Consider the following 57,671-nt stretch of genomic DNA (forward strand, 5'->3'; position numbering starts at 1 on the left):
GGGATCCACATCGTCGTCGCGGGCGACCGTCCCAACTCGGTGCCCACCTCCCTCAACTCGACCATCCAGCGCCGCGTCGTGCTCCGGCTCGCCGCCGAGGACGACTACCTGCTGCTCGGCGTGCCCAAGGACGTGCTCTCCGCCACCTCGCCTCCGGGACGCGGCGTGAGCGAGGGCAGCGAGGTGCAGATCGCCGTGCTCGGCGGCGAGTCGAACGTGGCCATCCAGGCCCGCAAGATCGCCAGCCTGGCCGACGCGATGCGCCGGCAGGGCGCTGTGGCTGCTTCGCCCGTCGAGCGCCTCCCGGAGGTCGTACCTCTTGCCGGCCTGCCGGCCGTCGCATCGTCCGGCGTCTGCATCGGACTCGCCGACGAGGATCTCGCCCCGATCGGAGTGGACGCCTCCGGTGCGTTCCTGGTCGCAGGGTCGCCGGGGGGAGGACGGACGACCGCGCTCGCCTCGCTCGCTGCGGCACTGCGGCGAGGCGGGCGCGGAGCGCGCGTCGTCCACCTCGCCTCTCGGCGGTCCGGTCTCGGGGCCAGGCCCGCCTGGAGTGCCAGCGTCGTCGGGGTCCCCGAGGTCGCGGCGGCGGCCGATTCGCTCACCAGCGAGATCGAGCTCGGACGCTTCGGGCCGGCGGGCAGCGCCCTCGTGATCGAGGGGCTCACCGACTTCACCGGGACCGAGGCCGAGATGGCGCTCGACCGGCTCGTGCGAGCCGGTGTCCGGGCCGGCGTCTTCGTGGTCGGCGAAGGGGAGTCGTCGACATGGAGCCAGTCCTACACGCTCGCGCAGCCCTTCAAGGCGGGCAGGCGGGGCCTCCTGGTCGTTCCCGGCGAGACGGACGGCGACACACTTCTCGGCACTCCACTCGGCAGGATCCGCCGCGCGGATCTTCCGCCCGGCCGGGGGTTCCTCATCGGTCGCGGCCGGTCGGTGAAGCTGCAGATCGCCACGGACTCGGGCTGAAGCACCCGGGGGAGGCATGGGCACCCGTGCCCATCGACCCCCCGTCCAGCCCTCGATAACTTCTCCACAGGTCGACCGGGAACCCGCCAGCGGGAGCCGGACGGCCGGAGAACCAAGCCTCCGGATGCTCCGGAGCAACGACGAAAGGACGAACACCATGGCCGTTTGGGGACTCGACGTCGAGCAGGTCCGCCAGCTCTCGAGCAAGCTCAACCAGGAGGCGAGCACGATCCAGCAGGTGCTCTCGACCCTCACGAACCAGCTCGGCAACACGCAGTGGACGGGACCGGACGCGGAGCAGTTCCGCAACGACTGGTCGAGCACGCACGTCGCGGCGCTCAACCGCGTCATCAACGCCCTGCAGGACGCCTCGCAGCGCGCCTCGCAGAACGCGTCGGCGCAGGAGAGCGTCTCGAACGGATGACCTCGCGGGGGCGGGTTCCAGCAGGATCCCGCTCCCCCTGGTCGTCCGAGAGTGTCGAGGAGGATAAGTGATGAGCAGTGGGATGTACGGCGCCGATGTGGCGCAGCTGCGCGACCTGGCGCGGCGGCTCCAGTCCGCCAGCGACCAGCTAAACGGCTCGCGCCAGCGCATCGGGAGCGGCATCCGCATCGCCGCCTGGGTGGGCCCGGTGGCCGTGCGGTTCCGGATGCTGTGGGACAGCGAGTACAGCCGCCAGGTGCAGGGGGCGTCGGACGCACTCGAGCGCATCTCGCGGGACGTCCTGAAGCAGGCCGAGCAGCAGGAGCGCGCGAGCGCTCGCGACGGCGGCGCCGCCGGATCGGGGGGACGCAGCCGCCCGACTGTTCCGTGGCTCACCCCCCTTCCCTCGCCCTGGATCACCTCCCCGGAGGACATCCGTCGACGGATCGAGGCGATCATCGGAATGGTCGGCTCCGGCTCGGTGCTGGCGGAGTGGCTGCTCACACTCGCTGACCTCGAGGAGATCAAGACGTCGCCCCTCTTCGGAAGGATCCTCCTCCCGGTCGGAACGGCGCTCTCCACGATCAGCGTCCTTGAGGCGATCGAGGACGGCGACGTCGTGGCGGCCTGGCTCGAGGGCACCATCGGCGGAACCAGTGCTGTGATTGGCGGGCTCGGCCAGTACGCGCAGGTGAACGCGGCGGCCCTCACCGCAAGCCTGGGCCCTCTGGCGCCGGCGACGGCGGCAGCCACCGCCCGGGCTGCGGGGCTGGGAGTCGTCGGATTCGGGGTGACTGCGCTCAAGGGGCTCATCGACTTCTCGCTGCCGTACACCGAGGCGAAGCAGGCGGAGACCTACGACCAGGGCGTCATGAACCAGTTCGGACCGGGTGTCGATCCGAAGAATCTCTCGGCGGAGCAGGCAGCGGCGATGAGTCGTCGATACGAAGGGTGGGGCGTGGGAAACATGATCAGCGACCAGATGCAAGCGTCGGGGAACGCTGTGCGGCGATCGATCGAGGACACGGGGTATCGAGCCGGTGGCTTGATCGAGAACGCGAGGGAGCTGATGGACCGTGTCTTCCGTCGCTGATCGCACTCGCGTCCAGCTCTCCGTCCTCGAGCTGGTGGTACTCCTCGACGCCGTGGACGGAGGGAGCAGGACCGTCCGAGCGGTACTCCCTGTCGATCGTCTCGAGGAGGATTCCGCGCTCGCCGATTCCGCCAAGCTACTGCTCCTCGCCCGCAGCGGGAGTGCGCCGGCCGGCTTCCTGTCTGCCGTGGAGAAGCTCGTCACAGTGCTCGCCAGCGCCGAGTCCTCGATTCAGCTGCGGACTCTTGGCACTCGGGATCGGACCGTCGTCTACGGCATCGGCCCGGAGTGGACGGCCGACATCGTCTTCCTCGCCGAAGGCGAATGCACGATCGGGCTGCTCCCGACGGCGTCCGTCCCTTCTGCGCTGAGAACGGAGCATCTCGTCTTCAATGCCTCGCTCGACCTGACGCTCCTGGTCCGCGGAGCGGCCGGTCCGGTCGACCTTGTCTTCGCCGACGGGGTGCTCGCCAATGGTCGCGGGGAGCTGATCGCCCTTCGAGGCTCTGGAGTGGCGCCGAACGAGTTCGGAGACCTCCTCGAGTCGGCACTGGCGGGCTACCTGACAACGGCTTCGCTCGCCGGATCGGAGGCATGAGATGTTCGCTGGCATTCAGGGTTGGCACTTGCTCCTCCTCGTCGTCGTCGCGGCCGCTGTCCTCGTGCCGATCCTGGTGATCCGCGGAGCCGCAGGTCGCAGCGCCTCTGCGTCTGCTGCTCCGATCGATGCCACCGGCCCGACGAACGTGCTGGCGGTGCTCTCCCTCGTGCTTTCGTTCTTCGTGTCGGTCGCGGCTGTGGTCTGCGGGCACATCGCCCTCGCGCAGATCCATCGGAGCGGGGAGCGCGGCCGCGGCATCGCGGTGGCCGGCCTCTCGATCGGCGATGCCGGGATGGTCCTCGGCGCGCTGACCGCGATCGCGCTCTTCTTCGTGCTCGGTGCGTCGTGAGCACAGAAGACCCCGTTGCTCGGGCGCTGAAGGACGACGGGTGGGAGCGCCGCAGATGACGAGGACGTCCTCCGTCGCCATCGCGGTCACCGCGACCGTCGCCGCGCTCGTGGTCGCCGCCGGCGCGTGGGCGGCGCTCGCGACGCCGTGGGGGAGCGGGGTCGTCCGCGACGTCGCAGCCGGAGTCGCCCCCGTGAGCCCTGCCGCCCTCACCGGCGACGAGACCTACCTCGCGTCCGAGCTCGAGGCGCTCGTCGTCGGCGGGAGCGTCCTCGGCGAGCTGACGGGCGCGGATCCCGGCGACGGCGAGCTCGGTGTCGAGCGGGTCACCGACTTCCTCACCGGAGCGATCGAGCCGGAGGGTTGTGCAGCCGTGCTCGGCGCCGATCCGTTCTACCCCTCCGGGTACCGCTCGCGCACCGGTTCCGGCTTCGAGAGCGAGCTGCTCCTCCTGCCCAGCGTGACCGATGCCGCCGATCGCTACGGCGACCTGCTCCGTGCGTCGGGGCGCTGCCACCGCATCGAGGAGCGATCGCAGGACCACGACCTGCTCCGGACGACGACCTGGATCGAGAGCGGGACCGGCTCCGCGCCCTCGGACGGGCCCGACGATGCGGTGCACTGGTTCGGCGGCACCCGCACCGACGACGTCGGAGTCACGACGGCCGTGGTCACGGCGACCACGGGGAACGTGCTCCAGGTCTTCCGTCTCGAGCAGTCGACGGACTCCTCCGCGCTCGGGCAGGCGGTCGCCGAGCAGCTCGCCCGATCCGCGTTGCTGGCTCTGCAGAACCGAGCGGACGGGGCGTCCGCGGTCGGCTACGCCTCCGGCACGCCCGTACCGCCGGACCTCCAGCCGACCAGCCTGTGGGCGCTCGCGCGCGACGGCCTGCCGGAGCAGCCGGCGGCGGCGCTCTCGCCCGGCTTCTTCTCCTCGGCCCCCGTGTCGGCGCTCTGCGAGTTCGACGCGGGGACCCTCGTCGACGGCGTCCTGCCCACACCCGCGGATGAGCCCGGCGGCGTGTACCTGCATGACGAGGGCTACTCGACGGGGGCGCACCTCGCTGTCCTCGCAGCACCGACGACCGCCGCCGCCGCCGGCGTCTCGGTGATCGGCTGCAACCACGGCGGCGTGAACTGGCCTGACCGACTCGTCTTCTACTCCGCGGACGGCCGGGTCCTCGATGCGATCGGACTCACCGAGATCGTCCCCGGCGGACACCGCGATCAGGTGACCGACGTGGTCGCGGAGGAGGACCGCTTCCGCGTCTCCTGGTACTGGGAGGACCTCGGCGGCTCGCAGCCCACCCGCCCGGTCACCGCGACGATGCGCTGGGACGGCACGCGTCTCGTGATCGCCGACGTGCTGATCGGCGAGCGCTCCCTATGACGCCGACATCTTCTTCTTCGCCACCCGCTCCGACTCCGAGGACGACACGATGACCCCACGATCCTCCGGCTCCCCGCGCCCCGCAGGCAGCAGGGCCTGGATCCTGCCGACCTCTGCCGGCGCGCTCGTGCTGCTGACGCTCGTGACGGGCACCGTGCTGACGGTGCCGACGCTCCTCGGCGGCGGCCCCGGCCTGCCCTTCCCCGGCGCGGCGGTGGAGCCCTCGACGAACGCCGCGGTCGACCCGGAGCCGGCCGACGCCGTCCCGAGCGCCGCCGGAATCCCTGCCGCCGCCGTCCCCGCCGCGGCCCCGGATCCGGGCGGCGTCCCGACGATGCTCATCCTCGACGCCTCCGGCTCGATGGTCCGCGACGTCCCGACGGGCGGCACCCGCATGGACGCCGCCCGGGCCGCCGCGACGACCCTCGTCCAGGGACTCGATCCGGCGAGCGAGCTCGGGCTGACGGTCTTCGGCACCGGTACCGGCAACTCGGACGCCGAGCGGGCGGCCGGCTGCTCCGACGTGACCGTCCTCCAGCCGGTCCAGCCCGTCGACCCCGCCGGCTTCACGGCGGCGATCGCCGGCATCGTCGAGTCGGGCTTCACCCCGATCGGCCCGGCGCTGCGCTCGGCGGCGGAGCAGCTGCCCGCGGACGAGCCGGCGACGATCGTCCTCGTCAGCGACGGCGTCGACACCTGCTCGCCGCCGTCCTCCTGCGAGGTCGCGGGAGAGGTGCTGAAGGCGCATCCGCTGCTCTCGATCGAGGTCATCGGCTTCGCGGTCGACGCCGACGAGCAGGCGCAGTCGCAGCTGCAGTGCATCGCGACCCTCGGCTCCGGCAGCTACGTCGACGCGGCCGACGCCGACCAGCTCGCAGCACGGCTGCGGGCGGCGACGGCGACCGGCGACCTCGTGACGGCCGAGGGCTACGGCCGGGCCCGCCTCGGGATGACCCTCGAGCAGGCGCGCTTCGCGCTCGACGGCTTCTCGGTGACGAGCGAGAGCGTCGAGGTCGTCCTGGTCGAGTGCTCCTTCGCGACGCTCGAGTTCCGCGGCGGCGTGCTCACCGCCGTCACCCCGAGGACCGGAGCGTCGACCGCGGACGGGGTCGCGGTCGGCGCCGATGTCGCCGCCGCGCAGGCGATCTACGGCGCTCCGTCCGCGCCGGTCGCCGTCGACGACGGCTGGTCGGCCGACTTCGCCGCCGCCCCGGGCAGCGCGAGCGGCTACCGGATCGTCTACGACGGCTCCGGCGGCGGAGCGGTCACGGGGACGATCCGCCGCATCGTCGTCTGCACCTGCGGTCCCGACGCTTCGGCGGCCAGCCTCACGACGTCGCTCGTCTCGTCCTGGGAGGTGACGCTCGACGCCGTGGGGCCGATCGGGCTCGGCGAGTCGTTCGAGGACGTGGAGGTCGACGTGCCGCTCGTGAGCGAGGGGCTGCCCGAGTACTGCACGTGGGCCCGGTACATCGACACCGGGAGCGACGCCGTCTCCGTGGACGTCGTGGCCCGGGCGGACAGCGACGAGCGCCGGGTCCTGATGGTCGTGGTCCAGGGCTCGTCGGCCTTCGCGCCGGCCCCGCGGAGCTGGCGCGACATCGGCTTCGGCTCGTCCCTCGCGGAGCTGCTGGCCGCGCATCCCGATGCGGCGGTGATGCGCGACGAGATGTACGGCGACTACGCCGTGGTCAGCGGGGCGTCCGGCAGCTCGCTCTTCTTCCACCTCGAGCGGGACTACGTGGACGGCATCACCCTCGCCGAGGGCTCGGTCCCGCCCTACGAGTGGTGCGCGTGAGTCACGCGGCGGTCCGTCTCGGCTGAGGTCGAGGGGGAGCGGGGGGTCAGGACGCCGCCTTCTCCTCCTCCGCTTCGGCCGTCGAGGCCGCTTTCTTCGCGGCGGGCTTCTTCTTCGGAGTGATCTTCTCCGGAGCGGCCTTCTCGTCGTCGGGCTTCGCGGCGCTCTTCTTCGCCGGCGGCTTCTTGGCGGCGGTCTTCTTCGGCGCCGAGTCCTCGTCGGCCGAGGCGTCCTCGTCGGCCTTCTTCCTCGTCGCCCGCTTCTTCGCCGGCGCCTTCTCCTCGGGATCCGCGGACGCCCCCGCCTTCGCCCCGCGGCTGCGCTCGACCGAGCGCTTCAGCGCCTCCATCAGGTCGAGCACCTCTCCGCCGCCCTCCTCCTCGGGCTTCTCGCCGAAGGTGGCGGAGGTGTCGAGGGCGTCGCCCTGCTCGATCTTCGCGTCGATGAGGGTGCGCAGCTCGGCCTGGTAGGAGTCCTGGAACTTCGACGCGTCGAAGTCCTCCGAGTAGGAGTCGACCAGGTGCGAGGACATCTCCAGCTCGCGGGCGGCGATTCGGGTGGTGCCCTCGAGCGACGGGAACTCGACCTCGCGCACCTCGTCGGCCCAGAGCAGCGTCTGCAGCATCAGCAGCTTGCCGCGCACCCGCAGCGCCGCGAGCCGGGTCTTCTGCCGGAGCGCGAACTCGACGATGGCGGTGCGGTCCGTCTCCTCGAGGGTGCGGCGCAGCAGCACGTAGGCTTTGGGGGAGGAGGAGTCCGGCTCGAGGATGTAGGCGCGGTCGAACATGATCGGGTCGACCTGCTCGCTGGGCACGAACTGCACGACGTCGATCTCGCGGTCGCGCTCCTCCGGCAGCGCCTTGAGCTCGTCCTTGGACAGGACCACGGTGCGCTCGCCGTCGTCGTAGGCCTTGTCGATGTGGTCGAAGGTGACGACCTCGCCGCAGATCTCGCACTTGCGCTGATACCGGATCCGTCCGCCGTCCTTGTCGTGGACCTGGTGCAGCGGGATGTCGTGGTCCTCGGTCGCGCTGTAGATCTTCACCGGCACGTTGACCAGGCCGAAGGTGATCGCGCCCTTCCAGATGGCTCGCATGCGCCCAGTGAACACCGTGTCCCCCGGCCGCCGGAAGCCCTGTCGGACGTGAGGGAGTCCCCGACCGTCGAAGGGACCCGCCGCAGCTCGACGGTCCGGGGTCCCCTCAGGGCGGAACGACGGAGCCGCCCGGTCGTCGCGGAGCGACGGCCGGACGGCTCCGGGGCGGTGGCGGCTAGCCGCGCTCGGCGCTCCGGCGGCGCAGCGCGGCGAGCAGGAGCCCGCCGACGCCGCCCGCGATCAGCAGTCCGCCGAGGCCCAGCGGCAGGCCGATGTCGGCTCCCGTCGAGGCCAGGGGCGGGCGGCCGCCGGGGTGCGGCGCCACGGCGGTCGGCGTGCTGCTCGGGGTGGGAGCGGCCGTCGGCGCGGTGGTGGGCGCGGTCGTCGGGGCGACGGTCGGCTGCGCGGTCGGAGCGACGGTCGGCTCGGCGGTCGGGGCCACGGTGGGCTCCGGCGTCGGGGTCGGCGTGGTCGGGTCCTTCTCGGCGTCGATCGCGGAGGTGTCCGCGGCGAACGAGGCGGTCACGAAGGCGATGGCCTTCGACGTGATGCCGAGCGCCTCCTGGTTGATGTTGTCGATGTCGTCGGCGGAGGAGTGGTAGTTCGGGTCGTGCGTGATGCCGGCGGTGCCGCCGAACAGCGCGACCTCCTCCTCCGTCTTGACGTCGTCGGCGCCGGTGAAGACGCCCGAGGACGGGATGCCGACCGAGATGAAGCCGTCGTAGTCGCTGCGGCCGTCGAACGCGGTGTCGATCCAGGGCTGGTCGATCGAGTCGAAGTAGTCGGTGAACGCCTTCTCGGTCGCGATCGAGCCGGCGGGCACGTCCACGGGGGCCTCGTAGGTGGACTGGTCCGCGTCGTAGACGGAGATCACGTAGTTCGGCGAGGCGACCATGTCGAAGTTCATGTAGGTCGCGATCTTCGAGGCGTCCTCCTCCGTCAGGGAGTCGACGTAGGTGTAGGAGCCGACCAGGCCCACCTCCTCGGCGCCCCACCAGGCGAAGCGGACCGCGTTGGTCGTGTCGCCCGCGGCGGCCAGCTGCACGGCCGTCTCGAGCAGCGTCGCGGATCCGGAGCCGTTGTCGTTGATGCCGGGGCCGGCGGGCACGCTGTCGAGGTGCGCGCCGAGCATGACCACGTTGTCGTGGTCGCCGCCCGGGGTCTCCGTGACGATGTTGAAGGTCTCCACCTCGGTCGTCGTCTGGTCGATGAGGACCGAGACGCTCGCGGGGAGCGACGCCAGCAGCGCCTGACCCTCGGCCTGCGTGACGCCGACGCCGGGGACGGCGGCCGCGTCCTGTCCGCCGAACGTCCCGTTGAGGGCGTCGCTCGGCGCGTTGTCGTAGATGATGATCGCGGCGGCGCCGGCGGTACCGGCGGCGACCGACTTCTCGAGGAAGCTGCAGGAGCCGCGGCTGACGAGCGCGACCTTCCCGGTGGCGTCGAGGCCGGTCCAGGCGTCCGTGGTGCAGCCGAGCGGATCGACGGGGGCGATGAGCTCGCCGGTCACGCCGCCCTCGGGCGTCGACGGAGTGAACTCCATCGGCGTGCCGACGGCGCCGGTCCCGGTGATCAGCGTGAACGCGTCGATCGTCTGCGTCGCGGTGGTGAAGTCCTGGCGCTGCGTCGTGTAGCCGGCGTCCGCGAGGACCTTCTCCACGTACTCGCCGCTCAGCTCGTAGCCCGGAGTGCCGATCGCGCGGGTGCCGCCGTTGGCGTCCGCGATCGCCTGAAGCGCCTCCAGGTGGGTCATGATGCCGTCGACCGTGACGGTGTCGGCGAAGTCGACCGGCTCGACGGCGCTCGCCGTCGGCGCGAAGGCGAAGCCGGCGACGAGGGCGCCCGCTCCGATCATCGCGCTCGAGCCGATCAGCGAGCGGCGTCGGCGGCCGCTCGGGGTGTTCGTGGTGGTTCGCGCCACTGGGGCTCCCTCTCCTCGAGAACGGGCCGCCGCGTCGGCGGCCCCGACGCGCACCTCCCGAAGACTGGGAGGGGATCGCGTCCTCTGCGAGGGTATTCACAGGAAACGGTGCGGCCCAGTCCCCCCTGCCAGATTTCATCCGGACGAAACACGGACCGGGCCGGCGGGTCGGTCAGGCCGTCGCCGGGCTCTCGGCCCACTCGCGGAGCATCGCGAGCGTCTCCTCCGGACGGTCGCGGTGGGGGCTGTGACCTGCGCCCGCCACGACCGCATACCGGATGCGCGGATTCGCGCGCAGCACCAGGGCGGCGAGGGAGGGAGGGAGCAGCGTCTCGACCTGCGGGTCGCCGGCCAGCACGAGGACCGGCGGGCGGAGGCCCGGCAGGTCCGCCAGCAGGTCCCACGGGTCGTTGTCGTCGATCGTCGCGGCGACCGCGGCCGGATCGGCGGCCCGCACCGCGGCGAGCTTCTCGGCCCGGTCCCGCTCGTCCCAGAGCGGCTGCGCGACAGCGAGCTCCTCGGCCGAGACCGCGAGACCGGCGAGCTCGCCCGCGCGGACGGCGGCCCGCTGCTCCGGGGCGAGCCGGAGCACCGGGTCCAGCAGCGCCAGGCGCCCCGCCCAGCCGGAGTCGCGGGCGGCGGCGCGCACCGCGACCGCTCCGCCGAGCGAGTGCCCGACGACGAGGTCGAACGGTCCCCGCGCGAGGGCGTCGTCGGCGTAGGCGTCGTGGCGGGAGGAGCCGCCGCGCGGCCCGTCGCCGTGTCCGCGCAGGTCGGGAGCGGAGACGCTCCAGCCCGCCGCGGTCAGCTCGCGGCTCAGCCGCCACCAGGTGCGGCCCGAACCGCCCAGGCCGTGCAGGAGCAGGACCCTGCCCGCCGTCATCGCCGGAGCCTCAGTCGAAGCGCGGGTCGCGCCCGGTACGCTCACCGGTCGCGAGCCCGGCGATCGCGGCGAGGTCCTCGTCGTCCAGGGCGAAGCCGAAGACGTCCAGGTTCTCGCGGATCCGCTCCGGCGTCACCGACTTCGGGATCACGACGACGCCGAGCTGCACATGCCAGCGCAGCACCGCCTGTGCCGGCGAGACGCCGTGCTTCGCGGCGACGCGGGCCAGGGCCGGCTCGTCGAGGAGGCGCCCGCGGGCCAGCGGCGACCACGCCTCGGTGACGATCCCGTGGGCGGCGTCGAAGGCGCGCAGCTCCTCCTGGGGCAGCCGCGGGTGCAGCTCGACCTGGTTGATCGCGGGCACCACTCCCGTCTCGTCGAGCAGGCGCTGCACGTGCTCCTCGGCGAAGTTCGAGACGCCGATCGAGCGGGCCCGCCCCTCGCTCTGCAGGCGCTCGAGGGCACGGTAGGTGTCGACGTAGCGGTCGCGCGAGGGAATCGGCCAGTGCACGAGGTAGAGGTCGACGTAGTCGGTGCCGAGCAGCTCGAGGCTCCGGTCGAAGGCGGCGAGCGTCTCGTCGAAGCCGTGGTCGTCGTTCCACACCTTGGTCGTCACGAAGACCTGCTCGCGGGGGAGGCCGCTCGCGCGGATCCCCTCGCCGACTCCGCGCTCGTTGCCGTAGAGGGTGGCGGTGTCGACGTGCCGGTAGCCGGCCTCCAGGGCGACGGCGACCGTGCGGGCCGCCTCCTCGTCGCCGATCTTGTAGACGCCGAGCCCGAGCTGGGGGATCGCGCGGCCGTCGTTGAGGGGGATCAGGGGGACGCTCATGCCTCCCATGCTGTCATGCGCCTCAGACGCTCCAGTCGAGCTCGCCGTGCGGTCCCACGTGCACGTCGTCCTCGATCAGCGCCGCGACACCGGCCACCCCGAAGAGGAGGCGCCGCTCGGCGCGCTCCGCGTCGCTGCGCTCGTCGATGCCGCGCACGGCGAAGTGCACGTCGTGGCCCGCCTGCAGGCCCTCGACGCCGAGCCGGCCGCGGAGCGCGCGCACGGGGCGCCGGCCGATGCCGAGTCCGCGCCAGAGGGAGCCCGTCTCGAGGACCACCGCCGTCTCGGAGGCGACGACCCCGTGCTGCTCGCGGTGCGCGGTGAGCTGCCACCCGTAGCCGAGGTGGTGCAGGCGGGTCGAGTGCGGGCCGCGCCAGGCGTGCGAGGACTCCTCGCGGCGGAAGTAGACGGGACTCGGGCGGAAGGACCCCTGCCAGAGCGCGGCGGCGAGCTCCGTGCACCACTCCGGGGTCTCCGGATCGGACCAGGGGTCGAGGAGGTCGGTCCGGGCGGCGGCGCGCCGGTGCTCGCGCACCAGCTCCTCCGCGTCCTCCCGCAGTCCCATGCCGTCCCCTCGTCGTCGTGGGCCTTCACCCTAGGGTGCCCGACAGGCGCGGGACAACCGGGGTGGCGGCCTAGGAGGGCAGCGTGACCGGCTCGGTGTCGGGCAGCGGGCTGGCGTCGCGCCCGCGGAGATCCGGGTGGGACCGGCGGCCGAGCAGGGGCACCAGGAAGCCGACCAGGGCGAAGGCGGCGGCGACGACGATGGCGGCGGTCGGCCCGGCCTGGTCGATCTGCACGCCGGCGATCGCGGAGCCCAGCGCCGCGCCGATCAGCTGACCGGTGCCGACCCAGCCGTAGGCCTCCGCCGTGTCCGAGAAGCGCACGCTCGAGGCGGTGATCGCGAACAGAGCCGCGAGAGCGGGGGCGATGCCGATGCCCGCGAGGAACAGCGTGACGCACAGCCACCAGAAGTCGGTCGAGACCGCCGCCAGACCCATGCCGACCGTGACGATCAGCATCCGTCGCGCGGTCGCCCACCGGCTGATCGGGATGTGGCCGAGGGCGAGGCCGCCGACCAGGGACCCCGCCGCGAACACGGCGAGCACGACGCCCGACTCGACTCCGCCCTCGCCGAACACCGCGACCACGCCCGCCTCGACCGCCGAGCAGGCGCCGATGAGGAGGAAGCCGACGACCGTGGCCAGCAGCACCGGGGGCTTCGTGAGCACCACGCCGAGGCGGCGCTTCGAGCGCGGGATGCGGACGCGGCCCACCTCGGGCGAGGCGATGAACCAGATCCCGCCGCCGATCAGGAACGCGGCGGCGGTCAGGATGCCCGCGACCGTCGACACCTGGATCGACACGAGCGTCGCCAGCACCGGGCCGAGCACCCAGATGATCTCCTGCGCGGAGGCGTCGAGCGAGAAGAGCGGGGTCAGCTGCGAGCTGGTGACCATCTTGGGGTAGATGGTCCGCACGGCGGGCTGCACCGGCGGCATGCTCAGGCCGGCGACGAACCCGATCACGACGAACTGCCACACCTCGAGCGGGAGCACGGCCATCGCGATGATCGCGCCCGCGCAGACCACGAGGGTGATCGTCAGCACGCGGCGCATTCCGAGCCGCCCCATCAGGCGGCTGGTCAGCGGCCCGGCGATGGCCTGCCCGATCGACATCGAGCCGAGCACCAGGCCGGCGGCGGCGTAGGAGTGGTGCACCCGCTCCACGTGCAGGAGGAACGCCAGCGAGAGCATGCCGAACGGGAAGCGCGCGGTCAGCTGCGCGAGGATGATGCGCCCCACCCCGGGGGTCTTCAGGAGATCGGTGTAGCTGCCCACCGGACGACACTAGCGCTCCGGAGGGGACTGCGGTTCGTCGAGGGAGACCGCTGCCCGAGGGTCCCTCGACGGGTCGCGGTTCCCTCGGCGGAGGGGCGCGTCAGCCGGCCAGCACCTTGCGGATCCGCTGCAGCGACACGCTCTCGGCGGTGCCGAGCGACTGCGCGAAGAAGCTCACCCGCAGCTCCTCGATCATCCAGCGGGCGCGCGCGATCCGCTCCGGGGCGTGCGCGGGCAGCGGCACGACGCCGCCTGCCGACCGGTAGAGCTCCTGGGCCGCCTGCACCTCGTTCAGCCAGACGCGGTCGCGCCCGACGTTCTCGGCGATCTTGCCGAAGCGCTCGGTGATCCCGCCGAGGTAGCGCGGGAGGTGCCGCAGCCGCTCCACTCCGGTCGCCGAGACGAAGCCCGGGTAGACCAGGCCGGAGAGCTGCTCCCGCGCATCCGTGAGGGCGGGCAGGAGCGCCATGCTCGTCGAGGCCTTGAGCGCCTTCTCGACGCCCCGGGCGGTGGTGAGGATCGTCGTGACCGTCTTCACGGTCTCGAACATCGCGTCCATGACGCTCGCCGAGACCCGGTCGCGCACGGCGTCGAACTCGGCGCGGAGGAAGAGCATCCCGTCGGGCTTCATCCGCCAGAGGACCGCGTCGACGCAGGCGAGCAGGCAGTCGGTGAAGAGCGCGGTCGTGTTCTGGTACGGGCTCTGCGCGAGCACGAGCTTCTCGTTCGAGGTGAGGTGCTGCTGCACGTAGGCGACGGGGCTCGGCGTCGCGAGCAGGAGGAGGCGGCGGACGCCTCTCGGGTGCTCGCGCGCCTGGTCCTCGGCCGTGGCCAGCAGGCGGATCGAGACCGAGTCGCCGTCGTCGATCAGGGCGGGGTAGGCGCGGATGGTGTTCCCGCCCTGCCGGGTGTCGGTGACGCGGGGCAGCTCCGGCATGTCCCAGGTCTTCAGGCCCCGGCGCTCGAGCGCGTCGGGGACCCGGGCCTCGACCACGCGGGCGACCTCGTCGCGGACCCGACCGCGCAGGCGCTCGGCCAGCGGGGCGAGCTCCTTGCCGGCGGCGACCGTGCGCCCCCGCTCGTCGGCGACGGCGAAGGTGACCCGCAGGTGCGAGGGGATGCGCTCGAGGTCGAAGTCCTCGGGCTGCACCACCACGCCGGCCTCGCGGCGGATCGCTCCGGCCAGGGTCGCCGCGAACGACTCCGTCGGCGGGTTCGGCACGTCGTGCGGCAGGGACGCGGTGAGCTTGCGCGCCCAGTTGTTCGCGGGCACCACGTTCCGGCGCAGGTGCTTGGGCAGCGCCTTGATCATCGCGGTGACCAGCTCGGCCCGGAGCCCCGGCACCAGCCAGTCGAAGCCGAGGGGCGTCACGCGGGGCAGGAGCGCGAGCGGCACGTGCACCGTCACTCCGTCCTCCTCCGTCCCCGGCTCGAACCGGTACGAGAGGCGGAAGCGCTGGTCGGCCTGGCGCCACTGCGTGGGGAACGCGGTCTCGTCGATCTGCTCCGCGTCCTCGGGGAGGAGCGTCTCCTGCGTCATCGTCAGCAGGTCGGGCTCGTCGTGCTGGGTCGTCCGCCACCAGGAGTCGAACGAGCGCACCGAGGTGATGTCGCGCGGGAGTCGGCGGTCGTAGAAGTCGAACACGGCCTCGTCGTCGACGAGCAGGTCGCGGCGGCGCGTGCGCTCCTCCAGCCGCTCGAGCTCGGCCCGCAGGGCCCGGTTCTTGCGGTCGAAGGCGTGGCGCGACTCCCACTCGCCCTCGACGAGGGCGTGCCGGATGAACAGCTCGCGGGCGTACGAGGCGTCGATCCGCGAGAACTGCACGCGGCGGCGGGCGATGATCGGCACGCCGTAGAGCGTGACCTTCTCGTAGGCGACGGCCGCGCCCTGGGCCTTCTCCCAGTGCGGCTCGCTGAACTGCCGCTTGACGAGGTCGCCCGCGATCGCCTCGGCCCAGGCCGGATCGATCGCGGCGTTCGAGCGGGCGAAGAGGCGGCTGGTCTCGACCAGCTCGGCGCTCATCACCGCGTCGGGGAGCTTCTTGGCCAGGGCGCTGCCGGGGAAGATCGAGAACTTCGCGTTGCGGGCGCCGATGTATTGCACGTTCTGGCGCTCGCGGCTCTTCGCCGCGCGCTGCGCCTGCTGCGAGGTGGTGTCCTTGATGCCCAGGTGCGAGAGCAGGCCGGCCAGGAGGCTCCGGTGGATCCCGTCGGGGTCGACCTTCGGCTCGCCCAGCTCGAGCTTGAGGGGGCGCGCGAGTTGGCGCAGCTGGCGGAACACGTCCTGCCACTCGCGCACGCGCAGGTAGTTGAGGTACTCGGCCTTGCACAGGCGCCGGAAGGCGCTCGAGGAGAGCTCCTCCTGCTTCTCCTCCACGTAGTTCCAGAGGTTCAGCAGGGTGAGGAAATCGCTGGTGGGGTCGACGAAGCGCGCGTGCTGCTGGTCGGCCTGCGCGCGGCGCTCGAGCGGGCGCTCGCGGACGTCCTGGATCGTGAGGCCCGCGACGATCGCCATCACCTCGCGGCTGACGCCGTGGCGGCGCGACTCGATCACCATCCGGCCGAAGCGCGGATCGATGGGGAGCCGCGCGAGGTCGCGCCCGATGCGCGTGAGCTGCGGTGCGGCCTCCGCCCCCTTGCGCGGGACGCCGCTCGAGTGCGCGCTCGGCGGCGTGTCGCGCACCGGAGCGGCATCCCGTGGAGCAGCGGAGGCGGCGGAGGGGGAGCCGGGGACGCGGAGGGCGCCGAGCTCCGTGAGCAGGTCGAGGCCGTCCTTGATGCCGCGGGAGTCGGGCGGAGTGAGGAACGGGAACGACGCGATGTCGCCCAGTCCGAGCGAGATCATCTGCAGGATCACCGCGGCCAGGCCCGTGCGCAGGATCTCGGGATCGGTGTACTCGGGGCGGCGGAGGTAGTCCTCCTCGGAGTAGAGGCGGATCGCGATGCCCGCGCTCGTGCGGCCCGAGCGGCCGGAGCGCTGATTCGCGGAGGCCTGCGACACCGCCTCGATCGGCAGCCGCTGCACCTTCGAGCGGGCGCTGTAGCGCGAGATGCGGGCCGTGCCGCCGTCGATCACGTAGCGGATCCCCGGGACGGTGAGGCTCGTCTCCGCCACGTTGGTCGCGAGCACGACGCGGCGGCGGACGCCGGGGGTGCGCCCCTTCTCGAAGACGCGGTGCTGATCGGCCGCCGACAGGCGCCCGTAGAGGGGGAGCACCTCGGTGCCCGGCAGGTTCCGACCGCGGATGGCGTCCTCGGCGTCGCGGATCTCGTTCTCGCCCGAGAGGAACACCAGGACGTCGCCCGGATCCTCGCGCGCCAGCTCGGCCAGGGCGTCGGCGATGCCGGTCATCAGGTCGCGGCTGCCGCTCGTCGCGTCGGGGACGTCGGTGTCGTCGTCCTCCTCCGGTTCCTCGGCGACCAGCGGGCGGTAGCGGATCTCGACCGGGTAGGTGCGGCCGGAGACCTCGATGATCGGCGCGGGCTCGCCGGCGGCGTCGGCGAAGTGGGCCGCGAAGCTCTGCGGATCGATCGTCGCCGAGGTGATGATCACCTTCAGGTCGGGGCGCTGCGGCAGCAGGCGGTGCAGGTAGCCCAGGAGGAAGTCGATGTTGAGGCTGCGCTCGTGCGCCTCGTCGATGATGATCGTGTCGTACCGGCTGAGCATCCGGTCGTGGTTCATCTCGTTGAGCAGGATGCCGTCGGTCATCAGCTTGATCCGCGTCGAGGCGGACGCCTTGTCGGTGAACCGGACCTGGTAGCCGACCAGCCCGCCGACCTCGTCGTCGAGCTCCTCCGCGATGCGCTCGGCGATGGTGCGCGCGGCGATGCGCCGGGGCTGCGTGTGCGCGATGCTCTCGCGGCCGAGCTCGAGGCAGATCTTCGGCAGCTGGGTCGTCTTGCCCGATCCGGTCGCGCCGGCGACGATGACCACCTGGTGGTCGCGGATCGCGGCGGCGATGTCCTCGCGCCGCGCCGACACGGGGAGTTCGGGCGGGTAGCGGATGCTGAGCACGTCTGACATGAGCCCTCCATCCTACGCCGCGTGCGACAATGCCCTGTCTCGTGAATCATCGCGGGCCACCCTGCCCGGTCGGGCGCTCCGGCGCCGGTCGACCGCGGCGCACGATCCCGTGGAGCACCCCGATGAATCCGCAGTCCCTGCTGGTCGTGCTGAACATCGTGCTGCTGCTCTTCGCGATCCGGGGCGTGCTGTCGAACCCGAGGCTCTCGAAGGTCGCGAAGGTCTCCTGGGTGGCGTTCATCGTGATCGCGCCGTTCATCGGCAGCCTCGCCTACCTGGCGGTGGGCCGTCGCGGCGGGAGCGGCGGAGGCGGCACGGTCGTGCGCGGCACGGAGCGGCCGTCGGGCTGGTTCTTCGAGCGCTGAGCGGTCGGGCGGCCCTACGGCGGGGGAGACCCGCGGACGTCGGCGCTCCGCGGACCTCCTGCCCTCCGTCCCGCGGCAACCCCCTCACCGCAGGCTCCGCCCGCGTCTAGCGTGGAGCGCATGCCCGATCGTCTGCGCTCCAGTGTCAGCCCCTACCTCCGCTCGCACGCGGACAATCCGGTCGACTGGTTCCCCTGGGGCGAGGAGGCGTTCGCCGAGGCGGTGCGCCGCGACGTCCCGGTGATGATGTCGATCGGCTACTCCACCTGCCACTGGTGCCACGTGATGGCGCGGGAGTCGTTCTCGGATCCGGTGCTCGCCGCGCGGCTGAACGCGGACTTCGTCGCGGTGAAGGTCGACCGCGAGGAGCACCCGGACGTCGACACGGCCTACCTGACGGCCGCGAGCGCGTTCACCCGGCAGCTCGGCTGGCCGCTGACGGCCTTCGCCACCCCCGCCGGCGAGACCTTCTTCGCCGGCACCTACTTCCCGCCGCGCGCCGTCGGCGGCGTGCCCGCCTTCTCGGACGTCCTCGACGCGGTCTCGGAGGCGTGGCGGCTGCGGCGCGACGAGGTGCAGGCGACGGCGGGCGGCCTGGCCGCGGCCCTGCGCGAGGCGACCGCGGCGCTGCCCGCCGACTCCGCGCTGCCCGGCGACGCCGAGCTCGACGGCGCCGTCCGCGCACTCGAGGACGAGGAGGACCGGGTGCACGGCGGTTTCGGCGGCGCCCCGAAGTTCCCGGTGGCCCCCGTGCTCGGGTTCCTGGCCTCGCGGCCCTCGGGAGCGGCGCTCGCCGAGCGCACGCTGCTCGCGCTGGCCGCGTCCCCGCTCCGCGACCGCGACGGGGGTTTCTTCCGCTACGCGACGCAGGCCGACTGGAGCGATCCGCACTACGAGCGGATGCTGTACGACAACGCGCAGCTGCTCGACGTCGCGGCCGTCCTGCTCGGGCACGAGGGCGCCCGGGTGGAGGAGCTGACCGGGATCGCGGAGGGCGTCGCCGCGTTCCTCCTGACCACTCTCGAGCGGCCGGGCGGCGGCCTCGCATCGGCGCAGGACTCGGAGAGCATCGTCGACGGCCAGCGCTCGGAGGGCGGCTACTACCTCGCCGAGGACCGGTCCCGCCTCGCGCCTCCCGCTCTCGACGAGAAGGTCGTCACCGGCTGGAACGGCCTGGCGATCCGCGCGCTCGCCCGCGCCGGACGCGTGCTCGGACGGGAGGAGTGGATCGACGCCGCCCGGGGCGCGGCGGACGCGGTGCTGCAGCGGCACCTCGTCGACGGCCGCGTCGCGGTGCGCGCCTCCCTCGACGGTGCCGTCTCCGCGGCCCGCCCGGCGCTGGAGGACCTCGGGATGCTGGCCGGCGGGCTCCTCGAGCTCGCCCTGGCGGAGGGCCGCCCGCTCTACGCGGTCGCGGCGCGCACCCTGATCGACGGCGCGCTCGACGCGGCCGACGGCCCGCTGCCGTTCGCGCTGCCCGGGGGAGGGGACCCGGCGCTGACCGCGCGGGGACTCCTGCTCGCGGCCGATCCCTCCGAGGGCGCCTACCCCTCCGGCCTGTCGGCGACGGCGGACGCGGCGCACGAGCTGTACCTGCTCACCGGATCGCAGCGCTACCGGGAGGCGGCCGAGGCGGTCGTCGCCTCGATCGCTCCGGGCGCGATCCGCCGGCCGATGGGCTTCGGCGCCGTGCTCGGGCTTGCTTCGCGGCTGGCTCGCCCGGTGCGGCAGCTGGTCGTCGTGGGCCCCGGCGCGGCGGAGGCGGTGCAGGGCGCGCGGTCCGCCGGGATCGGCGTGCTGGTCGGCGTGTCCGACGAGGGCGCCCGGGACTGGGCGGACGCGGGCTTCGAGCTGTTCGAGGGGCGGATCTCGCGGGAGGGGCTGCCGACCGCCTACTCCTGCGAGGCCTTCGTCTGCGCCCTGCCGACGACCCGCCTCCCGGAGGAGCTGCTCACGCGGCCGTGACCACCAGCGGCGCCGCGGGGTCGGCGGCCCACTCGTTGAGCGAGCCGTCGTAGACGACCGCCGTGTGGACTCCGAGCACCGCCAGTGCGAGTGCATCGGCCGTCGCGGCGATCCCGCCCCCGCAGTAGAGGACGATCCGCTCGGCCTGGAGAGCGTCTCCGAACAGCGACCGCAGCCGCTCCGGCGGCAGGAGCGTGTTGTCGGCGCGGTCGACGAGCCGCCCGGCGGGGACGCTCCGCGAGCCCGGCAGGTGTCCGAGGCGGGGGCGGCGCCCCTCCTCCCCGGTGAACTCCTTCGGCGGGACCGCGCAGACCAGCGCCCCGGGAGCCTCGCCGCGCACGACCCTCTCGACGCCGGCCTTGTCGATCCAGAGCGGCCGCTCCTCGCGCACGCTGATGCCTCCGCTCACCGCGGGCTCGACGTGCCCCGTCTCGATCGGGCGCTCCTCCCGCCGCCAGGCCGGGAGCCCGCCGTCGAGCACCGCGACGGCGTCGTGCCCGGCCGAGCGCAGCAGCCACCACACGCGCGAGGCCCACTGGCCGACCGCGGAGTCGTACACGACGACCACCGAGTCGTCGTCGATGCCGAGCGCGGCGGTCGCGGCGGCGAAGCGCTCCGGGTCGAGCCGGGTGAAGGGCAGGGGAGCCGCCGGATCCGACAGCTGCTCGAGCAGGTCGCCGAACACGGCGCCGGGGACATGCCCCTCGAGGAGGTACTGCTCGTCGCCGCTGAGGTAGCCGGGCCGCCCGTCGAAGCCGGGCACGAGCAGCACGCTGGCGTCGACGACGACGAGGTGCTCGCGGCCGAGCTGGTCGGCGAGCCACTGGGTCGAGACGATCGGCCGGGCGAGGTACGGGGCGGAGGAGGTGCTCACCCGCCCCACGGTAGGCGCGACCGCTGACAGGCGCGCCCCCGTGCGTCACGCACGGTCACGGACGCCGCCGGGCGCTCAGCACTCGATGACGTTGACCGCGAGGCCGCCCTCGCTCGTCTCCTTGTACTTCGACGACATGTCGATGCCGGTCTGGCGCATCGTCTCGATGACCGCGTCGAGCGAGACGCGGTGGTCGCCGTCGCCGTGCAGCGCGAGGCGGGCTGCGCTCACGGCGGTGGAGGAGGCGATCGCGTTCCGCTCGATGCAGGGGATCTGCACGAGCCCGCCGACCGGGTCGCAGGTCAGTCCGAGGTGGTGCTCCATCGCGATCTCGGCCGCGTTCTCGACCTGGCGCGGACTGCCGCCGAGCACCGCGCAGAGCGCTCCGGCGGCCATCGCGCAGGCCGAGCCGACCTCGCCCTGGCAGCCCGCCTCCGCACCGGAGATCGAGGCGTTCGTCTTGCAGAGCGAGCCGATCGCGGTGGCGGTGAGGAGGAAGCGGCGCAGCCCCGCGCGGTCGGCGCCCGGGACGAAGCGGAGGTAGTAGTGCCCGACGGCGGGGATGATGCCCGCCGCTCCGTTCGTCGGAGCCGTCACGACGCGCCCGCCTGCGGCGTTCTCCTCGTTCACCGCGAGGGCGAAGGCGTGGAGCCACTCCACCGAGGTCGCGCGGGCGCGGTCGAGCGGATCCTCCTCGAAGGCCTCGAGCCGCTCGCGGAGCACCGAGGCCCGGCGGCGGACGCCCAGGCCGCCCGGCAGCACGCCGTCGGTCGCCAGGCCGTGCTCGACGCAGGCGGCCATGGCGTCCCAGATCGCGTCGAGGCGGGCGTCGATGTCGACCCCGGGGTGCAGAGCGCGCTCGTTCGCGGCGGCGATCTCGGCGATGCCGGAGCGGGTCCGATCGCAGGTCGCCAGCAGGTCGAGCCCGGAGACGAAGGGGTAGGGGTGCGGGGCCAGGGCAGCCAGCTCGGCACGCTCGCCCGCGCGCCGGATGAAGCCGCCGCCGATCGAGTAGTAGGTCTCCTCCCACACCGGCAGCGCGTCGTCGCCGACCCAGACGCTGAAGGTGAGGGCGTTCGGGTGCTCCGGCAGCCTCGTGCGCGGCTCGAAGACGACGTCGTCGCGCGTCATCGCGAGGCGCTGCTCGCCGGCCAGCAGGATCGTCCCCTCCGCGTCGAGGCGCTGCCATGCCCCGCGCACCAGCGCCGGGTCGCACGTCTCGGGGTCCAGGCCGGCGAGACCGGCGACCACCGCGTCGGGGGTGCCGTGGCCGATCCCGGTGGAGCCGAGCGAGCCGTAGAGGGTGCATCCCACCCGGCTCACGCGGCCGAGGAGCCCGGCGTCGCGGATCCGCTCGGCGAGGGCGAGGGCGGCGCGCATCGGTCCGACGGTGTGCGAGCTGGACGGGCCGATCCCCACGCTGAACAGGTCGAGGACGGAGACGTAGGCGCTCATCCACCGAGACTACGCCGGGGCCGGCGGAGTGCGCCGCCCGAGCCGCGCCCGCGACGAGGAGCCACGGAGATCCGGCGTCGACGAGGGTCGGCGGCGGATCAGCGCAGCGTCTTGCGCGCCGAGATCTGGCCGGTGTCGAAGCCGAGCAGGTGCAGGCCGCCGTGGAAGCGGGCGTGCTCGACCTTGATGCAGCGGTCCATCACGACGGTCAGGCCCTTCGACTCGCCGTACTCGGCCGCCTCCTGGTTCCAGATCCCCAGCTGCACCCAGACCGTGGGCGCGCCGACGGCGAGGACGTCGTCGATCACGGCGGGGATGTCGCTCGCCTTGCGGAACACGTCGACGATGTCGGGCACGACCGGGAGCTCGGCGAGGCTGCGGTAGACCGGCTGCCCCAGGATCTCGGTGGCGTTCGGGTTCACGAAGTAGAGCTCGTAGTCGCTCGACTGCTGCAGGTAGGTGGCGACGAAGTAGGAGGAGCGGGCCGGGTTCGGCGAGGCGCCGACGATCGCCACGGTCCTTGCGCGGCGGAGGATGTCGAGTCGCCTGCGGGCGTCGGGGCCCACCCAGGTGCGCTGCGAGCGCAGCATCTTCGCCAGCGGCGAGTTCGCCGGGACCGAGCAGCTCAGCCCGTTGGACAGCTGGACGACCGTGTCGGCGGTGTCGGTGGTGCTCATGCTCAGACCTCCACGGCCGGGGTGTGCAGGGTGGTGGTCGTACCCTCGGGGAGCTCGGTCGGAGTGTCGGGAGTGCCGTGCTCCTCGACCGCGCGGGCGAGCGCCTGGTCGAGATCGTAGATGATGTCGTCCGCGTCCTCGATGCCGACGGAGAGGCGGACGAGTCCGGGGAGGACGCCCGCGTGGAGGAGCTGGTCCTCGGTGAGCTGGGCGTGGGTGGTCGAGGCGGGGTGGATCACCAGCGTCTTGGCGTCGCCGATGTTGGCGAGGTGGCTGGCGAGGTCGACCGATTCGATGAAGGTCTGGCCGACGGCGCGGCCGCCCTTGACCACGAAGCTGAAGACCGAGCCCGGCCCCTTCGGCAGGTACTTCTGCGCACGGTCGTGGTGCGGGTGCGCGGGGAGCCCGGCCCAGTAGACGGCCTCGATGCGGGGGTCGGCGTCGAGCCACTCGGCGACGCGGCGCGCGTTGTCGACGTGCGCCTGGATCCGGTACGGCAGCGTCTCGACGCCCTGGGCGAGCAGGAACGCGGAGTGCGGAGCGAGGACCGGCCCGATGTCGCGCAGCTGCTCCGCGCGCAGGCGCGTGAGGAAGCCGTACTCCCCGAAGTTGCCGTCCCACGACAGGTCTCCGTAGGAGGCGACCGGGTCGTGCAGCAGCGGGAACTTCTCGGGGGAGTAGTGGAAGCGCCCCGACTCGACGACGACGCCGCCGAGCGTGGTGCCGTGTCCGCCGAGGAACTTGGTGGCCGAGTGGATGACGATGTCGGCGCCCCACTCGATCGGGCGGACGAGGTAGGGCGTGGCGACCGTGGAGTCGATGATCAGCGGGATGCCGGCGGCGTGCGCGACCGCCGCGAGGCCCTCGATGTCGGCGATCTCGCCGGAGGGGTTCGCGATCGTCTCGGCGTAGAGCACCTTGGTCTTCTCGGTGATCGCCGCCGCGTAGTCGGCCGGGTCGCTCGAGCGGACGAAGGTGGTGTCCACTCCGAAACGGCGGAGCGTGACGTCGAGCTGGGTGATCGATCCGCCGTAGAGGTTGGCGGAGGACACCACGTGGTCGCCCGCGCCGACGAGCGCCGCGAAGGTGATGAACTGCGCCGAGAGCCCGGAGGCCGTGGCGACGGCGCCGAGGCCGCCCTCGAGGCTCGCGACGCGCTCCTCGAAGGAGGCGACCGTGGGGTTCGACAGGCGCGAGTAGACGTTGCCGTACTTCTGCAGCGCGAAGCGGGCCGCGGCGTCGGAGGTGTCGTCGAAGACGAAGGCGCTGGTCTGGTAGATCGGCAGAGCGCGGGCGCCCGTCACCGCGTCGGGGATGTTGCCCGCGTGGATCGCACGCGTCTTGAAGCCGTACTCACGATCTGCCATGCGATCGACGCTAGCGGGAGCCGCCGACACCGCCGCGCCGGAGCGACGCATCGCGTAACAGAGCGGCCCCGCAGTGCAGAGCGACCGTGCGCGACAGAGCGGTCGAGCGGATCGGAGCGCCGATCAGAGCGCCAGCTGCACCGCGGCCAGTCCCATCGCCGCGATCGCCGCCCACGACACCAGGGCGACGAGCAGAGCACGCCACCCCGTCGTCACGAGCGCGCGCACCCGGACGGCGCTGCCGAGCGCGAAGAGCGCCGCGGCGAGGAGCCAGGTCTGCGCGGTGTCGGCGGCGGCGAGCAGTCCCTCCGGCAGGGGGAGGAGCGTGCGCAGCAGCACCGCGGCGAGGAACCCGACCACGAACAGCGGCACGATCGCCGGGCGCGTCCCGCCGGTCCCGCCTCGGCGCCTCGTGACCGCCGCCGCCACCGCGACCATCGGCGCCAGCATGACCACTCGGGTGAGCTTCACCACGACCGCCACGGCCAGCGCCGACGCTCCGGCCACCTGGGCCGTCGCCACGACCTGGCCCACGTCGTGGACCGAGGCGCCGACCCAGTGCCCGAACTGCACGTCGGAGAGCCCGAGCGGCTGCTGCAGGGCGGGGAGCACCGCGATCGCGAGCGTGCCGCAGAGCGTCACCAGCGCGACCGGCGTCGCCTGCTCCTGCTCCTTCGCCCGGGTCGCTCCGGCCATCGCGCCGATCGCCGAGGCCCCGCAGATCGAGAAGCCCGCCGCGAGCAGCAGCGGCTCCTGCCCGGGCAGCCGGAGCGCCCAGCCCAGCGCCCAGGTCAGGCCGAAGGTGGCCAGGACGATCCCGACCACGACCAGGATCGCGCCCCAGCCCAGCGCAGCGATGTCGATCAGAGAGAGCTTCAGCCCGAGCAGGACGATGCCGGCGCGCATCAGCGAGCGGGACGAGAACTTCAGGCCCGGCGCCAGCGCCCCGCTCAGCAGGGGGCGCGCCGCGGGCAGCTGCGCCACGAGGATCCCGAGCGCGACCGCCGCGGTCAGCATCGGCACTGCCGGCACCGTCGCGTGCAGCAGGGCCGCGATCACCGCCGCGACCGCGCAGGCCGCGACTCCCGGGCCCAGCCGCCGGATCAGACCCACGAGGGCAGCCACATGTGGGCCTGCCAGAAGGCGAAGGACGTCTGCGCGCCGATCCAGAGCGGCAGGAAGTAGGCCGTCAGCGCCGCCGCCGCCACCGCGAAGACGAGCACCACGAGGACGCCCCGGGTGCGCCGCCTCCGCTCGTCGCCCGGACTCCCGATCACGATCCCGGCCGTCAGCGCCAGCGCCAGCATCATGTAGGGCTCGAAGACGACGCAGTAGAACTGGAACACCGTTCGGTCGAGGTAGAGCAGCCACGGCAGGTAGCCCGCCACGATCCCCATCAGCACGAAGCCGGCGCGCCACTCCCGGTACCGCGCGAGCCGGTAGAGGAGGTACACCAGCGCCAGGACTCCGGCGTACCAGATGAGCGGATTGGCGACCGAGGTGATCGCCTCGTCGCAGCGTGCGGCGGTGCAGCCGTCGACGCCCGTCGCCTGGTCGACGAAGTACATGCTGGTCGGCCGGAGCATGAGCAGCCAGGTGAGCGGGTTCGCCTCGTAGGGGTGCGAGGCCCGCAGGTTGATCGAATAGTCGTACATCTGCACGTGGTAGTGCCAGAGGCTCTGCGCCCAGTCCGGCACCCACGCCAGAGCCCCGGTCCAGGCGTTGCCGGGGGCCTCCGACGCCCACTGCCGGGCCCATCCGCCGGAGGTTCGCAGCCAGCCCGTCCAGGTGACGAGGTAGGCGATCAGGGCGATCGGCACGACCAGGAGGAAGGTGACCGGACCCTGCTTGAGGATCGCGCCGCTGCCCCAGAACGGCACGCCCGCGCGGCGCCGCATCAGCGCGTCGACGACCACCGCGTACACGCCGTACGCCGCGAGGAAGTAGACGCCCGTCCACTTCACGCCCGCGGCCAGGCCGAAGAGCACGCCGGCCGCGAGCAGCCAGGGCCGCCACCACAGGACCGGCCCCCAGCTCGGCAGCGCTCCCGCCGCCACCTTCCGCGCCAGCTGCAGCTCGGCCCAGCGCCGGTCCAGCAGCACCGCCGCGACCCCGCAGAGCGCGACGAACATCAGGATCCCGTCCAGGAGCGACACCCGCGACATCACGATCGCGTGGCCGTCGAGCGCGAGCATCAGCCCCGCGAAGGAGGAGAGGAGGGTGGAGCGGAACAGGAGGCGGCCGATCACGATCACCAGCGCGACGGCGAGGATCCCCACGACGGCGGTCGCGACGCGCCAGCCGACGCTGTCGTCCGCGCCGAATACGCCCATCCCGAGCCCGATGATCCACTTGCCCAGCGGCGGATGCACCACGAAGGACGGCGCCCCCGTGAAGGTGTCCACGTCGCCGGCCGCGAAGCCGGGGTCCGGGTTCTCGGGCCAGGCGCCCTCGAACCCGAGGTTCCAGAGGGTCCAGGCGTCCTTCACGTAGAAGGTCTCGTCGAACACGAGCGAGCGCGGGTGGCCGAGGTTCCACAGCCGCAGCACCGCGGCCAGTGCGACCACCAGCAGCGGCAGTCCGAGCTCGTACAGCCGGCGGCGCGCGGGGGAGGCGACGAGCCGGGTGTGCAGGTCGTCGAACCAGGAGCCGTGCGGCACGTCCGGGAGCGGGGTGCGCTCGCGCGGTGCGGACGCCTCGGCGGGCTCCACCGGGACCGAGCGCGCCGATCCCGCCGCGTCCAGGAGCAGGTCGTCGAAGTCGCGCTGCGGTCGGTCCGTCACCCGGCCATGCTAACGGGGCGCCTCCTCCCGGGACGGCGGCGATCCGCGGCGGGAGGCCCCGGACCCGGCCTGGGAGACTGGCGGCATGATCATCCTCGCCGGCACTCCCATCGGAAACCTCGGCGACGCCTCCCGCCGGCTCGTGGAGGCGCTGGGCTCCGCCCGCCACGTCGCCGCTGAGGACACGCGCGTGACCATCCAGCTGATGCGCGCCCTGGGCGTCGAGAACCGGCCCGCCCTCTACGCGCTGCACGACCACAACGAGCGCGAGCGCGCCGCCGAGCTGGTGGAGCTGGCCCGCGAGGAGGACCTGCTCGTGCTGAGCGACGCGGGCATGCCCACGGTCTCGGACCCGGGCTACCACCTGGTCGAGGCGGCGGTGGCGGCGGGAGTCGCGGTCACCGCGCTGCCCGGTCCCTCGGCGGTGCTCATGGCGCTCGCCGTGTCCGGGCTCCCGACGGATCGCTTCAGCTTCGAGGGGTTCCTGCCCCGCCGGCACGGCGAGCGGGTCTCGACCTTCCGGGCGCTCGTCGACGAGCGCCGCACCATGGTCTTCTTCGAGTCCCCGCACCGGATCGGCGACGCGCTCGCCGACCTGGTCGAGGCGATGGGCCCGGAGCGGCGCGTCGTCGTCTGCCGCGAGCTCACCAAGATGTTCGAGGAGGTCCGGCGCGGCACGGCGGCCGAGCTGGCCGAGTGGGCGGCCGACGGCCTGCGCGGCGAGATCTGCCTGGTCGTCGAGGGAGCCCCCGCGCGGGAGGCGTCGCTCGAGGACGCGCTGGCCGACGTGCTGGCCCGCGTCGAGGCCGGATCGCGGCTCAAGGAGGCGTCGGCCGAGGTCGCCGAGATCACGGGGCTCTCGCGCCGCGCTCTCTACGAGGCGGCGCTCGCCTCCCGCCGCGGCTGAGAGCTCCCTCCCAGACGGCGCCCGCGGCCGGTCGTCCACGGCCTCCGTCACACGCCGGGAGCGGTGCCCCGCGGTGAATAGGATGGTCGCCATGTCCGACGGCGCCTCCTTCTACCTCACGACCCCGATCTTCTACGTGAACGACGTCCCGCACATCGGGCACGCGTACACCGAGGTCGCCGCCGACGTGCTCACCCGCTGGCACCGCCAGGCGGGCGACGACACCTGGCTGCTGACCGGCACGGACGAGCACGGCCAGAAGATCCTCCGCACCGCCACCGCCAACGGCACGACCCCCCAGGAGTGGGCCGACCGCCTCGTGAGGACCGCGTGGCAGCCGCTGCTCGAGACCATCGACATCGCCAACGACGACTTCATCCGCACCACGGACGCGCGGCACGAGGTCAACGTCCAGAAGTTCCTGCAGAAGCTGTACGACGAGGACGCGATCTACACCGGCGAGTACGAGGGCTACTACTGCGTGGGCTGCGAGGAGTACAAACAGCTGTCCGACCTCGAGGAGGGCACCGGCGACTACGCCGGCCAGTACGTCTGCAAGATCCACTCGAAGCCGGTCGAGCTGCTGAAGGAGAAGAACTACTTCTTCAAGATGAGCGAGTACACCGAGCGGCTGCTCGCGCTCTACGAGGAGCGTCCCGACTTCGTCCAGCCCGAGTCGGCGCGCAACGAGGTCGTCAGCTTCGTCCGCCAGGGCCTGGCCGACCTGTCGATCTCCCGCTCCAGCTTCGACTGGGGCGTGAAGGTCCCGTGGGACGACTCGCACGTGGTCTACGTCTGGTTCGACGCGCTGCTCAACTACATCACCGCGGTCGGCTACGGCCAGGACGAGGCGGAGTTCGAGCGCCGCTGGCCCGCGACCCACATCGTCGGCAAGGACATCCTGCGCTTCCACGCCGTGATCTGGCCCGCCATGCTCATGGCCGCGGGCCTCGAGGTGCCCCGGCAGGTGTTCGGCCACGGCTGGCTGCTGGTCGGCGGCGAGAAGATGTCGAAGTCGAAGCTCACCGGCATCGCGCCCGAGCAGATCACCGACACCTTCGGCTCCGACGCCTTCCGCTACTACTTCCTCCGGACCATCACCTTCGGCCAGGACGGCTCGTTCTCGTGGGAGGACCTGTCGGCGCGCTACCAGTCCGAGCTCGCGAACGGCTTCGGCAACCTCGCCTCGCGGGTCGTCGCGATGCTGCACCGCTACTACAACGGCGTCGTGCCCGCGCCGGGGGAGCCGACCGAGGCGGAGGAGCGCGTGCAGCGCATCGTCGCCGAGGCCGCCGCGTCGGCCGACCGGTCGATCGACGCGCTCGCGATCCACGACGCGATCACCGCCGTGTGGAGCATCGTCGAGGAGCTCAACGGCTACATCACCGAGCAGGAGCCGTGGGCGCTGGCCAAGCGCGAGGAGCGCGAGCGCCTCGGCACGGTGCTCTACACCGCGACGGAGGGGCTCCGCGCCCTGGCCGTGCTGCTCTCGCCGGTCGTGCCGCGCGCGACGGCGTCCCTCTGGGAGGCGCTCGGCGTGACGGAGTCGCTGGGCGCCCTCACCGCACAGCCGATCCGCGAGGCGGGCCGGTGGGGAGTCCTCCCCGTCGGCACCACCGTCGGCACGCTCGCCGCGCTCTTCCCGCGCATCGAGGCTCCCGCGTCCTGACGGCCGCGCCTCGACCCGTGGACCGACCAGCCGAGCGGCCCGGAGTCGCCGGCGGAGGATCCGCAGGGGAGTGCACGATGACCGCGATCCGAACGCGAGGGGCCGGGTGCGAACGGCCCGCCGCTCCGTGGGGGCGCAGATGACGCGCGAGGTCCTCGACGCTCTCGGGCAGGCGGCCGAGCTCACCCGGCGCCACGTCGGGCACCCCGAGCGCGCCGCCGCGCTCGCCCTGCGCCTGCACCGGGTGACCGCTCCGACCGAGCTCGTCTACACCCGGTTCCCGCCGACCCTCAGCCTGGTGCTGGCCGGCCGGAAGCGCTCGGTGGTCGGCGACTCCGACGAGCGGTGGGGCGCCGGCCGCTTCCTGATCACCCCCGTCGATCTGCCGGTGGTCGCGGCCGTCGTGGAGACCGGCGACCGCGGCGACTTCCTGTCGGCCAACTGGCGTCTCGACCCGCTCGTGGTGGCCGAGATCGCGGCGCTCGCCCCCCGGACGGCCCCGCGGGCTCCCGCCCCGCGGATCGGCACGGTCACGGAGGAGATGGCCGACTCGCTGCGCCGACTCTTCCGTCTGCTCGACGCCCCCGCCGACATCCCGGTGCTCGCCCCCGCGATCACGCGCGAGCTCGTGCTGCGGCTGCTGCAGACGGACCAGGCGCCCCGGCTGCTGGCCGCGTCCAGCACCGTCCGCTCGGAGGCCGTCTCCCGCGCGGTCGAGGCGATGAGCGCGTCGCTCTCGCGCGGCTGGACCCTCGGCGCGCTCGCCGCGGAGGCGGGCACCAGCGTGCCCACACTCACCCGCCGCTTCCGCGAGCTGACCGGGATGTCGCCGCTGGGCTACCTGCGGCGGCTCCGCCTCGGGGAGGCCAGGAGGCTGCTCCTGGTCCGGGGCGACACCGCCGCGCAGGCCGCGGCCGCGGTCGGCTACGCGAGCGCGTCGCACTTCGGGCGCGACTACCGCCGCGCCTACGAGACGACCCCCGCGGCCGACGCCGCGCTCCACCCCGGGCCGCTCGTCCAGATCCACTGAGCGGCGGGCGCTGTCGCGGGGACTCCGAGCGGCGCGTGCCGCGGCGTCAGACGCGGGCGCCGACGATGCCTCCGTCGACGTCGAGCGTCGTGCCGTGGACGTACGAGGCCTCGTCCGAGACGAGCCAGCGCACGGCCAGGGCGATCTCGTCCGGACGTCCGGGCCGGCCGGCGGGGGCGGACGCGGTCATCTGCTCCAGGATCGCCGCGGCGTGCTCGTTGCCGGGCGTGAGAGTCGCGCCGGGCGCGACGGCGACCACGCGCACGCCGCTCGGGCCGTACTCGGCCGCCCACGCCCGCGTGAGGTGCTCCAGCGCCGCCTTGGTCGCGGGGTAGAGGGCGGTCCCCGGCGTTCCCACCCGTCCCATCCACGAGGTGATGTTGACGACCACTCCGCTCCCGCGCTCGGCCATGGCCGGGGCGATCGCCGCGACGAGCTGGTGCGGCACGCGGATGTTCGTGGTGAGGAGGGACTCGACATCGGCGTCGCTGAGGTCGGCGGTCGGCCCCACCGGGAACACTCCGGCGTTGTTGACGAGGACGTCGATCCGCCCGTCGAGGAGGGTCAGCGCCCGCTCGGCGACGGCGCGGGTCTCCTCCGGCGTGCCCGCGAGGTCGGCGACGAGCGCGGAGGCGGTGCCCCCGTCGGCGCGGATGCCGCGGACGACGGACCCGACCCGCTCGGGGTCGCGTCCGTGCACGAGGACGTGAGCGCCGGCCCCGGCGAGCCGGCGGGCGATGGCTGCGCCGATCCCGCTCGAGGATCCGGTGACGAGGGCGTGGCGCCCGGCGAGGGAGCCGGGTGCGGAGTGGGCGAGGAGCTCGGTGTCTGTCATGGCTCCAGCCTCCCGGCGGCGCGGGAGGCGGGCTGTCCCGATCCGATCGGGTGTTGACCCGATCCGCTCAGGGCGCCTCAGCGGCCGCCTCTCGGCCCTCGTCCACCCGGGACTCCGGCCCGCGCGAGCCCTCCCGGTAGCCTGGAGCGCATGACCGACAGCCAGCACGTCCGCTCCCGCGAGGCCTCGTCCGGCCGCGACCTGACGTACCCGCCGCTGCCCGAGGCGCTCGTCGTCCCCGTCTACGACAACCACACGCACCTCGAGATCGCCGACGGCCTCGAGCCGCTCGACCACCGCGAGCAGCTCGACCGGGCCTCCACCGTCGGGGTCCGCGGCGTCGTCCAGGTCGGCACGGACGTCGAGACGAGCCGCTGGTCGGCCGAGCAGGCGGCGAGCGAGCCGCGCATGCTGGCCGCCGTCGCGATCCACCCCAACGAGGCGCCCGAGCTGGAGCAGCGCGGCGAGCTCGACGCCGCCCTCGCCGTGATCGCCGAGCTGGCGGAGCAGCCGCGGGTGCGCGCCATCGGCGAGACCGGGCTCGACTTCTTCCGCACCGGCGAGAGCGGCCGCGCCGCGCAGTTCCGCTCCTTCGAGGAGCACATCCGCATCGCGAAGGAGCACGACCTCGCGCTGCAGATCCACGACCGCGACGCGCACCGCGAGGTCATCGAGACCCTGCGCCGCGTCGGAGCCCCCGAGCGCACCGTCTTCCACTGCTTCTCCGGGGACGCGGAGATGGCGCGGATGTGCACGGACGAGGGCTGGTACCTCTCCTTCGCCGGCACCGTGACGTTCAAGAACGCCGAGCCGCTGCGGGAGGCGCTCGTCGCGACCCCGCGGCACCTCATCCTGGTCGAGACCGACGCGCCGTACCTCACTCCGTCGCCCTTCCGCGGCCGCCCGAACGCGCCCTACCTCCTCCCGCACACCCTGCGCTCGATGGCCGCGACCCTCGAGACCGACGTCGGCCACCTGGCCGCGACGATCGCCTCGAACACGGAGGCCGTGTACGGCGAGTGGGGCGGCGAGGTCGGCTCCGAGCCGACGGAGCCGGTCGGACCCCTCGCATGAGCGGCCGCCACGCCGCCGAGCCGACGGCCGCCGCGATCCCGCGCCTGCTGGGCCCGGCCGAGATCCGCGACCTCGCCGGCCTCCTCGACGTCACGCCGACCAAGAAGCTCGGCCAGAACTTCGTGCACGACGCCAACACGGTCCGCCGCATCGTCAAGCTCGCTCGGGTGCGCCCGGGGGAGACCGTCGTCGAGATCGGCCCCGGCCTCGGATCGCTGACCCTCGGCCTGCTCGAGGCGGGCGCACAGGTCGTGGCCGTCGAGATCGACGGGCGCCTCGCCGAGCAGCTGCCGCGCACCGTCGAGCTGATGGCGCCGGGCGCCGATCTCGCGGTCGTGCACGCCGACGCGATGAAGGTGCTCGACCTGCCGGGGGAGCCGGTCCGGCTCGTCGCCAACCTCCCGTACAACATCTCGGTGCCGGTGCTCCTGCACTTCCTCGAGCACTTCGCCAGCATCCGGTCCGGAGTGGTGATGGTGCAGTCCGAGGTCGGGCACCGGCTCGCCGCCGGTCCCGGCTCCAAGGTCTACGGCGGCCCGAGCGTCAAGGCGGCGTGGTTCGGCTCCTGGACGACGGGCGGCGCGGTCTCGCGTCAGATCTTCTGGCCGGTGCCGAACGTCGACAGCGTGCTCGTCGCGTTCGACCGCGGCGAGGAGCCGGGCGACGAGACCCTGCGCCGCGCCGTCTTCGCGGTCGTCGACGCGGCGTTCGCGCAGCGGAGGAAGATGCTCCGCCAGTCGCTCGCGACCCTCTTCGGCGACAGCGCCGCGGCGATCGTCGCGCTCGAGCGGGCCGGCGTCCCGCAGACCGCGCGCGGCGAGGAGCTGGACGTCGCCGCCTTCGTCCGCCTGGGCCGCGAGCTCGATCCGGCGAGGGTCCCCGTGCGCGGCGCGGCGGTGCCCGACGGGTCGCTGGCGGAGACCGACGGGGACGACGCGGACGGCGACGGGGAGCCCGTCCCGGGTGCGGACGAGGGCGCCTCCGCCACCCTGTAGCGTGGATGCATGGCCCACCGCGCGACGTCGAACCGGGTCCACGCGCGGGCGCCCGGCAAGATCAACGTGTTCCTCAAGGTCGGCGCCGTGCGCGACGACGGGTACCACGAGCTGGCCACCGCGTTCCAGTCGCTCTCCCTCTACGAGGACGTGTTCGCGGAGGAGGCGGCCGACTTCTCGGTCTCCTTCTCGGGCTCGATCGACACCTCCCGCCTGGCCGTCGACGGCTCCAACCTCGCGATCAAGGCGGCTCGGGCGCTCGCCCGGGCGACCGGCTACCGCGGCGGCGTGCACCTCGAGATCGAGAAGAACGTCCCCATCGCCGGCGGCATGGGCGGCGGCTCGGCCGACGCTGCCGCGACCCTCCTCGCCTGCGACGCGCTCTGGGGCACGGCCTGCACGAGGGAGCAGCTGCTCGGCATCGCCGCGAGCCTCGGCGCCGACGTCCCCTTCTCCTTCACCGGCGGCACCGCGATCGGGGTCGGCCGCGGCGATGAGCTGAGCCCGGCGCTCGCCAAGGGCCGCTTCGAGTGGGTGCTGGTCCTCTCGGAGGAGGGCCTGTCGACCCCCGAGGTCTACAGCGAGCTCGACCGGCACCGCGAGCGCCACCTGCACGACTTCCGCCCGATCTCGGCGACCCCCGCCATCGATCCCAACGTGCTGCAGGCCCTCCGCGCCGGCGACGCCGCCATGCTCGCCGACGCGATGCACAACGACCTGCAGGCGCCGGCGCTGCACCTGCAGCCCGGGCTCGCCCGCATCCTCGAGCTCGGCGAGGGCCGCGGAGCGCTCGGCGGCCTCGTCTCGGGGTCCGGACCGACCGTGGCGTTCCTCGCTCCGGACGCCGATGCGGCGGCCGACCTGCAGCGCGAGCTGAGCTCCGCGCGGCTGAGCGCCGTGCGGGTCTCCGGCCCGGTCCACGGGGCGCGCCTGCTCTCGACCTAGTCGCGGAGGCGGTGCCTCCGGAGCGGGGCTCGCGAGCCTCGCGCCCGGCGCCCTCCACAGACGGTCCGCAGAGAAGTTCCGACGTCGTGGCTTAGAGTGCCGCTCATGTCCCGCCGAGCCACCCTCTTCGCGATCCTCTCCGGGATCGTGGCCGCCGTCGTCGCCCTCGCGGCCGCCGAGGTCGTCGCGGTCTTCACCGGAGCGGGCGGCAGTCCGCTGGTCGCGGTCGGCGGCTTCGTCATCGACATCGTGCCCCCGGGCGTGAAGGACACGGTCATCGCGCTCTTCGGCACCGGCGACAAGCTCGTGCTGCTGGTCTCGATCGGCCTCGCGATCGCGCTGCTGGCCGTCGGCGCGGGAGTCCTCGAGTACCGCCGCCCGCCGTTCGGCGTGCTGCTGCTGGCCGTCGTCGCGGGCGCCGGTGCGCTCGCCGCCGTCAGCCGCGAGGGCGCGTCCGGGATCGACGCGGCGCCGAGCGTCGTGGGCATGGTGGCCGGTGCCGCGGTGCTCCGCTCGGCCTCCGTCCGCCTCCGCGGCTGGCAGGAGGAGCGCGAGAGCGACTCCCCGGACCGCCGGTCGTTCCTCCGCCTGGTCGGGATCGCCGGAGTCGCCGCGGTCGCCGCCGGCATCGGCGCCCGCTTCCTCACGTCCGCCTCCGCCGCCGTTACGGCCGTGCGCGAGGCCGTGTCCCTGCCGGCTCCCGCCTCGGCCGCCGCGCCCGTCCCGGCCGGCGCCGTGCTCGACGACATCGACGGCATCAGCTCCTACGTCACTCCCAACTCCTCGTTCTACCGGATCGACACCGCGCTCTCGGTGCCGTCGGTCGAGCCCGCCGACTGGTCGCTGATGATCACCGGAATGGTGGAGGAGGAGATCGAGATCACCTGGGACGAGCTGCTCGCACTGCCGCTCGAGGAGCACCTGGTCACCCTGTCCTGCGTGTCCAACGAGGTCGGCGGCGACCTGATCGGCACCGCCCTCTGGCTGGGCTACCCGATCCGCGAGCTGCTGGCCCGGGCCCGGCCGACCGCCGGCGCCGACATGGTGCTCTCGCGGAGCATCGACGGCTTCACCGCCTCCAGCCCGCTCGACGTGCTGCAGGACGAGGACCGCGCGAGCCTGCTCGCCGTCGGGATGAACGGCGAGCCGCTCCCGGTCGAGCACGGCTTCCCCGTCCGGATGGTCGTCCCCGGCCTGTACGGCTACGTCTCGGCGACGAAGTGGGTCGTCGAGCTGAAGGTCACGACCTTCGCGGAGGACCTGGCGTACTGGTCGACGCGCGGCTGGACCGAGCGCGGTCCGATCAAGATCGAGTCGCGGATCGATGTGCCGCGCCAGGGCCAGCCCGTCGAGGCGGGGACGGTCGCCGTGGCGGGAGTCGCCTGGGCGCCGCACACCGGCATCGCGAAGGTTGAGGTGCAGATCGACGGCGGCGCCTGGCAGGAGGCGCGCCTCGCCGAGCAGGTCACCGCGGACACGTGGATCCAGTGGGTCCTCGAGTGGGACGCGACGGTCGGCGACCACGTCGTGACCGTGCGCGCCACCGACGCGGACGGCACGGTGCAGACCACGGTCGAGCGCCCGCCTGCCCCCGACGGCGCCACGGGACTGCACCGCCGCTCGGTGTCCGTCTCGGAGCCGGCACCCGCGGGCTGAGGTCCGGGGGCCGCGACCCGGCCGCACTGTGATCGACCCGCGGCGGACCGCTCAGGCGGCACCGCCTAGGCTGGATCCCTATGGCACATCTGCTGGGCGCCGAGGCGCTGCGACTCGAGTACCCCACACGCGTGATCTTCGACGACGTCTCCCTGGGGATCGAGGAGGGCGACCGCATCGGGATCGTCGGACGCAACGGCGACGGCAAGTCGACCCTCCTGCGCCTGCTCGCGCAGCGCATCGAGCCGGACAGCGGCCGCGTCACGCACCGCCGCGGCGTCACGCTCGGGATGCTCGACCAGGCCGACACGGTCGATGAGGACCTCACCGTCGCCCAGGCCGTCGTCGGCGGGCTCCAGGAGCACGAGTGGGCGGGCGACGCGCGCACCCGAGACGTGATCGCGGGCCTGCTGCGCGACGTCCCCTGGGACGGAGTGGTCGGCTCCCTCTCGGGCGGGCAGCGGCGCCGGGTCGCCCTCGCGAAGCTGCTCGTCGGCGACTGGGACGTCGTCTTCCTCGACGAGCCCACCAACCACCTCGACGTCGAGGGCATCGCCTGGCTCGCCGAGCACCTCAAGCGCCGCTGGGCGGCGTCGTCGGGCGGGCTCGCGGTCGTCACCCACGACCGGTGGTTCCTCGACGAGATCTGCACCGCCACCTGGGAGGTGCACGACCGTCTCGTCGAGCCGTTCGAGGGCGGGTACGCGGCGTACATCCTGCAGCGCGTCGAGCGCGACCGGATGGCCTCGACCATGGAGGCCAAGCGCCAGAACCTGATGAAGAAGGAGCTCGCCTGGCTCCGCCGCGGCGCCCCCGCCCGCACGGCGAAGCCCAAGTTCCGGATCGACGCCGCGAACCAGCTGATCGAGGACGAGCCCCCGGTGCGCGACTCGGTCTCGCTCTCGCAGCTCGCCGTCTCGCGCCTGGGCAAGGACGTCGTCGACCTGCTCGACGTCACCGTCCGCTACGGCGAGCGGACCGTCCTCAACCGCATCGAGTGGCGGATCGCGCCTGGCGAGCGCACCGGCATCCTCGGCGTGAACGGCGCCGGCAAGTCGACCCTCCTCGGCCTGGTCGCGGGCAGCGTGGAGCCGACGAGCGGCCGGGTGAAGCGCGGCACCACCGTTCGCGTCGCGATCCTCGACCAGCAGCTGCGCGAGCTGACCGGGGTCCAGCACCGGCCCGTCCGCGAGATCATCGCGGAGCAGCGCACCAGCTACTCCATCGGCGGCAAGGAGATGACCCCGGGCCAGCTGCTCGAGCGGCTCGGCTTCTCGAGCGCGCAGCTCTCGACGCCCGTGAAGGACCTCTCGGGCGGTCAGCGCCGGAGGCTCCAGCTCCTGCTCATCCTGCTCAGCGAGCCCAACGTGCTGATCCTCGACGAGCCGACCAACGACCTCGACACCGACATGCTCGCCGCGATCGAGGACCTGCTCGACTCCTGGCCGGGCACCCTCCTCGTCGTCTCGCACGACCGGTACCTGCTCGAGCGCGTCACCGACCAGCAGTACGCCGTGATGGACGGCGCGTTCCGCCACCTGCCCGGCGGCGTCGAGCAGTACCTCGACCTGCGCCGCGCGCTCGAGAAGGGTGCGCCCGCGGCGGCGTCGTCGGGCTCCTCCTCCGCCGCGCCGGCGTCGAGCGGACTCGCGGGGGCCGAGCGCCGCACCGCTGAGAAGGAGGTGTCGGCGATCGACCGGCGCCTGCACAAGCTCACGCAGCTGACGAAGACCGTGCACGAGAAGATGGCGACGCACGACCAGGACGACTACGACGGGATCCTGGCGCTCAACGCCTCGCTCCGCGCCTACGAGGACGAGACGGCCGAGCTCGAGCTGCGCTGGCTGGAGCTCTCGGAGCAGCTCGAGGGCTGACGCCGCTCTCCTCCGCGGCACCGGCAGCTGTCCCGTACCGCGAGGGCGGGCCGCCGTCGCGGGCCCGGGCCGACCGGCTCAGCCGAAGTCGAGGGAGAGCTTCCGGAGGAGCTGCGCCAGCCGCTCCTGCTGGGCGTGGGTGAGCGCGCCGAGCAGCTCCTGCTCCGCATCGACCAGGCGGGTGATCGCCGCGTCGACCCGGGCGAGCCCCGACGGCGTCATCTGCACCAGCACGCCGCGCCCGTCGTTCGGGTCGTCGAGGCGCTCGACCAGGTCGCGCTCGACCAGCCGGTCGATGCGGTTGGTCATGGTGCCGCTGGTGACCATGGTCGCCTGGAGGAGCTGCTTGGGGCTCATCCGGTAGGGCGCGCCCGCGCGCCGCAGGGCCGAGAGCACGTCGAACTCCCACGTCTCGAGCTCCGACCGGCCGAAGGCGCTGCCGCGCGCGCGCTCGAGCTGCTTGGCCAGCCGGCGCATCCGCGAGAAGACCTGGAGCGGCGTGAAATCGAGATCGGGCCGCTCCCGGACCCAGGCGTCGACGATCCCGTCGACCTCGTCATTCGCACTCACCCGTCCATTGTGGCGGCTGGGCGGCTCGGGGGACGCCGGGAGGCGGACGGGCCGGGAGGCGGGGGCCTCCCGGGCCGCCGTCGCCCGCCCGAGCGGCGGCCGCCCGCGCCCGAGGCGGGGCCGGGGGCGCGGGGATGGCAGGATGGACGGCGCGCGATCGCGCGGTCCGCCATGGTGTAACGGCAGCACGGCAGCCTTTGGAGCTGTCCGGTCCAGGTTCGAATCCTGGTGGCGGAGCGGCACCAGGACGGTGCGCTCACGGAGGAGAACGCGAAGAACATGGCAGACAGCACGCTCGCCGTCGTGATCCTGGCGGCAGGCCAGGGCACCCGCATGAAGTCCCGCACCCCGAAGGTCCTGCACCGCCTCGCCGGGAGGCCGCTGCTCGGGCACGTGCTCGACACGGCCGCCTCGCTCGACGCGGCGCACGTCGTCACCGTGGTGCGCCACGAGCGCGACCGGGTCGCCGAGGCCGTCCTCGAGCACACGCCCTCCGCGCTGGTGGTGGACCAGGACGAGACGCCCGGCACCGGCCGCGCGGTCGAGCAGGGCCTCGCGGCGCTCCCGGAGTCCTTCGCCGGCACGGTCGTCGTGCTGAGCGCCGACGTCCCGCTGCTGGACGCGCCGACCCTCCGCCGCCTGCTCGACGAGCACCTCGCCGCGGCGAACGCGCTCACCATGCTCTCCTCCGTCCTCGAGGACCCGACCGGCTTCGGCCGGATCGTCCGCGGCGCCGACGGAGCCTTCGCCTCCATCGTGGAGCAGAAGGACGCCAGCCCCGACGAGCTCGACCTCACCGAGATCAACGCCGGCGTCTACGCCTTCGACGCCGCCGCGCTCCGCTCGGTCATCGGCGCGATCGGCACCGAGAACGCGCAACGGGAGAAGTACCTCACCGACGCCGCCGCCGCGCTCAAGGCCGCCGGTCGCGCGATCGAGGCCGTCCCCGTGCAGGACCGCTGGCTCGTGGCCGGGATCAACGACCGCGCCCAGCTCGCCGACGCGGCGCTCGAGCTCAACGCGCGCATCGTGCGCCGCTGGCAGCTCGAGGGCGTCACGATCCAGGACCCGGCGACCACCTGGATCGACGTGGACGCGGTCCTCGCCCCGGACGTCGAGATCCTCCCGGGCACGCAGATCAAGGGCCCGACCGTCATCGCCACCGGTGCGGTCATCGGCCCGGACACCACGCTCGACTCCTGCGAGGTCGGCGAGGACGCGGTCGTGAAGCGCTCCGACGCGACGCTCGCCGTCATCGGCGCGAAGGCCCAGGTCGGCCCGTTCTCGTTCCTCCGCCCCGGCACCGTGCTCGGCGCCCGCGGCAAGATCGGCACCTACGTCGAGACCAAGAACGCCGTCATCGGCGAGGGATCGAAGGTCCCGCACCTCTCCTACGTCGGCGACGCGGTCATCGGCGAGGAGTCGAACATCGGCGCCGGCTCGATCTTCGCCAACTACGACGGGGTGAGCAAGGCGTCCTCCGTGGTGGGCTCGCACGTGCGTGCGGGGTCACACAACGTCTTCGTCGCCCCCGTTAGAATCGGTGACGGAGCGTACACGGGCGCCGGCACGGTCATCCGCAAGGACATCCCCGCCGGAGCCCTCGGGATCACCGTCGCTCCGCAGCGCAACATGGCCGGGTGGGTGCAGACCCACCGTCCGGGCACCGCGGCGGCCGACGCCGCCGAGGCGGCCCTGGCGTCGGATCCCACCGGATCCGACCAGGCGCCCACCGGAGGAAGCGGAGCACAGTGACCGGCATCACCGCCAGCAACAAGAAGAGCCTGGTCCTCGTCTCGGGGAGGGCGCATCCGGCACTGGCGGAAGCGGTCGCCGCCGAGCTCGGGACCGAGCTCGTCACGACCGAGGGGCGCACCTTCGCCAACGGCGAGCTCTACGTCCGCTACGGCGAGTCGGTCCGCGGAGGCGACGTGTTCGTCCTCCAGTCGCACACGTCCCCGATCAACGAGTGGCTGATGGAGCAGCTGATCATGGTCGACGCGCTCAAGCGCGCCTCCGCCAAGCGGATCACCGTGGTCGCCCCCTTCTACCCCTACGCGCGCCAGGACAAGAAGGGCCGCGGCCGCGAGCCGATCTCGGCCCGCCTCGTCGCCGACCTCTTCAAGGCGGCGGGAGCCGACCGGATCATGTCGGTCGACCTGCACGCGGCGCAGATCCAGGGCTTCTTCGACGGCCCCGTCGACCACCTCTTCGCGATGCCGGTGCTGCTCGAGCACTTCCGCGAGAAGCTCGACCCCTCGACCCTCACCATCGTCTCGCCCGACATGGGCCGCGTCCGCGTCGCCGACATCTGGAGCGACAAGCTCGGCGTCCCGCTGGCGATCATCCACAAGCGCCGCGACCCGAAGGTCGCCAACCAGGTCTCCGTCCACGAGATCGTCGGCGAGGTGAAGGGCCGCGTCTGCCTCCTCGTCGACGACCTCATCGACACCGGGCGCACCATCGCGAAGGCGGCCGAGGCGCTGAAGAAGGCGGGCGCGATTGGCGTGGTCGTCGCGGCCACCCACGCCGTCTTCTCGGACCCGGCGGTCGAGCTCCTGAGCTCGGAATTCATCGACTCGGTCGTCGTCACCGACACCCTGCCGCTGCCGCCGGAGAAGACCTGGGACCGCCTGACGATCCTGCCCATCGCTCCGCTGCTGGCCCGCGCCATCCACGAGGTCTTCGACGACGGCTCCGTGACGTCGATGTTCGACGGCGACGCGTAGGACCCCGCGCCCCGGGTGCGCCCTGCACGGCGCACCCGGGTCCCGCCCCGGCTCCACCGCCTAGGGTGAGGCCGTGCCCCAGCGTTCGGATGCGACCCTCGCCCTGGCGGCGGTCTTCCTGGTCTGGTCGCCGGCCGCCGCCGCGGCGGGCTGGTGGCTGCTCCTCGGGCTCGCCGTCGCGGCGGCCGCCGCGGCCCTGGGCGCCGTCGCCGACGCCGGGCGCACCGTCCACGACGGCCCCTCCTCCGAGTGGCTCGGGATCGTCGGGCGCGCCTTCGCCTCGGCCGCGCTGGCCCTGACCGCGGCCCAGTCGGTCCTCGGGGGAGCGGCCCGGCCCCTGGCCGTCCTGCTGCTCGTGGCCGTCGCGCTCTTCGGCCTGCACGGCGGGCGCCTCCCCGCTCGCCCGGTCCTGCTCCTCGTCGGCGCGGTCGTCGTCCTGCTGGCCGCCGCCGCCGTGATCCTGCTGGCGTCCCCTCCGGACCCCGCGCCGCTCGACCCGCTGCGCGACGGAGGGCCGCTGGGAGCCGGCACCGCCGCGGCGCTGCTCCTGATCCTCCTGCCGACCTCCCGCTCCGGCGCGGTGACGGCTCTCCGCCCCGCCCTGCTGCGCATCGGGATCGCCACGGCGGCCGCCGCCGCGCTCGGCACCGGTCTGCTCCTGGCGGCCGGTCCCGAGGTCCTCGCGTCCTCGGAGACCTCCCTGAGCGCTGTCACCCGGGGCACGCCCGCGTCCGGGCTCGTCGGGGCCGCCGCGGTGATCGCGGTCCTGCTCGCGCTCCTCGACCTCGGGAGGAGGGATGCGCGCGCCCTCGTCCGTCTCGCCGACGCAGGGGAGATGCCGGCGGTGCTCGCCGCCAGGAACCGCAGGACCGGCGTGCCCGCGGCGGCCCAGCTGGTCCTCTGCCTGGTCGCCGTGCTCGCGGTCGTGATCCTCGACGCCGACGCGCTGCTCGCCTTCGCCATGGCCGCCCTGCTGGTGGCGACCATCGTGCGGCGCCTCGACCACGGAGCTGCCGGGGCGAGCGGCCCGGCCCTCGCGTCGGCCGCGGTCTCGCTGCTGCTCCTGCTCGCCCTCCCGGCTGCCACGGCGGCCGCCGCAGCGGTGCTCCTGGCGGCGCTCCTGATCGCGCGGGCGTTCCGGAGCTGAGGGGTCAGCCGGCCCGGGCGTCGAGCGCGTGCTCGGGGAGCCGGACGCCACCGCCCGGCTCCGCTGACGACGGGGGAGCTCCCTCCCCAACGCGGAAGGCGCCCCCGCCCGAGGATCCGAGGATCCTGCAGGCGGGGGCGCCTTCCCGTGCGACGCGGGTCAGTGCGTGGAGGGGTCCTGCTCGACCTCGGTGCGGTCGCCCGACCACAGCGTGTGGAAGGTGCCCTCCTTGTCGACGCGCTTGTAGGTGTGCGCTCCGAAGAAATCGCGCTGGCCCTGCACGAGAGCGGCCGGGAGGCGCTTGGAGGCGAGCGAGTCGTAGTACGACAGCGCGGCGCCGAAGCCGGGGATCGGCACGCCCGAGAGCGCGGCGGTCGAGACGATGCGGCGCCAGGCGGCCTCGCCGTTGGCGACGGCCTCGGCGAAGTACGGGTCCTCGAGGAGGGTCGTGATGCCGGCGTTCTCGTCGTAGGCGTCGACGATGCGGTTGAGGAACTGGGCGCGGATGATGCAGCCCGCGCGCCAGATCTTGGCGACCGCTCCCTTGTCGATCTCCCAGCCGTACTTCTCGGCTCCGGCGATGATCGCGTCGAAGCCCTGCGAGTAGGCGACGACCTTGGAGGCGTAGAGCGCGGCGCGCACGTCGTCCTCGAAGCCCTCGTACTTCTCGACCGGGGTCGGGCGCGAGGTGACGCGGGCCTGCACGGCCTCGCGCTGCTCGGGGTGGGAGGACACGGCACGGGCGAAGACGGCCTCGGCGATGCCGCCGACGGGGACGCCGAGGTCGAGCGCGTTCTGCACGGTCCAGACGCCGGTGCCCTTCGAGCCGGCCTGGTCGAGGACGACGTCGATGAAGGGGTTGCCGGTGTCGGCGTCGACCTGGCGGAGCACCTCGGCGGTGATCTCGATGAGGTACGACTCGAGGTCGCCCTTGTTCCAGGCGTCGAAGACCTCGGCGATGGCGGCGGGCTCGTGTCCCCCGACGGTGCGGAGCAGGTCGTACGCCTCGGCGATGAGCTGCATGTCGGCGTACTCGATGCCGTTGTGGATCATCTTGACGAAGTGGCCGGCGCCGTCGGTGCCGATGTGGGTGACGCAGGGCTCGCCCTCGGCGACCGCGGCGATCGACGAGAGGATCGGGCCGAGCGTCCTGTAGGACTCGACCGAGCCGCCGGGCATGATCGACGGGCCCTTGAGCGCGCCCTCCTCGCCGCCGGAGATGCCGGTGCCGACGAAGTGGATGCCGGTCTCGCGGACGGCCCTCTCGCGGCGGATGGTGTCGGTGAAGAGCGCGTTGCCGCCGTCGACGATGATGTCGCCGGGCTCGAAGACCTTCGTCAGCTGCTCGATCACGGCGTCGGTGCCGCGGCCGGCCTGGACCATGATGATCGCGGTGCGCGGGGTGGCGAGCGAGGCGGCGAAGTCCTCGATGGTCTCGGACGCGACGAAGCCCGCCTCCGGGTGCTCCGTGATGAGGGTCTCGGTGCGGCCGTAGGAGCGGTTGAACACCGCGACCGTGTTGCCCTCGCGGCTGGCGAGGTTGCGGGCGAGGTTCGAGCCCATCACCGCCAGACCGACGACTCCGATGTTGGCTGTGGCGGTGGGCTTGTCAGACACGGTTCTCCTCGACGTTCGCGTTCAGGGGCGAGCCCAGGCTAGCCCCGGGTCGCTCCGGGGAGCCCGGGTCCGAGCCGTCTCCCGGCTGCACATCGGTCGTGCGGCGCGCGCACGGTCTTGCGCGCGCCGCGACGACCGCGACCGGAGCCGGTCAGGCGCCGTGGCCGAGGGGGACGCGCTCCGACGGGATCGGCGGCGGCGGGGGAGTGCCGTCGCCGAACGGGCGGCCGCCGAGCTCCTCGCGGCGCGAGGGGACGAGCCAGCCGGAGAGGTCCGGGCCCTTGGGGACGACGCCGGTCGGATTGATGTCCCGCTGCACCTCGTAGTAGTGCGACTTGATGTGGGTGAAGTCGATCGTGTCGCCGAACCCCGGAGTGGCGAAGAGGTCGCGGGCGTAGCCCCAGAGCGCGGGCATCGCCGACAGCAGGTTCCGGTTGGCCTTGAAGTGGCTGTAGTAGACGGCGTCGAAGCGGGCGAGCGTCGTGAAGAGCCGCACGTCCGCCTCGGTGATGGTGTCGCCGACCAGGTAGCGGCGGGTGCTCAGCCGCTCCTCCAGCCAGTCCAGCCGCGCCCAGAGGCGGTCGTAGGCCCGGTCGTAGGAGCGCTGCGAGCCGGCGAAGCCGCACTTGTAGACGCCGTTGTTCACGTCGTGGAAGACCAGCTCGGCGATCTCGTCGATCTCCTCGCGGTGCTCCTCGGGGTAGAGGTCGGGGGCGCCGTCGCGGTGGAACGCGGTCCACTCGGTGGAGAAGTCGAGCGTCATCACCGGGTAGTCGTTGGTGACGACCTGGCCGCTCGGGATGTCCACGAGGGCCGGGACGGTGATCCCGCGCGGGTAGTCGGGGAAGCGGGCGAAGAACGCGTCCTGGAGGCGGGGGATGCCCAGCACCGGGTCGACCCCGCCCGGATCGAGGTCGAAGGTCCAGCTGCGCTTGTCGTGGGTGGGCCCGCAGATGCCCATCGAGAGGGCGTCCTCGAGCCCGAGCAGGCGCCGCACGATCACGGCGCGGTTCGCCCACGGGCAGGCGCGGGAGACGACGAGGCGGTAGCGCCCGGCCTCCACCGGGTACCCGTCGCGGCCGTCGGCGGTGATCCGCGTCGGGATGTAGTTCGTGTCGCGGTGGAAGCCGTTCTTCTCGACGTAGGAGCCGAAGTCGTCGCTCGTCATACCCGCACGGTAGGCGGTCCGCCTGGACGTCCGGCTCCGAGTCCGGCGGCGCGACCGCCTGCTGGCGGGCGGCCGCGATGCCGGGTAGGATCGGCAGCTGAACTTCGGCGAGGGATGCACGTGCATCCGTGATCGACGCGGTGGAAGCAGGCGAGGCCCCCACGGGGCGCCACGGACTTCTCCTCACGCTGACATGCGTTCGAGTCGACAAACCGTCCGTGGCCGCAGGCCACGACCCGATCCGGTGGCGTGCGCGCCGCCCAAGGAGAACATCATGGCTGAACTGACCAACAAGGTCGTCGTCGAGGTCCGCACCTCGTTCGGCAAGGGCGCCGCCCGCAAGATCCGCGCGCAGGACAAGATCCCCGCGGTCCTCTACGGCCACGGCACCGAGCCCCAGCACCTCACCCTCCCGGGCCACCAGGTGCTCCTGCTCACCCGCAAGGCGAACGCGATCCTCGAGCTCGACATCGAGGGCGCCGCGCAGACCACCCTGGTGAAGGACATCCAGCGCGACCCGGTGCGCCAGATCATCGAGCACATCGACCTCGTCGTCATCAACAAGGGCGAGAAGGTCGAGGTGGACATCCCCGTGCACGTCGAGGGCGACGCCGCTCCCGGCACCCTCGTCTCGATCGAGTCGAACACCCTCTCGCTCGAGGTCGACGCCACGCGCATCCCGCAGAACATCGTCGTCTCCGTCGAGGGCCTCGAGGCCGGCACGCAGATCACCGCCGCCGACGTCACGCTCCCCGAGGGCGCCACGCTGGTCACCGACGCCGAGGTGCTCATCGTCAACGTCACCGCCGAGGTCGAGCAGGACCTGGGCGAGGACGACGAGACCCCGGCCTCGGGCGACGTCGTCGCCGAGACCGCGGAGTAGTCCGCACCATCCCGGGAACGGGCCCGCTCGCAGCCGCGGCGGGCCCGTTCCGCGTCCGGCGGGGGAGCCCCTCCGCCGTCCCCGAGAAAGAGGAACGACATGGGTGACACCTGGCTGGTCGTCGGACTGGGCAACCCGGGCGCGCAGTACGCGCGCAACCGGCACAACGTCGGCCAGATGGTGCTCGACGAGCTCGCGACGCGGATCGGCGGCTCGTTCCGCCGGCACAACCGCGCCAACGCCGTGGTCGCCGAGGGCTTCCTCCGCCCGGGCGGACCGAAGCTCGTGCTGGGCAAGCCCAACAGCTTCATGAACCTCTCCGGCGGGCCGACGGCGCAGCTGCTCGACTTCTACTCGGTCGACCCGGCGCACCTGATCGTCGTGCACGACGAGCTCGACATCCCCTTCGACACCCTGCGCCTCAAGCAGGGCGGCGGTCACGGAGGGCACAACGGCATCCGCGACATCCTCGCGGCGACCGGAGGAGCCGAGTTCCTGCGCGTGCGGGTCGGCATCGGCCGCCCGCCGGGCCGCCAGCAGGCCGCCGACTTCGTGCTGAAGGACTTCGCCGGCCCGGAGCGCGAGGCGCTCCCGATCCTGGTCTCGGACGCCGCCGACGCCGTCGAGCTCATCGCCGACTCCGGCCTCTCCGCCGCCCAGCTGAAGTTCCACACCAGCGCCTGACCCGCCCTCCACCGAGGGACCCCGGACGGCGAGGGAGACCGCAGCCCCGGGCTCCCTCGACGGTTCGGGGTTCCCTCGGCGGTCGGCCCGCGGGGCGGCCGTAAACTGGACCCGTGCCCCTCAACGAGATCATCTCGGCGCTGTCGCGCGCCTCCACGTTCGACGATGCTCTCGCGTACGCGGTGCGGGACGCCGACTTCTCGGTGGCCGACGGCCTCCGGGTCCCCCTGCTCGCGGGCCTGATCGAGAGGCGCGCGGAGGCGGGACGCCCGCAGGCGGCGCTGGTGGTCACGGCCACGGGCCGCGACTCCGAGAACGTGCGCGCCTCCCTCGGCTGCATGCTGCCGGACGCGGACGTCGTCGAGTTCCCCGCGTGGGAGACGCTGCCGCACGAGCGCCTCAGCCCGAGCGCCGAGATCGTGGGGCGGCGCATGGACGCGCTGCGGCGGATGAAGCAGTGGTCCGGCGAGCGGCCCCTCGTGGTGGTCGCCTCCGTGCGCGCGGCGCTGCAGCCGGTCGCCGACAACCTCGCCGACATCGAGCCGATCCGACTCGTGAAGGGCGCCCGCGGCTACGACCTCGGCCGCATCTCGGCCGAGCTGGTCGACCTGGCCTACGCCCGGGTCGACATGGTCACGCGCCGCGGCGAGTTCGCCGTGCGCGGCGGCATCCTCGACGTCTTCCCCGCGGTGGCCGAGCATCCGAGCCGAGTGGACTTCTTCGGCGACGAGGTCGACTCCGTCCGCGGCTTCTCCGTGGCCGATCAGCGCTCGCTTCCGGGCGAGGCCGACTCGGTGGTCCTCCCGCCGAGCCGCGAGCTGCTGCTGGTGCCCGCGGTGAGGCAGCGGGCCCGCGAGATGCTGCACGAGTTCCCGAGCCTGTCGGCGATGCTCGCGAAGATCGCCGAGGGCATCCCGGTCGAGGGCATGGAGTCGCTCGCCCCCGCGCTGCTGGAGCGGCTGGTCCCGATCTCGCACTACCTCCCCGAGGGGGCGGCCGTCGCTGTCCTCGCCCCCGAGCGCGTGGCGACGCGGGCGATCAGCCTCGCCGAGACGAACCGCGAGTTCCTGCAGGCGGCCTGGAGCGCGGCGACCGCCGGCGCCGAGGCCCCCATCGACCTCGCCTCGGGCGAGTTCATCTCGCTCGGCGCGCTCCGCGACTCCGTGAAGCTCAGCGCCCCGGGCGCCGACGCTCCCGACCACCCCTGGTGGACGATGAGCACGTTCCGCCAGGGCCCCGCCGCGGGCGAGGCCGAGGTGCTGCCGGAGGAGCTCGGGATCGACGAGATCCTCGCCGTCCGCGTCGAGGGCGAGCCGGTCCCCGGCTTCGGAGCGAGCGTCGAGGGCGCCCTCGCCCACGTCCGCGCGCGCCTGGCCGACGGCTGGACCGTGGTCCTGACCGCGCCCGGCACCGGCACGGTCGAGCGCACCGACCAGGTCCTCGCCGAGCACGAGGTCGCCGCCCGCATCGTCGCCGACCTCCCCGCAGGGCTCGAGACGGGTCTGGCCTACGTGGTCCAGGCCTCCGTCGATCACGGCTTCGAGGTGGAGGAGGCGAAGCTCGCCCTGGTCACCGACACGGAGTTCTACGGCCGCACCGTCGGCTACGACTCCCGCGCGGTGAAGAAGCTCGCGTCGCGCCGCAAGAACGTCGTCGACCCGCTGCAGCTCACCCCCGGCGACTTCGTGGTGCACGCCACCCACGGCATCGGCCGGTTCGTGGAGCTCTCTCAGCGCGAGGTCTCCAGCGGGGGCCGCAACGCGATCAAGACGCGCCGCGAGTACCTGGTGCTCGAGTACGCCCCCAGCAAGCGCGGCTTCCCCGGCGACAAGCTGCTCGTCCCCACGGACCAGCTCGACCTGCTCTCCCGCTACGTCGGCGGCGAGGCTCCGGCGCTGAGCAAGATGGGCGGGAGCGACTGGGCGCAGGCCAAGAGCAAGGCCCGCCGCGCGGTCCGCGACATCGCGGTCGAGCTCGTGAAGCTCTACTCCGCCCGGATGGCCTCCCGCGGGCACGCGTTCCCGCCGGACACCCCCTGGCAGCGCGAGCTGGAGGAGGCGTTCCCGTTCGCCGAGACCCCCGACCAGCTCACCGTCATCGACGAGGTCAAGGCCGACATGGAGCGGCCGATCCCGATGGACCGCCTGCTCTCGGGCGACGTCGGCTTCGGCAAGACCGAGGTCGCCGTGCGCGCCGCGTTCAAGGCGATCCAGGACGGGAAGCAGGTCGCGATGCTCGTGCCGACCACGCTGCTCGTCCGCCAGCACCTCGAGACGTTCCAGGAGCGCTTCGCCGGCTTCCCCGTCCACCTGCGGGCGCTCAGCCGGTTCCAGAGCGCGAAGGAGTCGAAGGAGACGATCGAGGGCCTGGCCGACGGCACCGTCGACATGGTCATCGCGACCCACCGGCTCCTCAGCGACAACATCGTCTTCAAGGACCTCGGCCTGCTCGTGATCGACGAGGAGCAGCGCTTCGGCGTCGAGCACAAGGACAAGCTCAAGGCGCTGAAGAAGAACGTCGACATCCTCTCGATGAGCGCCACGCCCATCCCGCGGACGCTCGAGATGGCGGTGACCGGCATCCGCGAGATGTCGACCCTCGCGACCCCGCCGGAGGAGCGCCACCCGATCCTCACCTTCGTCGGCCCCTACTCCGAGAAGCAGGTGTCGGCCGCGATCCGCCGGGAGCTCCTGCGCGAGGGCCAGGTGTTCTTCGTGCACAACCGCGTCTCGACGATCAACCGCGTCGCCTCGCAGCTCGCCGAGCTGGTTCCCGAGGCGCGGATCGCGGTCGCGCACGGCAAGCTCAGCGAGTCGCAGCTCGAGCGGATCATCGTCGACTTCTGGGAGCGCAAGTTCGACGTCCTGGTGTCGACGACGATCGTCGAGACCGGCCTCGACATCCCGAACGCCAACACGCTGATCGTCGACCGCGCCGACAAGTACGGTCTCTCGCAGCTGCACCAGCTGCGCGGGCGGGTCGGCCGCGGCCGCGAGCGCGCCTACGCCTACCTCCTCTACGACGAGACGAAGCCGCTGAGCGAGACCGCGCACGACCGGCTGCAGACCCTGGCCGCCAACTCGGACCTCGGCGGCGGCATGCAGATCGCGCTGAAGGACCTCGAGATCCGCGGTGCGGGCAACCTCCTCGGCGGCGAGCAGTCCGGGCACATCCAGGGCGTGGGATTCGACCTCTACCTGCGGATGATCGGCGAGGCCGTCGACACCTTCCGCGGCGAGGTCGCCGAGGGGCAGACGGAGCTGCGGCTCGAGCTGCCCGTCGACGCGCGCATCCCGGAGGAGTACGTCGACAGCGAGCGGCTGCGCCTGGAGGCGTACCAGAAGCTGTCGGCCGCGTCGTCGCCGACGGCGAAGGAGGGGAGCATCGACCTCGTGGTCGAGGAGCTGACCGACCGCTACGGCGAGCTGCCCGAGGCGGTCGAGAACCTCATCCTGGTGTCGCGGCTGCGGATGCGCGCACAGAAGGCGGGCCTGAGCGACGTGGTCGCGATGGGCTCGAACGTCCGCGTGGCTCCCGCTCATCTGCCCGACTCGATCCAGGTGCGCCTGCGCCGGATGTACCCGACCGCGAAGTACCTGCAGCAGGCCGACGCGGTCGTCGTGCCGATGCCCGTGCTCGACGGCGTCCCGCTCGGCGACCGGGCGCTCATCCAGTGGGTGGCGTCGCTCCTGGACGCGCTGTTCCCGGAGCCGGTCACCGTCTGAGGTCCTCGGGGCGGCGCTCCCCGGTGGCGCGCCGCCCTGCTCCGGAGGCCGTCACCGCTGCGGGAGGGCCCGCTGGCAGGATGGAGGGCATGCCGCTCCTCGCCGCCCGACGTCCCCGAGAGCCGGAGCCGCTCGCCGGCCCGCTGGTAGCCGTCCGCGGGGTCGCGGTGCGCGCCTCGGGGGTCGAGCTGCTCGCCCCGTGCTCGCTCGAGGTGGAGGCGGGGGAGCGCGTCGCGGTGACGGGCCGCAACGGCACCGGCAAGACCACGCTCCTGCGGGTGATCGCCGGCCTCACCGCTCCGAGCGAGGGAGTCGTGGCGGTGGCCGGGCGCGCCCCGGAGGAGCGCTCCGCCGCCCACCGCCGCGCCGTCGCCGCCCTGATCGGCACTCCGCCCTTCGAGCGGGACCTGACCCTCGAGGAGCACCTCGCGATGGTCGCCGTCTCGTGGGGCGAGCCGGTCGCCGACGCCCGCCGCGAGGCCGCAGCTGGTCTCGACGCGCTCGCGCTCGCTCCGCTCGCCCGCCGCTTCCCGCACGAGCTCTCCTCCGGGCAGACGCAGCTGTTCTCCCTCGCGCTCGTGCTGGCCCGTCCTTCCGCGGTGCTGCTGCTCGACGAGCCGGAGCAGCGGCTCGACGTCGAGCGGGTGCCGCTGGTCGCGGAGGTCCTGCGGCGCGCAGCCGCGTCCCGGGCGCTCGTCGTCGCGACCCACAGCCCTGTGCTGATCGAGGGTCTGGGCGCGCGGGTCGTCGAGCTGGAGCGGGCGTGACGCGCGCGGAGGGGGCCCGCGTCGCCGAGGTGCGGGCTCTGCATCGGCACCGCGCCGCGGCTCCGCCGAGTCCGCGCGCCTACGTGGGCTACCTCGCCGCGATGACCGTCCTCGTCGTCGTCCTCCCTCTCGCCCGGGCCCTCGCGCTCCTCGCCGCCGAGGCGGGAGCCGCGCCGGAGCCGCTGATCGCCCTCGCCGCGGGTCTCGCCCTGCCCGCCGCCGTACTCCTGGGCCGGGTGCGCGGACCCGCGGTGGGCGAGCCGCACACCACGGCCGTGCTGCTCGCGACCGATCTGGGCCGCTGGTCGGTGCTCCGCCGACCCGTGGTCCGGGCGTCGGCCGGTCTCGTGGCGGGCTGCTCCGCCGGCGCGTCGCTCCTCGCCCTCGCCGCCTCCGCGCCGCTCCTCGCGGCCGTCGCCGGCGGTGCCGCGTTCGCCGGCCTCCTCGCCGTCGCCTGGCTCGCCGGTCAGTGCCTGCCCTCGCGCCTCCCCGCGCTCGCGGCGGGCCTCCTCGCCTCCCTCGCGGTCCTCGGGGCCCTCCTGCCCGGTGCGCCCACGCCGGGCGGCCTCCTCGCCTCAGCCGTGAGCGGAGCGGAGGAGGTGCGCGCCGCGACCGTGCTGCTCGCGTCGGCCGCGGTCCTCCTGGCCGCGGCGCCCCGGCTGCTCGACGCCGCGCGCGGACCTCGGCTCCTCGCCCAGGCCCGGCAGTGGTCGGCGACCGCCCGGCTCGGAGCGACGGGCGATCTCGCCGAGTCGCTCGACGGGTACCGCGCCCTCCCGGCGATCGGGCGGGGGCTCCGAGCGGTCCGCCTCTCCCCGTTCGCCCTCGCGGTGCCGGTGCGCGACGCGATCGGCGCGCTGCGCACTCCCGGACGCTCGGCGGTCGCGGTCCTCGCCCTGGCCGCCGCCGGCGCCGCCGCCGTGCTCGCCGCGGTCGTGCCGTCCTCCCTCCTCGCGCTCCCGGCCGCCGCGGCGGGCGTGCTCGCCTACCTCGGCGCCGGCGTCTGGAGCGACGGCTTCCGCCACGCCGCCGCGACAGCGGGACAGCCGGCGCTCCTCGCCCCCGGTCCGTTCGAGCTGCTCCTCCTGCACGCCGTCCTCCCGCTGGTGCTCGCGGTCGGAGTCGCGGTGCTCGGCGCCCTCGCCGCCTCGCTGCTGCTCCCGGGCGCGGCGGTGCCGGTGGCCGCCGCGACCGCCGTCGCCGGAGTCGCCGCGCGGGCGATGGACGCGACCCGGGGTCCGCTGCCGCCGCAGCTGCTCAGCCCGGTGCCGCTCCCGATCGGGGACGGCGCGGGAGTCGCGGTGGTCCTCTGGAACCTGGCGGGTGCACTCGTCAGCGCCTCGACCGCGGTGTCCGTCGCGGCGTCGCCCGGGCTCCTCGCCGCGGTGCCGCTCGTCGCCGGCGGCTGCCTCCTCGTCGCGCGGCGGCGTCTCGCGCGGGCCTGAGGCTTCCGGGCGCCCGCGCCGCCCGGATGTCCGCGGAGGCGGCCGGACCGGATGCGAGGATGGCGGGGTGACCGCGCATCCCCGGCTCGACGAGCTCATCCGCACCGTCCACGTCCTCCGCGCCCCGGGCGGCTGCCCGTGGGACGCCGAGCAGACCCACGAGTCGCTCGTGCGCTACCTGATCGAGGAGTCGCACGAGCTCGTCGACGCCATCGAGGCGGGGGACCGGGCCGACCTGATCGAGGAGCTCGGCGACGTCCTCTACCAGGTGCTCTTCCACGCCGACCTGGCGGCCGAGAGCGCCGAGCCCTTCACCATCGAGGACGTCGCGGCGCACATGAACGCCAAGATGATCGGCCGCCACCCGCACGTCTTCGGCGACGCCACGGCCGAGACGGCCGACGACGTCATCGCGGTGTGGGACGAGCTCAAGCGCACCGAGAAGCCGCACCGCACCAGCGTGCTCGACGGGATCCCGCAGGGCATGCCCGCTCTCGCGCTCGCCGACAAGGTGATCGGCAAGGCGACCTCGCTGGGCGTCGTGGACGCCGGCCAGGGCCCTCTGCCCATCGAGTCGGAGGAGGACCTCGGCCCGCTCCTGCTGGCCATCGTCGCCTCCGCCCGCGCCCAGGGGCTCGACGCCGAGCGTGCGCTCCGCACGGCGACGCGCGACCTGCAGGACGAGATCCGCGCGGTGGAGCAGGAGCGGCGCGCGGACTGAGGCGTCCGCCGGCCCGCCCCGGCCGATCTGGGAGAATCGCCGTCATGGCCTCCCCGATCACCCCGCCCCGCGGCATGCGCGACTTCCTCCCCGCCGACAAGGCGAAGCGCGAGCACGCGCTCGGCGTCATCCGCCGCGTGTACGCCTCCCACGGGTTCGACGAGATCGAGACGCCCGTGGTCGAGGACTTCGACCGCCTCCACTCCGGGCTCGGCGGCGACAACGAGAAGCTCGCCTTCAGCGTCCTGCGCCGCGGGCTCACCCGCGACGACCTGGCGGCGGTCGACGACGCGTCCGCCCTCGCCGACCTCGGCCTGCGCTTCGACCTCACGGTGCCGCTCGCCCGCTTCTACGCCTCGCACCGCGCCGAGCTGCCGGCCGTCTTCCGCTCGGTGCAGATCGCGCCGGTGTGGCGCGCCGAGCGCCCGCAGAAGGGGCGGTACCGCCAGTTCGTGCAGTGCGACATCGACATCATCGGCGAGCCCGGGCAGCTGGCCGAGGTCGAGCTCATCACGGCGACCGCGGCGGCGCTCGACGCCCTGGGCCTCGAGGACTGCACCATCCGGATCAACGACCGCCGCATCCTCACCGGAATCCTCGAGCACTGCGGCTTCGCCCCCGAGCGCTTCGGCCCGGCGCTGATCTCGATCGACAAGCTCGACAAGATCGGCGCCACCGGTGTCGTCGCCGAGCTCGAGGCCGACGGGCCGGACGCGGCCGCGGTCCTCGGGGGCTACCTCGCGCGGATCGAGCAGGCGGTCGCCGCCGGGGGAGTGGCGCTCGAGCAGTCCGCGATCCTCGACGTGCTGCCCGAGGGCATCGACCCGGAGGCGGTGCTCGCGCTCGAGACCCTGGCCCGGTCGCTGCGCTCGCTGCCCGCCGGCGTCTCGCTCCGCTTCGACCCGACGCTCGTGCGGGGCATGGGCTACTACACCGGCACGATCTTCGAGATCGCGCACCCGTCTTCGGGCTCCTCGGTCGGCGGAGGCGGGCGGTACGACGGGATGATCGGCCGCTTCCTCGGTCAGGACGTGCCGGCCTGCGGCTTCTCGATCGGCTTCGAGCGGATCGTCGAGCTGATCGGCGGTGCCGTCGTCGAGCGTCCCGACGCCGTCGTCCTCGTCCACGAGCGGGACGCGGCGCCCGAGCTGCTGCTTGCGCTCAAGCAGGAGCTGATCGCCCGGGGCTCGCGCGTGCGCCTCGAGCGCCGGGCGAAGAACCTCACCCCGCTCCTGGACCGCGCGGCCGCCGCGGGCTTCACCCGCTTCGCGCTCGTCCCGCGGGACGCCGCCTCCGCCGCCGACCTCTCCTTCAAGGACCTCGGCTGAGCGGCGCCGGCTGTTCCGGATGAGCGTCGCCGGCTGCCGGCGCTGAGCCGCGCCCGTGGGAGGGGCCGGGGCCGTCCTGTGAGGCCTGAACAGGGTCTCAGCCGATCCGTCAGGGGATCATGTCGATCTGGTCGGATCCTTGTCGGATCCGTGAGAGCCTTAATACCCGCGAAATCTGCGGACACACCCGAGAAATCTCCCCCGGATAGCGTCGAGGCACCCGATCGGCGCGGCTTGGCGCGCCCGCACGGGCACCCCGTCGCGACCCCGCGCACCGCACCGCAGCAGCCCTGACGATCCCCACCCGAGGAGTCCCCTTGACCCTGTCGCCCCTCCGCTCCCTCCCGGCCTTCGACCGCCGCAGCCTCCTCCGCCTGGCGGGTGTCGCCGGCCTCGCGATCGGCGGCGCCTCCGTCCTCGCCTCCTGCGCCTCCGACTCCTCCGGCGCGTCCGCCGCGGACGGCGGCGACCTCGGCACCCTCAAGGTCCAGCTCTCCTGGATCAAGAACGAGGAGTTCGCGGGCGAGTTCTTCGCCGACTCGAAGGGCTACTTCACCGAGGCCGGCCTGGCGGGAGTGACGCTCACCCCCGGCCCCTCGACGGGCGTGGCCGAGCTCCTCTCGGGCAGCGCGGACGTCGCGCTCAGCGACGCCGTCTCGATCGGCACCGCGATCGCCCAGCAGGAGGCCCCGCTCAAGATCATCGGCGCGACCTACCAGAAGAACCCCTTCACGGTCCTCTCGATCAAGACCGCCGGCAACATCGCCACTCCGGCCGACCTCGCCGGGAAGAAGATCGGCGTCCAGGCCTCGAACACCTCCCTGTTCCAGGCGCTGCTCGCCGCGAACGGCCTCTCCGAGTCCGACCTCACGGTCGTCCCCGTCGAGTACGACCCCTCCGTCCTCGTCAACGGCACCGTCGACGGCTTCATCGCCTACCTGACGAACGAGGCCATCACGGTCGCGGCCGAGGGCTACGAGGTCGTCAACCTGCCCTTCGCCGACAACGGCCTCCCCTTCGTCGCCGAGACCTTCTCGGTGTCGGAGCAGGCGATCGCCGAGAAGCGCGACGCTCTGAAGGCGTTCCTCGTCGCCGAGATCAAGGGCTGGACCGACGCCGTCAACGACCCGGAGGCGGGCGCGATGCTCGCCGTCGAGAACTACGGCAAGGACCTCGGCCTCAACGAGGAGTCCTCCAAGAAGGGCGCCACCATCCAGGCCGAGGAGCTGGTCGTCTCGGACGAGACGGTCTCGAACGGCCTCTTCACCATCTCCGAGACGCTGCAGTCCGAGACCATCGCGTCCCTCGCGGGCGCCGGGATCGACGTCACGGCCGAGGACCTCTTCGATCTGACCCTCCTCGACGAGGTCTACGAGGAGAACCCCGAGCTGATGAAGTACGCGGCCTGATCCTGATCCACGAAGGGCACCACTCGTGACCGACACGACCGACGCCGGCACCCTGCGCGACCAGGGTGCCGGCGGCACCGGCATCCAGATCCACGGCCTGTCGAAGACGTTCCGGATGGGCTCGCGCAGCGTCGCGGCGCTGCAGGACACCGACCTCCACACCGACCAGGGCAGCTTCCTCGCCCTGCTCGGCCCGTCGGGGTGCGGCAAGTCGACCATCCTGCGCATCCTCGCGGGACTGGAGGAGCCGACGTCCGGCTCCATCCGGGTCGACGGCCGCACTCCCCAGGAGTTGCGCCGTGACAACAAGCTCGGCATCGCCTTCCAGGACCACGCGCTCCTGCCGTGGCGCAGCGTCATGGCGAACATCCGCCTGCCGTTCGAGATCGCGGGCAAGAGCGTCGACCAGTCCTACATCGACGAGCTGATCGACCTCGTCGGTCTCCGCGGCTTCGAGAAGGCCAAGCCGGCCCAGCTCTCGGGCGGCATGCGCCAGCGCGTGTCGATCGCCCGGTGCCTGATCCTCAAGCCCGAGGTCCTGCTGCTCGACGAGCCGTTCGGCGCCCTCGACGACATGACGCGGCAGAAGCTCAACCTCGAGCTGCTGCGGATCTGGACCGAGAAGCCCGCCACGACGCTCCTCGTCACGCACGGCATCTCGGAGGCGATCTTCCTCTCGGACCGCGTCGCGGTCATGAGCCCGCGCCCGGGACGGGTGAAGGAGATCATCGACATCGACCTCCCCCGCCCGCGCACCCCCGAGATGCAGCGCACCCCCGAGTTCCACGCCTACGTCGACCAGGCCTCCGAGCTGCTGTTCGGCGACGGCGGCGCGGCCGCGGACGACCGCGTCTAGGAGGCACCGTGGCCACCACGCTCCCCGCGGCCCCGCGCCGCGCCCTGTCCCTGCCTCCGTGGCTCACCGGGCTGATCGGCGTCGCCGCGATCGTCGCCGTCTGGTGGATCGTGGCGCTCGTCACCGCGCCCACCGGCGCCGCGACCTACGCGCCCGTCCCCACTCCCGTGCAGGTCGTGCAGACCGCGATGGAGGACGGCGCCGGCTTCTACTGGCGCAACTTCTCCGTCACGATCGGCGAGGCGGCCGTCGGCTACTTCTGGGGCAACCTCCTCGCGCTGGTGCTCTCGGCGCTCGTGCTGGTCCTGCCCTGGCTGGAGGGGGTCGTCTCGCAGCTCGCGGTCATCACCTACTGCGTGCCGATCGTCGCCATCGGAGCGATCGTGCTGCTGATCCTCGGTGGTGCGGACGCTCCCGGGAAGGCGAGCGCGACGGCGATCTTCCTGGCCGGCCTCTCGGTGTTCTTCACCACGGTCGTCGGCAGCCTCCTCGGGCTGAAGGCGGCCGACAAGGCGGCGCTCGACGTCGTCACGGTCTACGGGGGCTCGCGCTTCACCCAGCTGCGCAAGGTCCGCCTGATCGCGGCGCTGCCCAACATCCTGTCGGCGCTGCAGATCGCGGTGCCCGCGGCCTTCCTCGGCGCGATCCTCGGCGAGTACTTCGGCAAGATCGAGACGGGCGTGGGCCCGATCCTGGTCGCGGCGCAGGTCTCGCTGAACTCGCCCCGCGTCTGGGCGCTCTTCCTCCTCTGCGCGGGCGTCGCGCTCCTCGGCTACGGCATCGTCGGACTGATCGGGCGCCTCATCGCGCCCTGGTCCTCCGGAAAGCGGGCATGACCATGACGACCACCGTCCCCGACCGCACGGAGCAGTCCACGGCCACGTCGATCCTCGCGGTCGACGAGCTGCGGCGCCAGCTGCGCACGGCCGCCCT

At 73.1% G+C, this 57,671-nt stretch carries 47 protein-coding genes, 1 tRNA gene and 1 pseudogene (1 of these 49 running past the window's edge); 32 read left to right on the forward strand and 17 right to left on the reverse strand.

Annotation, left to right across the window (positions count from 1 at the left end; genetic code table 11):
* The 7 genes and pseudogenes from C5D04_RS18140 to C5D04_RS05335 form a co-directional block, all read left to right on the forward strand.
* Positions 1-969 (forward strand): annotated as a pseudogene (locus C5D04_RS18140) (cell division protein FtsK); the annotation flags it as partial.
* A gap of 157 nt (positions 970-1,126) precedes the next feature.
* Positions 1,127-1,393, forward strand: a complete 267-nt coding sequence (locus C5D04_RS05310; protein ID WP_104222293.1) for a WXG100 family type VII secretion target — start codon at positions 1,127-1,129, stop codon at positions 1,391-1,393.
* A 97-nt stretch (positions 1,394-1,490) separates the two neighbouring features.
* A complete protein-coding gene (locus C5D04_RS05315; protein WP_146087839.1) occupies positions 1,491-2,486 on the forward strand; it encodes a WXG100 family type VII secretion target in 996 nt (331 codons plus the stop codon).
* Between the two features lie 34 nt (positions 2,487-2,520).
* Positions 2,521-3,084: a hypothetical protein gene (locus C5D04_RS05320; RefSeq protein ID WP_146087840.1), complete on the forward strand. Its 564-nt coding sequence runs from the start codon at positions 2,521-2,523 to the stop codon at positions 3,082-3,084.
* A gap of 28 nt (positions 3,085-3,112) precedes the next feature.
* Positions 3,113-3,436 (forward strand): DUF4190 domain-containing protein, encoded by a 324-nt coding sequence (locus C5D04_RS05325; RefSeq protein ID WP_181137672.1) that lies wholly within the window; start codon positions 3,113-3,115, stop codon positions 3,434-3,436.
* A 55-nt stretch (positions 3,437-3,491) separates the two neighbouring features.
* Positions 3,492-4,826: a hypothetical protein gene (locus C5D04_RS05330; RefSeq protein ID WP_146087841.1), complete on the forward strand. Its 1,335-nt coding sequence runs from the start codon at positions 3,492-3,494 to the stop codon at positions 4,824-4,826.
* Between the two features lie 49 nt (positions 4,827-4,875).
* Positions 4,876-6,624 (forward strand): VWA domain-containing protein, encoded by a 1,749-nt coding sequence (locus C5D04_RS05335; RefSeq protein WP_104346661.1) that lies wholly within the window; start codon positions 4,876-4,878, stop codon positions 6,622-6,624.
* A gap of 46 nt (positions 6,625-6,670) precedes the next feature.
* Here the strand turns inward: C5D04_RS05335 and C5D04_RS05340 are convergent, their stop codons facing one another.
* The 7 genes from C5D04_RS05340 to hrpA all read right to left on the reverse strand — a co-directional run bounded on the left by C5D04_RS05340 (position 6,671) and on the right by hrpA (position 17,218).
* Positions 6,671-7,720, reverse strand: coding sequence for a Ku protein (locus C5D04_RS05340; RefSeq protein WP_104347367.1), 1,050 nt, complete (start codon positions 7,718-7,720; stop codon positions 6,671-6,673).
* A gap of 175 nt (positions 7,721-7,895) precedes the next feature.
* Complete coding sequence (locus C5D04_RS05345; protein ID WP_104347368.1) at positions 7,896-9,641, reverse strand: M28 family peptidase; 1,746 nt, start codon at positions 9,639-9,641, stop codon at positions 7,896-7,898.
* 172 nt (positions 9,642-9,813) lie between these two features.
* Positions 9,814-10,524 (reverse strand): alpha/beta fold hydrolase, encoded by a 711-nt coding sequence (locus C5D04_RS05350; RefSeq protein WP_104267539.1) that lies wholly within the window; start codon positions 10,522-10,524, stop codon positions 9,814-9,816.
* Positions 10,525-10,534: 10 nt separating this feature from the next.
* A complete protein-coding gene (locus tag C5D04_RS05355) occupies positions 10,535-11,353 on the reverse strand; it encodes an aldo/keto reductase (protein ID WP_104222368.1) in 819 nt (272 codons plus the stop codon).
* 22 nt (positions 11,354-11,375) lie between these two features.
* Positions 11,376-11,918: a hypothetical protein gene (locus C5D04_RS05360; protein WP_104222306.1), complete on the reverse strand. Its 543-nt coding sequence runs from the start codon at positions 11,916-11,918 to the stop codon at positions 11,376-11,378.
* A 70-nt stretch (positions 11,919-11,988) separates the two neighbouring features.
* The gene (locus C5D04_RS05365; protein ID WP_104347369.1) at positions 11,989-13,194 is read right to left on the reverse strand and encodes an MFS transporter; all 1,206 of its coding nucleotides are present in this window, start codon (positions 13,192-13,194) and stop codon (positions 11,989-11,991) included.
* A gap of 100 nt (positions 13,195-13,294) precedes the next feature.
* Positions 13,295-17,218 carry an ATP-dependent RNA helicase HrpA gene (hrpA, locus tag C5D04_RS05370; protein ID WP_104347370.1) on the reverse strand — a complete coding sequence of 1,308 codons (3,924 nt, stop codon included), beginning with the start codon at positions 17,216-17,218 and terminating at the stop codon, positions 13,295-13,297.
* Positions 17,219-17,340: 122 nt separating this feature from the next.
* Between hrpA and C5D04_RS05375 the strand changes: the two genes are divergently transcribed.
* Both C5D04_RS05375 and C5D04_RS05380 read left to right on the forward strand, forming a co-directional pair.
* Positions 17,341-17,583 (forward strand): PLDc N-terminal domain-containing protein, encoded by a 243-nt coding sequence (locus C5D04_RS05375; RefSeq protein WP_160033960.1) that lies wholly within the window; start codon positions 17,341-17,343, stop codon positions 17,581-17,583.
* Positions 17,584-17,703: 120 nt separating this feature from the next.
* Positions 17,704-19,548: a thioredoxin domain-containing protein gene (locus tag C5D04_RS05380; RefSeq protein ID WP_104347371.1), complete on the forward strand. Its 1,845-nt coding sequence runs from the start codon at positions 17,704-17,706 to the stop codon at positions 19,546-19,548.
* Here the strand turns inward: C5D04_RS05380 and C5D04_RS05385 are convergent.
* From C5D04_RS05385 to C5D04_RS05410, 6 genes are all read right to left on the reverse strand, one after another.
* Positions 19,535-20,422: a sulfurtransferase gene (locus C5D04_RS05385; RefSeq protein WP_146076544.1), complete on the reverse strand. Its 888-nt coding sequence runs from the start codon at positions 20,420-20,422 to the stop codon at positions 19,535-19,537. The two genes, C5D04_RS05380 and C5D04_RS05385, sit on opposite strands and share 14 nt — an antisense overlap.
* 75 nt (positions 20,423-20,497) lie before the next feature.
* A complete protein-coding gene (locus C5D04_RS05390) occupies positions 20,498-21,877 on the reverse strand; it encodes an L-serine ammonia-lyase (protein WP_104247354.1) in 1,380 nt (459 codons plus the stop codon).
* Positions 21,878-21,975: 98 nt separating this feature from the next.
* Positions 21,976-22,554: a CoA-binding protein gene (locus C5D04_RS05395; protein WP_104233696.1), complete on the reverse strand. Its 579-nt coding sequence runs from the start codon at positions 22,552-22,554 to the stop codon at positions 21,976-21,978.
* Positions 22,555-22,556: 2 nt separating this feature from the next.
* The gene (locus C5D04_RS05400) at positions 22,557-23,921 is read right to left on the reverse strand and encodes an O-acetylhomoserine aminocarboxypropyltransferase/cysteine synthase family protein (RefSeq protein WP_104347372.1); all 1,365 of its coding nucleotides are present in this window, start codon (positions 23,919-23,921) and stop codon (positions 22,557-22,559) included.
* Positions 23,922-24,044: 123 nt separating this feature from the next.
* Entirely contained in the window at positions 24,045-25,034 is a 990-nt protein-coding gene (locus tag C5D04_RS05405) for a YeiH family protein (RefSeq protein WP_258068842.1), read from the reverse strand.
* Complete coding sequence (locus C5D04_RS05410) at positions 25,025-26,704, reverse strand: dolichyl-phosphate-mannose--protein mannosyltransferase (RefSeq protein ID WP_258068843.1); 1,680 nt, start codon at positions 26,702-26,704, stop codon at positions 25,025-25,027. The genes C5D04_RS05405 and C5D04_RS05410 overlap by 10 nt, the downstream gene beginning before the upstream one ends.
* A gap of 85 nt (positions 26,705-26,789) precedes the next feature.
* On the opposite strand from C5D04_RS05410, the gene rsmI reads away from it, so the two are divergent.
* From rsmI to C5D04_RS05425, 3 genes are all read left to right on the forward strand, one after another.
* Positions 26,790-27,611 carry a 16S rRNA (cytidine(1402)-2'-O)-methyltransferase gene (gene rsmI, locus C5D04_RS05415; protein ID WP_104226923.1) on the forward strand — a complete coding sequence of 274 codons (822 nt, stop codon included), beginning with the start codon at positions 26,790-26,792 and terminating at the stop codon, positions 27,609-27,611.
* A 91-nt stretch (positions 27,612-27,702) separates the two neighbouring features.
* Entirely contained in the window at positions 27,703-29,280 is a 1,578-nt protein-coding gene (gene metG, locus C5D04_RS05420; RefSeq protein ID WP_104347373.1) for a methionine--tRNA ligase, read from the forward strand.
* Between the two features lie 139 nt (positions 29,281-29,419).
* Positions 29,420-30,310: an AraC family transcriptional regulator gene (locus C5D04_RS05425; RefSeq protein WP_104222370.1), complete on the forward strand. Its 891-nt coding sequence runs from the start codon at positions 29,420-29,422 to the stop codon at positions 30,308-30,310.
* Between the two features lie 46 nt (positions 30,311-30,356).
* On the opposite strand, the gene C5D04_RS05430 is transcribed toward C5D04_RS05425, so the two are convergent.
* Positions 30,357-31,145: an SDR family NAD(P)-dependent oxidoreductase gene (locus tag C5D04_RS05430; RefSeq protein ID WP_104222330.1), complete on the reverse strand. Its 789-nt coding sequence runs from the start codon at positions 31,143-31,145 to the stop codon at positions 30,357-30,359.
* 150 nt (positions 31,146-31,295) lie between these two features.
* On the opposite strand from C5D04_RS05430, the gene C5D04_RS05435 reads away from it, so the two are divergent.
* The 5 genes from C5D04_RS05435 (at position 31,296) to C5D04_RS05455 (ending at position 37,689) form a co-directional block, all read left to right on the forward strand.
* Positions 31,296-32,219 (forward strand): TatD family hydrolase, encoded by a 924-nt coding sequence (locus C5D04_RS05435; protein WP_104222332.1) that lies wholly within the window; start codon positions 31,296-31,298, stop codon positions 32,217-32,219.
* Positions 32,216-33,214: a 16S rRNA (adenine(1518)-N(6)/adenine(1519)-N(6))-dimethyltransferase RsmA gene (gene rsmA, locus C5D04_RS05440; protein ID WP_181068370.1), complete on the forward strand. Its 999-nt coding sequence runs from the start codon at positions 32,216-32,218 to the stop codon at positions 33,212-33,214. Before C5D04_RS05435 ends, rsmA begins: the two co-directional genes overlap by 4 nt.
* A gap of 9 nt (positions 33,215-33,223) precedes the next feature.
* Complete coding sequence (locus tag C5D04_RS05445; protein WP_104222334.1) at positions 33,224-34,159, forward strand: 4-(cytidine 5'-diphospho)-2-C-methyl-D-erythritol kinase; 936 nt, start codon at positions 33,224-33,226, stop codon at positions 34,157-34,159.
* Between the two features lie 105 nt (positions 34,160-34,264).
* Complete coding sequence (locus C5D04_RS05450) at positions 34,265-35,815, forward strand: molybdopterin-dependent oxidoreductase (RefSeq protein ID WP_104233690.1); 1,551 nt, start codon at positions 34,265-34,267, stop codon at positions 35,813-35,815.
* Between the two features lie 80 nt (positions 35,816-35,895).
* Positions 35,896-37,689, forward strand: a complete 1,794-nt coding sequence (locus C5D04_RS05455) for an ABC-F family ATP-binding cassette domain-containing protein (RefSeq protein ID WP_104233689.1) — start codon at positions 35,896-35,898, stop codon at positions 37,687-37,689.
* A 78-nt stretch (positions 37,690-37,767) separates the two neighbouring features.
* Here C5D04_RS05455 and C5D04_RS05460 read toward each other — a convergent pair whose 3' ends face one another.
* A complete protein-coding gene (locus C5D04_RS05460) occupies positions 37,768-38,259 on the reverse strand; it encodes a MarR family winged helix-turn-helix transcriptional regulator (protein ID WP_104222340.1) in 492 nt (163 codons plus the stop codon).
* Positions 38,260-38,424: 165 nt separating this feature from the next.
* On the opposite strand from C5D04_RS05460, the gene C5D04_RS05465 reads away from it, so the two are divergent.
* The 4 genes from C5D04_RS05465 to C5D04_RS05480 all read left to right on the forward strand — a co-directional run bounded on the left by C5D04_RS05465 (position 38,425) and on the right by C5D04_RS05480 (position 42,135).
* A tRNA-Gln gene (locus C5D04_RS05465) sits at positions 38,425-38,496 on the forward strand.
* 42 nt (positions 38,497-38,538) lie between these two features.
* Entirely contained in the window at positions 38,539-40,014 is a 1,476-nt protein-coding gene (glmU, locus tag C5D04_RS05470; protein ID WP_104292318.1) for a bifunctional UDP-N-acetylglucosamine diphosphorylase/glucosamine-1-phosphate N-acetyltransferase GlmU, read from the forward strand.
* Positions 40,011-40,988, forward strand: a complete 978-nt coding sequence (locus tag C5D04_RS05475) for a ribose-phosphate diphosphokinase (RefSeq protein ID WP_104222342.1) — start codon at positions 40,011-40,013, stop codon at positions 40,986-40,988. Before glmU ends, C5D04_RS05475 begins: the two co-directional genes overlap by 4 nt.
* 73 nt (positions 40,989-41,061) lie before the next feature.
* Positions 41,062-42,135: a hypothetical protein gene (locus C5D04_RS05480; protein WP_104292307.1), complete on the forward strand. Its 1,074-nt coding sequence runs from the start codon at positions 41,062-41,064 to the stop codon at positions 42,133-42,135.
* A 159-nt stretch (positions 42,136-42,294) separates the two neighbouring features.
* On the opposite strand, the gene gndA is transcribed toward C5D04_RS05480, so the two are convergent.
* On the reverse strand, positions 42,295-43,752 hold the full coding sequence (gndA, locus tag C5D04_RS05485) for an NADP-dependent phosphogluconate dehydrogenase (RefSeq protein ID WP_104292308.1): 1,458 nt from the start codon (positions 43,750-43,752) through the stop codon (positions 42,295-42,297).
* A gap of 151 nt (positions 43,753-43,903) precedes the next feature.
* The gene (locus tag C5D04_RS05490; protein WP_104226929.1) at positions 43,904-44,920 is read right to left on the reverse strand and encodes a glutathione S-transferase family protein; all 1,017 of its coding nucleotides are present in this window, start codon (positions 44,918-44,920) and stop codon (positions 43,904-43,906) included.
* 274 nt (positions 44,921-45,194) lie between these two features.
* Here C5D04_RS05490 and C5D04_RS05495 point away from each other — a divergent pair, with 274 nt between their 5' ends.
* The 11 genes from C5D04_RS05495 to C5D04_RS05545 all read left to right on the forward strand — a co-directional run.
* The gene (locus tag C5D04_RS05495) at positions 45,195-45,803 is read left to right on the forward strand and encodes a 50S ribosomal protein L25/general stress protein Ctc (protein WP_104238997.1); all 609 of its coding nucleotides are present in this window, start codon (positions 45,195-45,197) and stop codon (positions 45,801-45,803) included.
* 99 nt (positions 45,804-45,902) lie between these two features.
* Positions 45,903-46,487, forward strand: a complete 585-nt coding sequence (gene pth, locus C5D04_RS05500) for an aminoacyl-tRNA hydrolase (protein ID WP_104233681.1) — start codon at positions 45,903-45,905, stop codon at positions 46,485-46,487.
* Positions 46,488-46,600: 113 nt separating this feature from the next.
* On the forward strand, positions 46,601-50,212 hold the full coding sequence (gene mfd / locus C5D04_RS05505) for a transcription-repair coupling factor (RefSeq protein ID WP_104347374.1): 3,612 nt from the start codon (positions 46,601-46,603) through the stop codon (positions 50,210-50,212).
* Positions 50,213-50,301: 89 nt separating this feature from the next.
* Positions 50,302-50,979, forward strand: coding sequence for an ATP-binding cassette domain-containing protein (locus tag C5D04_RS05510; RefSeq protein ID WP_104308119.1), 678 nt, complete (start codon positions 50,302-50,304; stop codon positions 50,977-50,979).
* On the forward strand, positions 50,976-52,424 hold the full coding sequence (locus tag C5D04_RS05515; RefSeq protein ID WP_104347375.1) for a hypothetical protein: 1,449 nt from the start codon (positions 50,976-50,978) through the stop codon (positions 52,422-52,424). Before C5D04_RS05510 ends, C5D04_RS05515 begins: the two co-directional genes overlap by 4 nt.
* Before the next feature lie 67 nt (positions 52,425-52,491).
* Complete coding sequence (locus C5D04_RS05520; RefSeq protein ID WP_104222356.1) at positions 52,492-53,145, forward strand: MazG family protein; 654 nt, start codon at positions 52,492-52,494, stop codon at positions 53,143-53,145.
* Between the two features lie 44 nt (positions 53,146-53,189).
* Positions 53,190-54,473 carry a histidine--tRNA ligase gene (hisS, locus tag C5D04_RS05525; protein WP_104268004.1) on the forward strand — a complete coding sequence of 428 codons (1,284 nt, stop codon included), beginning with the start codon at positions 53,190-53,192 and terminating at the stop codon, positions 54,471-54,473.
* Positions 54,474-54,790: 317 nt separating this feature from the next.
* Complete coding sequence (locus tag C5D04_RS05530; protein WP_258059873.1) at positions 54,791-55,882, forward strand: ABC transporter substrate-binding protein; 1,092 nt, start codon at positions 54,791-54,793, stop codon at positions 55,880-55,882.
* Between the two features lie 115 nt (positions 55,883-55,997).
* Complete coding sequence (locus C5D04_RS05535) at positions 55,998-56,738, forward strand: ABC transporter ATP-binding protein (RefSeq protein ID WP_104222373.1); 741 nt, start codon at positions 55,998-56,000, stop codon at positions 56,736-56,738.
* 8 nt (positions 56,739-56,746) lie between these two features.
* The gene (locus C5D04_RS05540) at positions 56,747-57,574 is read left to right on the forward strand and encodes an ABC transporter permease (protein WP_244229606.1); all 828 of its coding nucleotides are present in this window, start codon (positions 56,747-56,749) and stop codon (positions 57,572-57,574) included.
* Positions 57,571-57,671 carry the beginning of an ABC transporter permease gene (locus C5D04_RS05545; RefSeq protein ID WP_104222359.1) on the forward strand. Its footprint extends 793 nt past the window's final position, so only the first 101 of its 894 coding nucleotides appear in the window; the start codon lies at positions 57,571-57,573; its stop codon lies off the right edge, out of view. Before C5D04_RS05540 ends, C5D04_RS05545 begins: the two co-directional genes overlap by 4 nt.

It is taken from the genome of Rathayibacter sp. AY1D2 (assembly GCF_002932695.1).
In the GTDB taxonomy this organism is placed as follows: domain Bacteria; phylum Actinomycetota; class Actinomycetes; order Actinomycetales; family Microbacteriaceae; genus Rathayibacter.

Coding starts and splice junctions, on each gene's coding strand:
- C5D04_RS05310 (WP_104222293.1), top strand. CDS start 1,127: ATGGCCGTTTGGGGACTCGACGTCGAGCAGGTCCGCCAGCTCTCGAGC.
- C5D04_RS05330 (WP_146087841.1), top strand. CDS start 3,492: ATGACGAGGACGTCCTCCGTCGCCATCGCGGTCACCGCGACCGTCGCC.
- C5D04_RS05335 (WP_104346661.1), top strand. CDS start 4,876: ATGACCCCACGATCCTCCGGCTCCCCGCGCCCCGCAGGCAGCAGGGCC.
- C5D04_RS05340 (WP_104347367.1), bottom strand. CDS start 7,720: ATGCGAGCCATCTGGAAGGGCGCGATCACCTTCGGCCTGGTCAACGTG.
- C5D04_RS05350 (WP_104267539.1), bottom strand. CDS start 10,524: ATGACGGCGGGCAGGGTCCTGCTCCTGCACGGCCTGGGCGGTTCGGGC.
- C5D04_RS05355 (WP_104222368.1), bottom strand. CDS start 11,353: ATGAGCGTCCCCCTGATCCCCCTCAACGACGGCCGCGCGATCCCCCAG.
- C5D04_RS05360 (WP_104222306.1), bottom strand. CDS start 11,918: ATGGGACTGCGGGAGGACGCGGAGGAGCTGGTGCGCGAGCACCGGCGC.
- hrpA (WP_104347370.1), bottom strand. CDS start 17,218: ATGTCAGACGTGCTCAGCATCCGCTACCCGCCCGAACTCCCCGTGTCG.
- C5D04_RS05375 (WP_160033960.1), top strand. CDS start 17,341: ATGAATCCGCAGTCCCTGCTGGTCGTGCTGAACATCGTGCTGCTGCTC.
- C5D04_RS05380 (WP_104347371.1), top strand. CDS start 17,704: ATGCCCGATCGTCTGCGCTCCAGTGTCAGCCCCTACCTCCGCTCGCAC.
- C5D04_RS05390 (WP_104247354.1), bottom strand. CDS start 21,877: ATGAGCGCCTACGTCTCCGTCCTCGACCTGTTCAGCGTGGGGATCGGC.
- C5D04_RS05395 (WP_104233696.1), bottom strand. CDS start 22,554: ATGAGCACCACCGACACCGCCGACACGGTCGTCCAGCTGTCCAACGGG.
- C5D04_RS05400 (WP_104347372.1), bottom strand. CDS start 23,921: ATGGCAGATCGTGAGTACGGCTTCAAGACGCGTGCGATCCACGCGGGC.
- rsmI (WP_104226923.1), top strand. CDS start 26,790: ATGATCATCCTCGCCGGCACTCCCATCGGAAACCTCGGCGACGCCTCC.
- metG (WP_104347373.1), top strand. CDS start 27,703: ATGTCCGACGGCGCCTCCTTCTACCTCACGACCCCGATCTTCTACGTG.
- C5D04_RS05425 (WP_104222370.1), top strand. CDS start 29,420: ATGACGCGCGAGGTCCTCGACGCTCTCGGGCAGGCGGCCGAGCTCACC.
- C5D04_RS05430 (WP_104222330.1), bottom strand. CDS start 31,145: ATGACAGACACCGAGCTCCTCGCCCACTCCGCACCCGGCTCCCTCGCC.
- C5D04_RS05435 (WP_104222332.1), top strand. CDS start 31,296: ATGACCGACAGCCAGCACGTCCGCTCCCGCGAGGCCTCGTCCGGCCGC.
- rsmA (WP_181068370.1), top strand. CDS start 32,216: ATGAGCGGCCGCCACGCCGCCGAGCCGACGGCCGCCGCGATCCCGCGC.
- C5D04_RS05445 (WP_104222334.1), top strand. CDS start 33,224: ATGGCCCACCGCGCGACGTCGAACCGGGTCCACGCGCGGGCGCCCGGC.
- C5D04_RS05450 (WP_104233690.1), top strand. CDS start 34,265: ATGTCCCGCCGAGCCACCCTCTTCGCGATCCTCTCCGGGATCGTGGCC.
- C5D04_RS05455 (WP_104233689.1), top strand. CDS start 35,896: ATGGCACATCTGCTGGGCGCCGAGGCGCTGCGACTCGAGTACCCCACA.
- glmU (WP_104292318.1), top strand. CDS start 38,539: ATGGCAGACAGCACGCTCGCCGTCGTGATCCTGGCGGCAGGCCAGGGC.
- C5D04_RS05490 (WP_104226929.1), bottom strand. CDS start 44,920: ATGACGAGCGACGACTTCGGCTCCTACGTCGAGAAGAACGGCTTCCAC.
- C5D04_RS05495 (WP_104238997.1), top strand. CDS start 45,195: ATGGCTGAACTGACCAACAAGGTCGTCGTCGAGGTCCGCACCTCGTTC.
- pth (WP_104233681.1), top strand. CDS start 45,903: ATGGGTGACACCTGGCTGGTCGTCGGACTGGGCAACCCGGGCGCGCAG.
- C5D04_RS05510 (WP_104308119.1), top strand. CDS start 50,302: ATGCCGCTCCTCGCCGCCCGACGTCCCCGAGAGCCGGAGCCGCTCGCC.
- hisS (WP_104268004.1), top strand. CDS start 53,190: ATGGCCTCCCCGATCACCCCGCCCCGCGGCATGCGCGACTTCCTCCCC.
- C5D04_RS05535 (WP_104222373.1), top strand. CDS start 55,998: ATGGGCTCGCGCAGCGTCGCGGCGCTGCAGGACACCGACCTCCACACC.